Below are 42837 nucleotides of genomic sequence, written 5' to 3' on the forward strand. Positions count from 1 at the left end.
CCAGACGCGGCGTGGGCACGCCCGGCCCGGGGAGGCGGGTGGTTCGGGGTGCTGCCACTGCGCTTCCCTTCGACCCCGACCGGTTGTCCGCCCGCCGGATGGGGGGAAATCCGGCCGGCAGACAGTCCATAGTGGAGCGCCAAGACGGGTTGTTGTCGGCGTGGCCTCCAGTCGGGTAGTGAGCAGGACCCATGCACGCACGCCGGTACAGGTTTCGAGCACTAGCCTGGAACGACGCCGTCGACCACCGTCGACCCTCCAATCTGCGATGTCCGCTCATCGTGTGCGACAGCACGTCGCACCATCCCCCACATCGGCGGTCCGCTATCGGGAAGGAAAAACGGGGTCCCCCGACGTGGTTGGTAGCCATGCCGGACGTACAGGTCGACCGCACCGGACGAGGTGGCGACCAGGTAGGCGGGCAGGCCCGCCGTGTCGAGTCGCTCGTTGCGGTGGCGCAGCAACGCGCTGCCCAGGCCGGTGCACTGCCGGTCCGGGTGGACGCCGAGCCAGGCCAGGTAGTGGTGCGGTGTGCGGGGATGGTGGGCGGCGAAGGTGTCGTCGAGGAGCCGGAACCGGTCCGCGTACGGGCCGCAGGCGGTGGTGCGGAGCTGGTCGTAGGCGGCCAGGTCCGGTGGGGTGTAGGCGTAGTCGAACCAGACCGAGGCCGCGTCGACCGGGTCGGTGACTTCGATGTAGCCGTGTGCGAGGGTGAAGCCGACCAGCGCGCGGCACAGCCGCTGGTAGACGGTGCGGCGTTCGTCCCGGTCGGGTATCAGCCACGGGGCGTCGGGGGTGTCCAGGAACGCCTCGACCAGGATCTTGGTGATCTGGTCGGTGTCCGCGCTGGTGGCGATACGGACGTGCGGGCCGGCGGGTGTGTCGGTCACGGCAGGGGTTTCCTCACAGGTGTCGTCGGTCGAAGCGGGGGTCTTCATCAGCGGTTCACCGAAGCGGCGGTGGTGGGTGCGTCGGCGCCGCTGCCGACCCGGGCGTACACGTCGGGGCGGGTACGGTGCAGCCAAGCCGCCAACGCCAGCCCGGCCAGAGCGGCGGCCAGGTAGCCGCCGGGAATCACCCACCGGGCCGGCGAGCCGGGATCGACGTCGAGCAGGATGGGGAACTGGTCCAGGCTGGCAACCAGGACGACGGCCAGCAGCACCCCGGAGATCGTCGGGGCGACCCGCCGGTGCAAGGCGGTCTCGCCGGTGAACGGGGTCCGGTGGAAGTAGACGATCACCGCGACGCTGGTGGCGGTCATCAGGATCAGCACACCGAACCCGCCCGCCACGGTCCCCCAGAACAGCAGGTGGGTCAGCGGGTCGTCGAACCCGGCCGCGAGGTAGCCGACCAACACCACGACCGCGATGAGGCTATGCACCAGGGACGCACGGGCGGGTGCACCGGTGTGCCGTCCCGCAGTGCCCAACACGGCGGGCAGGACACCTTCGCGGCCCAACGCGTACAGGTAGCGGCAGGCAACCCCGGTCTCGGTCAGGCGTGCGGCGGCGGCCGGGGCCTAGATCAGGCAGCTGCCATCGATTGGTGCGTGCGGCACGTTCAGGTCAATCCCCACCCCGCGAGCCGACCCACGCCTCACACCCCTGTGCGGTGCCTTGTGGATGGCGACCAACTGCTTGAGGGCGTCCGATGTGAAGTCGAGCTGAAACAGAAATGAAAGTGGTGTTCGACATTCTGGTGCCGAAGCATTCTGTGAAGAGAGGGAAGGCCAGGGCACATGACGAAAATCAAGCGCGTACTCATGCACGCGTTGGTGGTGACCGCCATCGCGGTGGTGGCGCCGCTGGCGGCGAGCGGGCCCGCGGCTGCGGCACCGGTGACCAGCGAAAGCGTAGCCGCGGAGACCTGTGGCTGGCTCGGCGGTGAGACGTATAACCACTGCGGTAACACTCACGTTGTTCTCCGGGCGACGGATTTCTGGGGCACGGACTACTACCCGTGTGTGGGGCCAGGCAGAACCCACCTGGGCTACCTTTCGACGTGGGTCATCCGGTACGCCGTATACATCGGATACACCTGCTAAAACCTCTCCGGAATGTCCGGCAAATACCGGCGTTGGTCGCGCGGAGCAACGGGCGGCCACGCCGGTATTTGGGCTGGGGAGGCCAGCGCCACCCGGGCGACCGGGCCGGCGATCGGTGGGCTGCAACCGGAGGTGGCGGTCTACGCGACGCGCGGCGTTCCGGGAGGCGGTCGCGGTCCAGGACGGGCCGGCCGTCGAGGTGGTCGCCCGGCCGGCCGAGCAGGGGCGGTGACCGTGGAGGACGGAGTAAGCGGCGTCGGCGACGCGATCGCGAAGACACTCCGCGACGCCGGCCTCACGGTCCCGGTGCGCGACGTGGGCATCGAGCGCGGCCGGCCCGCACACGGCAGCCGCGGCAAGGCGCTGAGTTCATCTGATCTTGATGCGGGTCGCGTTGTCGGCGTTGTGCGTATCAGCTGGTGCGGTGGCCACCAACCTTCGCCGGCGTCGGGTGCCAGCGGCCGGAGGGCCGCCGGTCACCCGTTGAACGTTAGTGGCCACCGCGCCAGGCGGTCCCAGCGAGCCGGAGGGTTGTTTATAAACGCGCGTTCGTTTACGTTGGTCGTATGCCTACGGATGACCACCCTCTCGCGGGCCGGGTAGCGCTTGTCGCCGGCTCCACGCGCGGCTGCGGCCGCGCGATCGCTATCGAACTCGGCGCGCTCGGCGCCACCGTCTATGGCAGTGGGCGCTCCACGCGGGCCGGGCGCTCACCGATGAACCGCCCGGAGACCATCGAGGACACGGCCGAACTCGTCACGGCCGCCGGTGGGGAAGGTATCGCTGTGCGATGTGACCACACCGACGCGGACGACGTCCGCGCGCTCGTGGGACGCATCCGCAGCGACCACGCGCGACTCGACATCCTGGTCAACGACGTCTGGGGCGGGGATCCGTTCGTCCAGTGGGACGAGCCGTTGTGGGAGCATCCGATCGACGCGACACTCGGTGTCCTGCGCAACGGCGTCGAAACGCACCTGATCACGAACCACTTCGCGATCCCGCTCATGCTCGAGGGCGCCGCCGATGGCCTCGTGGTCGAGGTGGGCGACGGCAAGTACGACGTGCCGTACCGCGGGAACATGCCGTACGACCTCGTCAAGACGGCTGTTGCTCGGATGGGCCAAACGCTCGCCCATGATCTCGGGCCACACGGCGTCACGGCCTTGACCGTCACACCCGGATACCTACGCTCGGAATCGATGCTCGACTACTTCGGCGTCACGGAGCAGACCTGGCGCGAGGCGGCCGAGCGAGTCCCGTTCTTCGACCACTCCGAGACGCCGCACCTGCTCGGACGCGGGATCGCCGCCCTTGCGGCCGACGCTGAACGGCACCGGTTCGCCGGTCAGTGCCTCGGCTCGTGGGATCTCATGCGCGCCTACGACCTGGTGGACGCCGACGGCAGCCGACCGGATTGGGGCGCCGTCGACCTGGAGGCCCGTCTGCAGACCCTGGCCAGCGGGATGCCGGCTCCCGCCTGATGCCACGCCCACGAACGATCAGCGACGAAGCCGTCCTGGACGCCGTGCTCGCCCTCGCCCAGCGCATCGGCCCGGCAAACGTGACATTCGCCGCGGCCGCCGCGGAGGTCGGCCTATCCGCCGCGACACTCGTCCAGCGCTTCGGGACCAAGCGTGAACTCCTGCTCGCCGCCGACAAACGAGGCATCGACCTCTGGATCGGCGCCTTGGACCGCTCGACGGCCACCTCGCCGCTCGCCCGCATCATCGAAGGGCTGGTGCTCGCCGTCGACCCGGTCGCCACCCCCGAGCAGCTGGCCAACTCGGTCGCGATGCTCCAGCTTGACCTCGCCGATCCCGACTTCCACGCCGAGACTCTGCGTGGAGCGCGTACCGTCCGCGCCCGAATCATGCGCAACCTGGACGCCGCCCTCGCGGCCGGTGAGCTACGCACCGGCACCGAAATCGCGACGCTCGCGACGCTCGTCGAAACCACCTACCACGGCGCGATGATCGGCTGGGCGATCCATCGCGAGAGCACCCTCGCCAACTGGATGCGCGACCAGCTCGATGCCGTACTCGCACCGCACCGAACCGCGAACCGGAAGACCGCAGAAGCACCGCAGCTAGCCTCAGGCTCGACGTCGGCGCGGCCCCGGGCCGGACAGCGTTCTGGTGGGCGTTGAGGGACGCGGCGGCTCAGCGCGCGTTCGCTACGGGATGGCTCTGGCCACGATGGCGTGGACCTGACCGACGATCGCGGAGCGCTGCTGCTCGAAACCTGGGTCGGTGATGTCGGCGGGGTCGGCTGGCGAGCCGAGCGTCGGTGTGTGGACGTGCCCGCCGGCCGGTGCGCCGGCGGTGCCGGCCAGTAGCAGCGTGTTGCGGTACGCCACCTCGTTCGACAGGTAGCCGCCGCCGCTGCCTTCCACCGCGACCGACCCGGCGGTCGGCCCGTCCGGCCGCGGCTGCGGGTCGGTGGCGCCAGCCGGGATCTCCCACACCGACGGGTTGATGTTGATCGGGAACGGGTTCGCGCCGACCGCCTGCATGGCCCGCAGTGGCAGCGACGTACGCAGGAACTCCGGGCCAGGGCCGACGCCGGGGAAGACGGTGGGCGCGGTGAACGTGCCACCACCTTGCACGTTGTTGTTGTCGCCGATGCTGTCGACCGAACGGCGGCGTCCGTTGAACACCTCCAAGTCGAACTCGCTGCGGCCCTGGCTGACGGTTGTGATCGCATCAGCCCGCTGCGGGCCCGTCGCGATGTGCGGCCTGATGGCCTCCTCGGCGATGCCGCGGTCGAAGTCCGCGTACCGGACCGGGAACACGACGGTCTGCACCTGTATCCGCACGCCGTTCACCGTCAGGACCTGGCCGTCAAGGGTCAGCGCGGCGGCCCCGGACGGGTTGCCCCGGCGGATCTCGTCGTCCAGCAGAAAGGGGTCGAAGCCGGTGACGAACAGCCGCCGCCCAGCGCCGCTGTCGAACGCGCTGCTGGTGATGCCGCGCGAGGCACGCTCGAGCGACCGCTCCAGCACCGCCCGGCGCGAGGCCGACAACCCATGGGTGGGCACCCACCGGCGCAGGGCACGGGTCATGCCCAACCTGGCCCAGTACAGCGGCCGGTCGTCGTCCGCGGCGAGCTGACCACCGCCCGCGGGGCCGGCCTGGGCCCGGTCGACCGCCGCCTCCCACAGCCGCCCGGCGTGCGTGGTGACCACCTGCGAAGCCTGGGTGTAGCTGGTCGTCGCGCACAGCGCGGCGGCGAACGCCGTCACCCGCGCGTCGAACCCGCTCCGGGCCAGGATCTGCCCAGGCACCGCCTGGCTCTCCAGACGCTCTTCCTCCACCGTGAGCGGCGCGGTGCCAGTGGTGCACGCGGCCGCCGCCGGCACCGCCGGCAGGGCAAGTGCGCCGATCCCCGCCACCAACGCCGCGCAGGCAGCACCGCCTAGTCGGGTCGCCCTCATCGCAAGTCCTCCCCAAAACCCGAAGCGAAGATTCTCCCGAACGCAGACAGAGTAAAGGCACGCCGGGCTTGGACGGCCGCGGCGAGCGGGATGGTCGGCGCGGACCGAAGAAAAGGGTTCGCGGGCACCGCGGCGACACGGTACCGTCGTGCGTGGTGGTTTCCCGGCCGCCTCTGGGTCCGCGGGCAGAGCTGCAAGCTCACCGGTTCGTCAAGCAAGCCGACGGCATGTCTTTCCTGCCCGATGTCGCGGACCCGCGGGCGACGAGGGAAGGACTGCCTTGTCCGATCAGTCGCGTGCGTTTCCCGACCGGCCGAGTCTTCGGTTTCTCAAGCTCGAGGCCAAACGCCGCCTCTCCGCCGGGGAATACACCACGCTCCACCAGGCCCAGCTGGCGATCGCTCGTGAGCACGGGCTGCCGAGCTGGACCGCACTCAAGGAACACATCGAGGCCGCGGGTCCGGCCAGCCACGCCCTCACGCAGATGCGATGGGTGATGTCCCGCTTCGCCACAGCCGACGCCCCGGAATGGACGGCCCCCAGCGAGGAGGAACTACGCCAACACTTCGACGACCGCTACCTGGCCCTCGTGCCGCCGGACTGGCTGACCGGCCTGTTCAGGACGGTGGCCAGGCAACTGCGCGAGGGCATCACCGACGTGCGGGCCGAGCCGCTGCGCCTACGCGCACGGATCGCCGACCTGCGGGTCGAGGCCGCTACCGAGGCCGAGCCGCCGCACCGGCTTCGCCAGCTGCGGTTGTATCCGCTGGAGCGGAAGGTCGAAGACCAGCGCGTGGCGGCACCGCCCACACACGTCTTCGGCGCCGTGCCGCCAGAGGCGCAGGCGGTGGCTGGAGATTCGTACGCCGAGCTGGGTCTGGTCGGACTCATCGTCGCCGGCGGGACCGGTGACGGTTTCGGGTGGGCGACCGCACGGGGTTGGGCCAGCCTCGACCGCGATGAGGTGCTGCTGCCCGAGCACCGGTTCCCGGCGTACTCGATCACCAAGCTGGTCACCGCGACCGCCGTCCTGCGGCTGGTCGCGGACGGGCGGGTACGGCTGGACGAGCCCGCGAACGCGTACCTGCACACCATCCGGCTCGCCGACGACGCCGTCACCGTACGGGAGCTGCTGTCCCACACCGGCGGCGTCGACAGCCCCACGGCGATGTTCGCCGACCGTGTCCCCGACCTGGTGTCGATCACCGGACCGGTCGCGGCGTGCGGCGGCCCACGCGGCACGTTCACCTACGGCCACGGCGGGTACGCGCTGCTCGGACAGCTGATCGCCGACGTCACCGCAGCGCGCTACGAGGACGCGGCCACCCGCATGGTGCTCCAGCCCCTCGGTATGCGCGCTTCGGGGTTTCCGCACAGCCCTCCGGCCAGCACCGTGGCCATCGGTCACCGCCTCACGGACGAGGGGGTGTTCGAGCCCGTACCGGCATCCGTCTTCACCATGCCGGCCGCGGGTGGTCTGTGGAGTACGGCGGCTGATCTGGTCCGCTTCGGCCTCGGCTGGCCCTCGCTGCTGCCCGACCCGCTCGCCCGCGAGGCACTGCGGCCGCAGGCCGAGCGGGACGACAGCCCCGGTGGCCAGGCGGGACTCGGCTGGGGGCTCGTGCTGCCCAAGGACGTCGCCGGACACCCCGGCGCCGGGTCCGGCTGCTCCGCGTCCCTGACCGTCAGACCAAGCCTCGCCGGCCGGGGCGGCCAGACCTGGGTCGTGTTCACCAACCGGCAGGTCCTGGTCGAAGCCATCAACGAGCGCCTCGCCCTCCCGATCACCTGACAAACCTCGTGCGGAGGGCGACGGTCACGACAGGCCGGGCGATCCCGGCAGGCCAGCGCAAGGTGGTCGTGGTTTCACAACCTCGGCCGTTCGGTCGAAGTTTGCCGCCACTGCCGGCTCGATTCTTCGCCGGTCGGGCAGAGACCACATTGGACAATCAGCCGACGGTTCGACCGATGCGCCCGTTGGACGATCCGGGCTCCATGGGCGTGATGCCGGATAGCACGTGGCGGGTGGCCAGCCATATCGCGGTGCCGCGCACACCGAGCAGGACGCCGCGGTCGCGGCGCCGCTCACAGCCGGCGTGCTCCCATCACCGCGACCGCCGGCCCGCGGGTAGCTCGCGCCGAACCCGGCTCACCGAGAACGAGACATCGCGGTCGGACGATTTGTGCAACGCTGCATCCCGTTCGCGCGTCTTTGGCGGCGAAGCGGTCATTCTTGGGGGAGCGGTGACGGTCGTGCGGGTGCCAGGTCCGGTCAAGAGCGCGGCGCCGGCCCTGGGGGTGTTCGTCGGGCTGCATCTGGTCGGCCTGTTGGTGTTGGCGCTGATCTCGCACAAGGTCCACGGCTGGGACCTGCTCCACCTGCTCGGCAACAGGTACGACTCCCGGTGGTACGACCAGATCGCCGTCCACGGATACGGGCGGCAGGCGCCCAAGTCATACGCGATGTTTCCGCTCTTCCCGGCCATGATGGCGGTGCTGGGACCGGTGACTCCGGGTCCAACGTGGACGGCGGGAGTGCTCATCTCGTGGTGCGCGGGGCTGGCCGCGGCCTGGGGCCTCTACATGCTCGGCACCCACCTACGCGACCGGCGTACCGGCATCCTGCTGGCCGCGTTGTGGGCGGTCCTGCCGCACGCGGTGATCGAGGTGTCCGCATACACGGAGAGCCTCTTCACGGCGTTCGCGGCGTGGGCGCTGTGGGCGTTGCTGACCCGGCGATGGGTGAGCGCCGGCATACTCACCCTCTTCGCCGGCCTGACCCGCCCCTCGGCGTCCGCGCTGGTGGCCGCGGTGGGGCTGGCGGCGGGAGTAGCCGTGCTGCGGCGGCAGGACGGCTGGCGGCCATGGCTGTGTGCGCTACTCGCGCCGGTCGGGTTCGTCGGCTACCTCGCCTGGGTGGGCGTGCGGATGGACCGTTGGGACGGGTACTTCTGGGTGCAGGCACACCGCTGGGGCTCGAGGTTCGACGGCGGCCGGTACACCGCCACCGCACTGGTCAACTACCTCACCCGCCGCACCGACATCGCCATGTACACCTGCGCGTTCGTCCTGCTGACCGCGCTCGTGCTGCTCGCCCTGCTGGCCACGGAGCGCTGGCCGTGGCCGCTGATCGTGTACGCGGCGCTGCTGCTGGCCACCGTCATCGGCACCGCCGGCTACTTCCACTCCAAGGCGCGACTGCTGCTACCCGCGTTCACCCTGCTGCTGCCGCTGGCCGCGGGCATGGCCAACATCCGAACACGAAACGCGGCGCTGATCATCGGTGGCCTCGCCCTCACCTCGGCCTGGTACGGCTCGTATCTCCTACTCATCTGGCGCTACTCGCCCTGACCCGCCGGCCGGCAGCACCCGGCAGGCCGGGTTGCCGAGCATCGATGACCAAGCCGGCCCGCCACCGCCGGGCGGACGGATGTGTGCCCGCGGGAAGCTCTGGAGCTGCCCCGTCTGTGCGTGCGACCGCACAGCTTCCACACACCTGCCGTGCACTTCGGCGCGAGCCTCGCAACTGAGGTGGGGCTTGGGCCGCGGAGCCGGCCGCGGCTACGCCTCCACGGCGACGGTGGCGCCGCCCGTCTCCGCGTTCCGCCGGGTCTTGGACCAGCCGTGCTTGCCGCGCAGGATACGGACGAAGGCACGCCAGGCCGTGACATAGAAGAGCAGTACGTATGCGGCATAGCTCAGTCCCCAGCCGATTCCCTGCCGCAGGCGGGCCGTCCGCTCGACCTTCAGGACGTAGATCGGGCCCCAGAGCGCGAACTGACCGATCCCGAGGGCCATCAGCACCGTCCAGGTCAGCCACGCGTCCGCGGTAGCCGCGCCGAAAACCAGATCCGGGTGTACGACGGCCACGACGCCGAACGCGATGACCGGCAGGGCGTAGACGAACGTGCCGACGAGCTGGAGCCAGGGCTGAAGGAGGAAGTACGCCACCTCGATCGCGCCGAGGTTGGTCAGTGCCGGGTTGCGCCAGACGGCCGGCAGGTACTTGATGCAGAGCATGTTCCCCTGTGACCAGCGGGTGCGCTGCGTGATGAGTCGGTCCAGCCGGGGCAGCCCTTCCTGGTCGACCCACGTGTCGTGCGCGAACGCCGTGCGGTACCCGCGCAGGAGGAGGTGCACGCCGAGCTCGAAGTCCTCCAGCAGGGAGCCGTGCCATGGCCGCCGGTCGTCACCGGCCACGGCGTCGAGCGCGGACATCCGGGTGAACTGGCCGTTTCCCCCCATCCCCACGGTCCGGCTGTGGCGTCGGGCCAGTTGGAGCGCGAGGATCGGTCCTTGAAACTCGAGATCCTGCATCCGCACCAGCAGGCGGGCGAACGCGCTCCTCAGCCGGCCGGCCTTCGGACGCTGCGCGGCGAGCGGGTGGCGGTCGGTGCGATTCATCATCCGCACGCCGACCTGCACCGCCGCCACCCGGGCGTCTCCGAACCGCCGTGGTCCGGTGACGGCTTCGAGGCAGTCCCCGCGCAGCCGCCCGTCCGCGTCGACGACACACACGATCGCGGACGTCCGGTCGATCTCCGGCGGCAGCCAGTCGTCCAGGTCCCGATACAGGGCGTTGAGCGCGTCGGACTTGCCCGTGCGGGCGTCGGGTAGGACCCGCCGCCGGAGATGCACGTGGGAGTCCGTGTCGGCGATCGCCTGGACCTTGTCCGCCGTGCGATCGGTGGAGGCGTCGTCGGCTACCCAGACGTGCGCGTGCCGAAACTGCGACCGCAGATTGGCAATCGTGCCGCCGATGACCGCTTCCTCGTCCCGGCAGGGAATGAAGAAGTGCCACTCGTACCTGCCGGGGTCGCCCGAAGCGCCACGCCTCTGCGTCAGGTACGGCACCAGCAGCGCGCCCAGATAGCCGACGAACATCCCACCCATCACGAAGGCGGTCACCGACGTGAAGAGAAAGAGGTGGTTCACGAGCGGCGGTTCACTCCACCGCGCTCCACGACGAGCGCCGTACCGCCCGCGACCGCACGAGTCTTCTGAAGGCGCCAGCCCGACCGCATCAGCAGGACGCCAAGCGTCAACAGGACGAGGCCGACGAGCAGCATCCAGTTGACGCCGTACCCGATGCCGGTAGCGGCGAGTACAGGCGCACCGCCGGATATCGGCTTTCCATACATGTCTTTCCCCCGATGGTTGACGGACCTTCTGCCCCCGTACACGCGGGCTTCCCCGAGCCCGTGACGCCGTTCCGCCAACTCCTCCGCCTCAATCCAATGAGGAGAGACAACCCGTGGAGCGCGTCACGGCGAACGCTCCTCATCGAGAAGCAGGCATTGCCTCGGCGGAACCGGCGCGCGCAGCGCGCTGGCGCCGTTAAGTCGCTTGCCATGGGGGAAACATGGGCACTATTGCCATTGTGCTGGGCACGAGACCAGAAATGATCAAGCTTGCGCCTATCGCCGGCAGACTTGGGGATCGCGCTCGGATACTGCACACCGGCCAGCACTTCGACGACGCGCTCTCGTCCAGCATCCTTTCCGAAGTCAGTCTCACCGAGGTCGCCGCCCTCGGCATGGTGGGGGGCCGCAGCCGCGGCGTGCAGATCGGCGCCGCGCTCTGCGCGCTCGACGAGAACTTCGCCGCGAACCGGCCGGCGATGGTGATGGTCCAGGGCGACACGAATGCCGCGCTGGCCGGCGCGCTGGCGGCGAACGCGCGCGGAATCCCGCTCGTACACGTCGAAGCGGGGCTGCGCAGCAACGACCGCGCCATGCCGGAGGAGCACAACCGCATCCTCATCGACCACATCTCCGACCTCCTCTGCGCGCCCACGGCGGGCAACATCGCCAACCTTCGCGCCGAGGGAATCGCCAGCCAGCGGATCCGGCTCACCGGAAACACCATCGTGGAGGCGGTCTGGCAACACCTGCCGTCCGCCGGTCGCCGCGACGAGATTCTCGGTGCGCACTCGGTCAAGCCCGACGCGTACGTGCTCGCCACCCTCCACCGGCCGGAGAACACGGACGATCCGGCGGCGCTGCGCACCATCGTCACCGAACTCTCCGACATCGCGTCAAACAGCCTGCCGGTCCTGCTCTCCATCCACCCCCGCACGCGGGCGGCGCTCGTCGCCAACGGACTGCTGGAGTCGCTGGAGCCGGTGAGCCAGCTGCCGCCGTTGCCGTACGGCGAGTTTCTGGCGCTGGCCCGGCACGCCGCGGTGATCGTGTCCGACTCCGGCGGCGTGCAGGAGGAGGTCACCGTCCTGAAGCGCCCCCTTGTCGTCGTGCGGCGGTCGACCGAGCGCCCGGAGTCGCTCCGGCACTTCGCCGCCCTGGTGACGCCCGGTCCCGCTCTGGGCGACGCGGTACGGCGGACGATCGCCTCCGCCCCGGATCTGGCCAACGCGCGCTGCCCGTACGGCGAACACGCCACCGCACGGATCGTCGAGGCGGTGAACGAGTTGCTGGCCCGTACGGCGGCTGCCTGACCGGAGATACACCAAACCCGAACGGACCACGGATCGCCGGCGAACCCGCCGGCGATCTGCCGTTGGTTCTCCGTCTCGCGGTCCGCCGGCCGTCCGCGGAGCGGTTGTCACTGCGGGCACGAGCGTCACAAAGCCGATGGGTATTGCCGGGACGGCGGCGCAGAAACGTGGAAGTTCATTCACTCTCCGGGACAGAGCGGCAGCCCGGCTGCGAGCATGTGGTCTCGTTCACCCCGCGATCAAGGAGGATCAGATGTCGCACCCCGACCTCGGCGGCATACGGCTCCAGCGGGCCGCGACCAGGGAAAACGCGGCGAAGGTAATCGCGCGCGGCGGAGCTCCGTACTACGGGTACAGCGAGCTCGCCGCCCCGGATGCCACATCGTGCACACCACAGCACCTGCGCCTGCTGCGCGTGGTGGACGACGACGATCCGACCAACCCGAGCGTCCATTGGAACAATGGCCATCTGCTGTACCAGATCGCCTATTTCTTCGGGCCGGCGAATTTCTACTACCGCTGGGCCGGGGAGTCCATGTGCCTCGCTCTGGAGACCGGCGATTCGCTGTTCAGCCTCCCTTTCCTCCAGCACTCGTTCGCCGCGCGCAAGGGCGGCGAGCCCACGTACGTGGTGACCCTGACCTACTCCGGGGGCCTCCACGGAAGAGCCCGCCACGAACTGTCCACGCTGGGCTACGACCGGGCTCGCGGTTTCGCGATGATGCCCGGGAGCGACTCGTACGCGGCGCTGCTCCGGTCGTTCCTGGACGCGTGGGCCATACCGGCGGTCGAGATGGGCCGGCGGACGAGCGTTCCCGCGGCCCGCTTCACCTCCATCATCACCGGTGAATCCGATCCGTCTCCCGCCGAGCTCGCGTCGATCGCGGCGGCCTTGAGCCTGAACGTCCGGGACCTGCTGCCGCTGATGGCGTACACCCGCAACGGGGTTCGGGTGCTCCGGGCGCGGGACGCCACCGGTTGGTCATATCCGGACGGCGACCGCCCGGCGTACTTCATCCGACCGCTGGCGGGCGATCCGCTGCATCCGCACACGACCGCCATCGAGGTTCGGCCGCTCTCCCTGTTCGACGGCGACGGCGGATGGCTGACGACACACCAGCATCAGTACGCCTACGTGGTCGGCGAATCGTCGGTGCGGTTCTGCTGGCGGGCCGGCGACGGCGTGTACGTCACCAAGCTGCGGCAGGGAGACTCGGTCTACGTCCAGCCCGGTGTGCCGGTCATGTTCAGCCCGACGACGCCACCCGACCCCAGGCTCCTGCTCCTGCGCACGGCCAACGCGATCAGCACCGACCTGCGCTTCGCCATCGGTGCGATGCCGCCTGACGGGCTCCTGCGGTACTGCCGCGGCACCCGGCTCCGGTACCCCGAGCGGCCGACCGAGCCGTTCCCCGCGTAGCGGCCGGTAGCCACACGTCCTCTTCCTCACCCGGCCCGGCGGCCGGCCGCCGTGAGCGATCGCGGCTGTTCGGCGTGCGCGTCCGGGAACGCGTCACGATACGTCCGCGCCACGGGCTCGCGCTTGGCTCCGGTCAGTTCGCCGTTCAGTTCCAGCACCGTGTCGGCGCGCTGCTGGCAGTCGGCGCAGTATCGCAGGTGCTTGAGGACCTCGGCCGAGCCGCGGTCGGAGAGTCCACCTCGGACCCACGCGCCGAGCCGCTGTGTCGTCTTGTCGCACGCCGGCACGTCGGTGTGCTGTACGTGCATCTGGAGGTACGCCTGCCGCAGACCTTCACGCGCGCGGTAGGCGAGGGCGGCCACGGCGTTCGCCGAGAGACCCAGCGCGGGTGCCACCTTGGCCGGCGTCTGCCCTTCGACCTCGACCTGCCACAGCACGCTCTGCCACCGCGCGGGCAGGGACGCCAGCGCCCGGGCGAGCGCGTTTCGCTGCCAGGCCGCGATCACCGGGTCCGGCGGCGCCACCGGCCGGCTCGCCTCGATGTGCTCCAGGTCGTCGTAGACGTCGACGTACCGCTCGCGGCGGACGCGGTCGATCGCGACGTTCCGCACGACGCGGATGAGGTACGGCAGAAAGTCGCCCCGCGGCCCTCCTCCCTCCTGGATCTTCGCCAGGAGGCGACCGAACGCCTCGGAGACGATGTCCTCGCGTTCGGCCAGATTGTCCGCCCATCTCGCGGCCGCACGGTGAGCGTGGCTGAAGTACTTCCGGTAAAGGACGGCGAATCCGTCGACTTCCCCCTGTCGCACCGCGAGCACGAGCTCCTGGTCGTCGGGGCGGTCCGAACCGTCTTCACCGTAGCTCAACCCACCGTCATTCATTACCTGGTCCTTCACGACGTAGACTGATGGCTATTAGGCATGCCAGAGATCGCGCCGTCGCCCCTACGGGACGACAGCCGTTCGAAGAACGTGTACTACTTTTGGGGTATACGAATGACGCCCGTAACGCCGTTAAAATAGGCGTGGCGCGTATGTTCTTACATATTCCTACTTCGCGGAGTGAGAGCAGGCCGGATCGCACGCCGCACGCATTGGCCAGCCGGTTTCCGGCCATTTGGTGAGGCGCGTCAGCGAGCCGCCCTGTGCCGGGCAAGCAAAGAATCGTCGACGCTCAGGTGAGCGCCGACCGACAAACGGCACGGCGTATTACGCATGTCGCGGCAACGCGACCTACTTGGCTATGCGGACACCCAAATGTGAGCACTCCGTCACGGCAGTCTCAGTTCAGTGTGCCCAAAGCCGCCTCCCATTGCTCTATCGACGTCGCTGCGCCAACGCACTACCCCTGTCGTTTCCGTACACGTCTGTCCCCGGCGATTCATGACGCCGGGGTTGGTGGACTTTTTTCACTTGCACTTTCGGGGAATTCCAGGGAGGGCGCCGCGGCGGACAAAAGCCCACTTCAGCGGCGATCAGGAGCGTGGCGCTTATCGATCGCGGGAGTTCGGGGTGGACGCACGGCCGATGGACCTCTGCCCGTTCCGGACCACTCGGGAACAACACGGCCGACATGTTGGTCCCGAAGATCATGTCCTTCCTGTCGATCATCAGCTCGTTCCGTCCGCGGCACGGCCGGTGCTTCGTTTCCTTCCGTAGCCGGCGAGGTGCTCGGTGGCCGGCCCGGGGTGCCGCGCGAGACGCTCGGGCGTTCCACCGACCGACTCCACGGGGAGCGAAACGCAACTGTGATGCCACAATCCCGGATTTCTTTCGATCACCGGACGGGTCGTCACCCGGTGTGCTAAGGCGCGCTCCACGCGTCGTCATGATGGGAGCGTCCCGTCGAGTAACCGGACGAAGGCACGCGGCTTCATCGGGTCCAACTCGTCAGGAGGTTGACACATGGGCGCGATCGCAATCGTGCTTGGTACCCGGTCCGAGATGATCAAGCAGGCCCCACTCGCGAAAGCACTCGGCGACCGCGCGAGAATCCTCCACACCGGACAGGACTTCGACGGCGAGCTGTCGTCCGGCCTTCTCGCCGAGCTGGGCCTCCGGCGCGTGGCGGGGCTGGCGATGGTGGGTGGCCGACCCCGCGCCGAGCAGATCGGACTGGCGCTCACCGCCCTCGACGAGTACTTCACCCGCCGGCGTCCAAGCGCGGTCGTCGTACACGGTGGCACGAACGCCGCAGTCGCCGGAGCTTTGGCCGCGAACGCGCGCCGGATACCGCTCGTGCATGTCGAGGCGGGGCTGCGCAGCTACGACCGCGACGTGCCGGAGGAACACAACCGGGTGCTCGTCGACCACCTGGCCGACCTGCTCTGCGCGCCGACGCCGGGAAACGTCGTCAATCTCCGCGCCGAGTCGATCGGCGCCGACCGGGTTCGGCTGACGGGGAGCACGGTGGTGGACGCCGTGCGGCGGCATCTCCCCTCACCCGCCCAGCGCGCGACCGTCCTCCGGGCGCACGGAGCCAAGCCCGAGGACTACGTACTGGCGACCATCCACCGGCCGCGAAACACCGAGGATCGGGAAAGTCTCCGCGCGATCGTGCGGGAGCTGGCCGACATCGCCGCCGGGACCCTCCCGGTGCTGCTCTCCGTGCACCCCCGCACCCGGGAGGCGCTCGCCGCCACCGGCCTGCACGACGCGCTCCATCCGGTCATCCAGCTACCCCCGCTCCCGTACGGCGAGTTTCTCTCGCTGGCCAGCCACGCCGCGGTGCTGGTCTCCGACTCCGGCACCATCCAAGAGGAAGTCACGGTGCTGAAGCGGCCGCTGGTCGTCGTCGGGGCAGCGACCGAGCGCCCGGAGTCACTCGTCCACTTCGCCCGGCTCGCCGCCCCCGGACCGGGCATCGGCGACGGCGTACGAGAGATGGTTCACGCCCGGCCCGATCTGACGGACCTGCCTTGCCCGTACGGCGAGCACGCCACCAGCCGCATCGTCGAGGCGATCCAGGACCTGTTGGCCCGGCACCTCAGCCGGTGATTCACCACCGCGCCGGCACGCCGGCGGGGGGTCAGAACCGTCATCGCTCCCCCTCCAGCGCCTCGCCGCACCGGTCACAGCACCGCCCGCCCGGGCCCGCGCGCCGGAGCGGTTCGGCAGCGCTGCCCCAGAGGTACTCGCGGAGCGCGACCTCGGGTATGCGGTACGACTTGCCGAAGCGCACCGCGGGCAGGTCGCCCGAACGGATGAGACGGTGGACGGTCATTGCCGACACGCGCATGGCGGTCGCCAGCTCCGTCACGGTCAGGAATCGCGTGTCCGCGACGGTACCTCGAGAGTCTGTTGATTCCACGGTGCTTTCAAGCGATCGGTCGGTGACGGTGGTGGTCGGTCAGGCGCGCGTCTCGGCGAGCGAGAGGCGCCGGTTGCCGAGGTCCTGGCCGAGCCGGCGGCTCCGGTCCAGTTGCTGGAGAGTGCGAAACGCGTGTGCGGCCGACACGAGCGTGACGTGGTGGTGCCAGCCCGCCCACGTCCGTCCTTTGTAGCGCCCGAGGCCGAGGTCGTCCGCGAGGAACCGCCGGTCGTGTTCGACCCGCCACTGGAGCTTCGTCAGCCGCGCGAGCTGGCTCAGCGGCGTGGTGTACGGGAGATCGCTGAGCCAGTAGCAGGTGGGCTCCGGCCTTCCCGACGGCCACTCGACGACCAACCAGCGCGCCCCGGCCGTAAACCCGCCATCGTGCTCGCCGGTCCTCGGATCGCGGACGCGTACGAAGATGAAGCGGGTCTGCGCGATCCGCAGCTCGCCGTCCTGGCCCCTCACCGGCTGCCGCCAGCCGAGCACCTGTGGCGCGATCTGCTCGCCCCGCGTCACGATGTCCCGCACGGCGAGGCGCTCCCCCGCCCACGCCTCGGGGCACGCGGTTACCGCGGGCTCGATCTCCACGACGTAGGGAAACCCGCGGCTCTCCAACGTTTTCGCGAGCTCCAGCCCGCCGCCGAGCGGACGGTCGGGGACGACGACGGGCGGCCGCAGTCCCCAAGCGGCCATCTCGTCGAGCATGTCGACGGCGAGCTGCCACTTTCGCCGGTGCCCGACCCCCTCCGGGATCCCGGTCCTGGCCCGCAGCTCCACGACGCCGGAGCGTGGGTCGGCCAGGGCGGGGTCCCAGCTCTCCGGCAGGAACAGCCGCCAGTTGGCCGGGCAGGAGGCGTCCTCCGACGTGAGGTGGACGCCGACGCCGATCTGGCAGTTGGCCATGCGGTTCGAGACGCCGGTGTCCTGCCGGGCTACGCCGGCCAGCGTCCCTCCGTGCTTGTGCAATGTCGTCTGTCCGAGCACCCAGGCGTCCGGACTGACGCTTTCCAGGAACCGCTCGGAGAGCCGCCGCCGCACCGGCGTGGGATCCCAAGGGCTCACACTGACGAAGTGGTTGAGTGACTGCTCGTGCAGCTCGCTCGGCGCCCGGGCCGCCCGCAGCCGCCGCTTCCGCTTGTCGCCGAGCACGAGACAACGAAGGTAGTACTCGCTCCGCTCCCGCCACGTGGCTCGTCTCAGTGAAGAGAACACGTCGCTCGCGAACTCCGCCAGCGACGACCGCAGTTCGTCGCCGCACACACCATCCATGCCAGCCCCCGCTGAAAAATGACCTCGGCCCGGTCGTACCGCTAGAGCCACGGCGTCGGATCGACCGGCCGCCCGCCGATCCTGACCTCGAAGTGCAGGTGAGGCCCGGTCGACGCCCCGGTGGATCCGATCAATCCGATCACCTGGCCGGCCTTGACCTTCTGCCCGGTGGACACCAGGATCTTCGACTGGTGCGCGTAGCAGGTGGACAGGCGCTTTCCGTCGTACTGACCGTGGTTGATGCACGTGTAGTTGCCGTAGCCGCCGTTCCAGCCGCTCTGGGTGACGACGCCGTCGGCCGCCGCCCGGATGGGTTTGCCCATCGGCGCCGCGATGTCCACGCCCGCGTGCAGCTGCCATCGGTGATAGAAGGGGTCGAACCGGTTGCCGAAGGGACTGGTTCTCCTTCCTTCGACGGGCATCCCGAGCCGTCCGTCACCGAGACGCGCGACGTCGTCCGCCGCCTCTTGGGCACTGAGGATCGTCTCGCGCACGTCCGAGTCGACCCGCTGCTTCAGGGCCGCGACGCTCGCCTTCGCCTCTTTGAGCTTTTCCGTGTCGGCGTCGAGTTGCTTTTTCGCTGCGTCGAGGTCGCGTTCCTTCGCCGCCACCGCCTGCGCGAGGCTCTCCGCTGCCCGTTCCTGCGTGGCCAGCTGAGCCACGGCGTCCGCGCTGATCGCGGTCGGATCGGTGGGGCGGGCGGAGAGGGACGTAGTGGCTCCGATGTAGAGCTGCCGGGCTTCCCGTGCCACGAGTTCCCGGCGCACCTGCGTTTCGACAGCCATGGCGGCGAGTCGTTTCCGATCCTCGTCCAGCTTGGCGGTCAGCTCGTCCACCCGCTTCTTGTCCTTCGCCACCGTGGCTTCCAGATCGCGGGCGAGCCGCAGCGCGTCCTGGAAGGCGGCGAGCGTGCGGCTTTCCGCGTCGGTCGGTTCGTCGACGGGTGGGTCCGGGTAGGGGTTCTCGTCGTCGTTCGGCGGTCGGGGGGCTTGTGGTTTCGCCGGGTTGGGTTTTGGTTTCGCCTCCTTGGCCGGCGCCTCCGGCGCGCCGGAGGGCGTTGCCGTCGGGACCGGGCTGGCGGACGGCGAAGGGCCGGCCGTGCCGTCCGGAGTACCGGGACTGGCGGAAGCTGTGGGGTCAGGCGAGCCCGACGGCGACGGCGGCGCCGGCGTGCCGGTGTCTCCGGGCGCGGGCGGCGGCTCGGTACCACTCGGCGCGGTCGGGCCGGCCGACGGTGCCGCGGACGGTGCCGGCTCGGCCGCCGGAGGCGGGGACGGTGGCGGCTCGGCGGCGGGCGGCGTGGACGGTTCGGAGGGTGCGGCCGCGGGCGACGCGGGCTGGGCGGCACTCTGGCTGGTGGTCGGTTCCGCGGACTCCGCCGGCGCGGAGGGAGCGGCTTCCGGCGCCGGCGGCGTCGAGGGGGCCGCGTACGCCCCGCTCGGCGGAACGGCACCGATACCGATCACGAACGCGGTGAAGGTGCAGACAAGCGTGCGCCGGCACGTGACGGCTCCGGCTGCGAGTCGAAACATGGCTCCCCCTATCCGAAGTCCTCCCCGACTGATCACGCACCGTCGCCTCGGGCTATGACGTCCCCTGGGGACGCGGATCCGAGCACGCTCAAACCGCGGGCAGCCGCGACCATCCAGGCATACTGCGTCACGATTCATCCCTTTTGTGGAGTACGGGGCGTGAGATTGTGGCGGAGTACGGCAGACGTGTGCTGGCCGCGGTTCGGGCGGCGCCCGACGCGCGTCGTGGAGACCGGCGAAACCGATCGGGTCGTTGGCAGGGCGAGCTGCCGGGTCCTGCGCCGCGAGGAGGTCCAGATACTCCTGCGGTACGCCGACGACCAGGTCCGCGCGGCCCTGCCGTACGGGCGCAAAGCCGTGCTCGCCGCGTTCCGGGACGGGATGGTCCTCAAGGTCATGTACGCGTGGGGGCTGCGCCGGCGCGAGGCGGTCCTCCTCGACGTCGCCGACTGGCTCCCAAACCTGCACGCGCCCGAGCTCGGGGCGTTCGGCGCGCTTCGGGTGCGGCGGGGTCCCGCGGGGCCCGCCCAGACCACGACCCGCGTCGTGCTGAGCCTGTTTCCGTGGGCGGTCACCGAGGTGGAGCGGTACCTGAGCGTGGTGCGTCCGCTGATCGGCGGGCCGAGCGGCGCGACGATGTGGCCGGCCGCCCGCGACGGGCGGCTCTCCACAAAGGACCTGAGCCAGCTGATGGCGGGCTACTGTGCCGCCGCCGGCCTCGGCACCGGCTTCGACCCGCACACGCTCCGGCTCTCCTACATACGGCACCTGCTCGAAGACGGCGTCCCCCAGCAGCTGGTGCGCGATCAGGTCGGGGAGGCCGACCTGGTCGGCTTCTCCGCGTTCGAGGACTGATCGGCGACCGAGTCCACCTGCACGTCGTCGAAGGGCAGCAGGATCGGCTCGAGGAACGGAAAGACCACCCGCCAGAGCAGGACGGCGACGATCCCACCCAGGACCGCCACCGCGACCAGCCGCCCCAGCCGCCGGAACGGAAGGTGGCGCCACAGCCACGCGTACATCGCCTAGCTCCTCAACTCGGCTGGACTGCCCGCCACGCGTTCCTGAGCCCGGACGAGCTCGGCGCGCACCACGAGCCGGTGACCGTTGCTCCACTTTGGATGGCACGTGGTCAGGGTGAGCAGCTTGGCCGTCGGTGCGCCGCCGCGACTTCCGGGCGCCGGAGCGATGACCTCCACCGCGTCCGGCTTGACCACACTCAGGCCGGTGACCCGGTAGACGTACCAGCTCGTCCTCGTCTCGACGACGATCACGTCGCTCGACCGGACCTCGTCGAGCCGCCAGAAGATGGCTGGGGTACGGTGTCCGGCCACGGAGAAGTTGCCCACCTCCCCCGGCAGGGCGGTACCCGGGTAGTGCCCCGGCGCGTACCGGATGTCCCGCGACCGCACGCCTTCCACCACCACCCACCGCTTGCCGAGCTTGGGAATGTGCAGCCGCGCGACCGCCTCCCCCGGAGGGCCGCCCTGATCGCCGGAGCCGGACCGGTTGCCCGGCGCCTTCGACCCGCCTCCGGACGGCGCGGGAGTGGCCGGGCCGACGGTTGGGGCATCGCCGGACGCGCCCCAGCGCTCGTCGAGCTGCTGGTCCAGCTGTCCCTGCCGCGCGTCGATCGCCCCGGTCTGGCCCCACACGGCGTACCCGGCGAAGAGCATCGTCACCAGGCCGAGCGTGGTCATGAGCTCGCCCAACGTCCGGGTCGCGATCCGCAGGGCGGCGCCGGCTCGGCCGCTCATCGCGTCCCCGGGGAAGGGCTGGCGCCGCTGGCCGCGAGCCGCTCCCGCAACGCCGGCTCCGCATCGACCCGCTGCCGGCCGAGCCGGGACAGGTCCAATGTGATGGGTGGCTTGCCATTGCGGATTTCCAGGCGGCGCAGCCGGCCTTCGTGGTCGAGCCAGTAATGGATCTGTTGGGCACCTTGTGCCCGCGCTTCGCCGTCCCCGACCCGGGGCCCGCTGAAGACGTCGACCGCCGTGCCGCTGAGCGTGTCCGCGCGGAGCCAGGACGCATCGTTGTTGATCAGCAGCTGCGGGTTTTCCGGCCGGTCGCTGGCGAGCCGCAGGCTGGTCGCCAACGCCAGGTGCAGTGGGTTGCGGTCGGGCTGCAACGGGTCGACCTGCCAGTCGCCCTTCTGGCCCACCGTGGCGAAACTCCGCAGTCCCCACACCACCCGCTGGCGTTCGATGGCTCGGCCGTCCGGGGCCAGGGTGACGAGCTCGCCGTCACCGAGGTGGTCGCGCCAGTCCACGATGGCCTCGATCTGGCTGACCCCCAGGCCCGGCACGGGCACGACCGCGGTCAGGTGTGCGCCTCCCGCGTCGTGGTTCAGGAAGAGCACGGCCGCCAGCCGCTCGGCCTCGTCCGAGCTCACGATCCGCGCGGTGGGTTCGGCCGGCGGCTCGGCGCATCCGCCGGCGAGAAACAGCAGCGCGGTCAGTACCGCCGCGACGCCCCGGGCGGTCACCTGCTCTCCAGCACGGCGGGCACCTCTTCGGAGTTCGCGGGGACCGGCACCGAAGCGACGTCGACCGCGCCGGGCGGATCGCCGGCGGGCGCGACGGGTAGGGCGGCCGGGTCCGGCATCCCGGGCTGCTCGGCGGGCGCCGGCACGTCCCGGAACGACATGCCCGGCGGTGCGGCGGCTCCACTCTGGACGGCGGCGGACCCCATGGCGGCCGCGGACGTGGTGACGACCTCCTCGCGGTTGCGCACCTGCCGGTTGCCGTCGATCCGGTTGTCGCGCGCGGGAAAGTCCAGCGCGTCCGCCACGACGATGCCGGCGCCCGGATGCCCGCTGATGAGATTGCGGGTGACTTCGTTGCCGCTCCCGCCGCTGATGCCGACGCCGATCCCGAAGCCTCCTTCCGCCTGGGCCGGCGTACTCGCCTCGGCGTTGTCGACGATCGCGTTGCCAGCGACCAGGATCTGCGCCTGCGGCGCGTACGACTCGAGCATGTCCGTCGCGATCGTGAGCCCGACACGGTTGTGGGTGATGCGGTTGCCGACAACGGAAATGCCCACCGAGGCGTTGGTGAACTCCATGCCGACCGCGTTCCGCTCGGTCACGTTCGCCTCGACCCGCACGTCGCAGGGCTTGCACTGTCCGACGTAGACGCCGGAGTCGGCGTGCCCGGACGCGTAGTTCTCCTTGATGACGCCGACGCGTGCGTCGAAGGCGTAGATCCCGTAGAGCGCGTTGTTGTACGCGGTCACGTGGGTGGCCCTGAACCCGATCAGCGGCGGAAACTTCGACGTGTCCAGCTTGCTGTAGTCGCGGCCGCCGGCTCCGGCCCCGTGCAGGGCATCGTCGGTGACGCCGGTGAAGAGCACGCCGTTGAAGAGATGGTTGCGGACGGTCAGGTTCTCCACGGCGGTACGGGAAGCGGTGACGGTGATGCCGTTGCCCCGCCGGAACTGCCCGTCGATCACGACCCCGTTGCGGTCGGCGCCGCGCACGGTGATTCCCGGCCGGTACACCTTGACGGACTCGGTGTAGACGCCCTTGTCGATGAGGACGAGGTCGCCGACACGCGCGGCGTCGACAGCCTCCTGGATCGTCGGCGCATCCGCCGGCACCCGGATCGTGACCGGGCCGGATCCGCTCGGGCGCCGTACGCCGCCGTCGTCGACGTGCAGGCACCCGCCGAGGAAGCCGACGGTGAGCAGTGTCCACAGTGCAACCTGGTACCCGGGGTTTACGTGCCGCACGTCGCCGTCCTCAGCTATCTTCGCCGCATGAATCACCACATAGTGCACTCGCCTGGACACATTGGGCATGACGCGACCGCGTCCCGCCGTGGCGTCGTACGAGGGCTGATGGGTGGCGCCGCGGGACTGGCCATCGGGGCCACCGCGAGTTGCCGGCGCGGCAAGGGACCCCACGACACCGGGTCCGCTCCGACCATTCCGTTCCACGGTGGACGGCAGGCCGGCGTCGACACTCCGCCGCAGACTCACGCCCTGGTCGTCGGCTACGCCCTGGCCCCCGGGGTGGTCCGCGACCAGCTCGTCCGGGCGCTCGGCGACTGGACCACCGCCGCGTCCGCGATGACCTCCGGCCGCAGCTCCGAACCGGCGCTGGCCGGCACGTCGCCGGCACGACTCACCATCACGGTCGGCTTCAGTGGCGGCCTGTTCAAGGCGCTCGGGCTCGCTCCGGCACCGGGCATGGTGGATCTGCCCGCGTTTCCCGGCGACCGGCTCGATCCCAACCGCACCGGGGCGGACGTGGGCGTACAGCTCTGTGCCGACGACCCCATGCAGCTCGCCGGCGCGGCCGCCGTGCTGAACCGCCTCGCCGACGGCGTGCTCCTGCCCCGCTGGCAGCGGCTGGGACTGCGGCCGACCCGTCAGGTGGGTACGCCCCGCAACCTGTTCGGCTTCAAGGACGGTACGGCCAATCCCACCGATCTGGACCGGCACGTCTGGCGTCCCGACGGGAGCACGTTCCTGGTCGTCCGGCAGATCCGCATGGACGTCCCGAAATTCACCGCGTTGCCGCTGCCGGACCAGGAGGCGGTGATCGGCCGCTCCCGGGAGAGCGGGGCGCCGCTGGGGGCGCGCGTCGAGACGGACGAGGTGGACCTGTTCGCCCGAACGGACGACGGCGCCTACGTCATTCCCGCGACCGCCCACGTCCGGGCCGCCCATCCCCGCTTCGACGGCGGCGCCGAGATGCTCCGCCGCGGGTACACGTACGTCGACGGCGCCGGTGAGGTCGGCCTGCTCTTTCTCGCCTTCATGCGCGATCCGGAGCTGTTCGTCCGCGTCCAACGTCGACTGTCCGCAGTGGACGGACTCCGGCACTTCACCGAGACGCGCGGTTCGGCCCTGTTCTGGATCCCGCCGGGCGTGGCCGAGGGCGACTGGATCGGCTCCGCCCTGCTGGGCTGACCGGCCCGCACCGGGCAAGGTGATGTCCCCGCCGCTGGAAGCGACGGGGACACACCTTCGTGAGCTACCTTCCGGCTATCCCTCCTCGACCGACGTGCGGCGCCGGCGGGCGATCAGCATCATCACACCGCCACCGACCAGCAGCAGGATGCCGCCGGCGCCGACGGTCAGCGCGCTCGCTCCGGTGACCGGCAGCTTGCCGCTCGGCGGCGACACGGGCTCCGGCTTCGGCTTGACGACAACGACCTGGACCGGCTTGTGGACCGGCACCCGCTCCTTGTCCTCGTCCGACTTGACCGGCTTGCCGTCCGGGTCCTTGCCGGTGGCAACCGCGGTGTTCATGACCTCACCGGCGTTGGCGTCCGCCGCGGTGATCGTGTACGGACCACCGGTGCAGGTCATGCTCTCGCCCGGTGCCAGCTCCGTCTTCGGGCAGCTGACGTTGGCGATCTTGTTGTCGGTCACCTTGATGTCGGTCACCTTGACGTCGCCGTCGTTCTTGACCACGTAGGTGTACGTGACCTTGTCGCCGGCGTCGGTGCGGCCGTTGTGGTTGGTGTCGTCCACCTTGTCGGCCTTCTTGTCCACGGTCAGGTGCGCCCGCGGCGGAGTGGCGAAGCCGGCGTCGATGGTGTCGTCTCCGTCCTCGGCCGGTGAGGTGATCTTCACGCAACCGTTGGCGTCGGCGTCCGAGTCCTTGGCGTCGTCCTCGCCCGCGTCCTTGCCGGTCGGCTTCAGGTCAGCGGCGGTCACACCGTCCGGCAGGCCGGTGGCCGTCGAAGCGTCGAAGCAGACCTCGTACTCGGTTTCGGGCTTCACCGTGAACTCGTACTTGCCCTCGGGGTCGGTCTTCGTGGTCTGGACCACGTTGCCGTCCTTGTCCTTCAGGGTCACCGTCACGTCCTTCAGCGGCGGCTCACCGTCGTCCTGGACGCCGTTCTTGTTGTTGTCCAGCCAGACCTTGTCCCCGATGGTCACGGTCTTGTCGACCGGGACCTCCTCGGTGTCGGGCTCGGACTCGACGGGCTCACCCTCGGGACCCTTGCCCTTCGCGACCGCGGTGTTGACCACCTTGCCCGCCGTGGCGTCCGCCTCGGTGATCGTGTACGGACCACCGGTGCAGGTCACCTTCTCGCCCGGCGCCAGCTCCGCCTTCGGGCAGCTGACGTTGGCGATCTTGTCGTCGGTCACCTGGATATCGGTCACCTTGACGTCGCCGGTGTTGGACAGCTCGTAGGAGTAGGTGACCTTGTCGCCGGCATCGGTCAGACCGTTGCCGTTGACGTCCTCCACCTCGTCCTTCTTCTTGTCCAGTACCAGCAGCGGCTTCGCGGGATCGAGCGGGACCTCGACCTCAGACGGCTCGGATGGCACCTCTTCGCCGTTGGGGTCGACGCCGGTCGCGGTCGCGGTGTTGTGCACCTTGCCGGCCTTCACGTCCTCGGCCGTGACGGTGTACGGACCGCCCGTGCAGATCACCTTCTCCCCCGGCGCCAGCGCGGTCTTGTCGCACGTGACGGTCGGGATCTTGTTGTCGGTGACCTTGACCTCGGTCAGCGGGACGTTGCCCATGTTGGTCACCTCGTACGAGTAGGTGATCTTGTCGCCGGCGTCCTTCCTGCCGTTGCCGTTGACATCCTCGACCTTGTCGGCCTTCTTCACCAGGTCGATCGCCGGGTTGAGGAGCACGTAACCGCCGTCGACCGTGTTGTTCGCGCCCTGGCTGGGCGTGGTCACCGTGACACAGCCGTTCTCGTCGATGTCCGAGTCCTTGGCGTCGTCACCGTCCGCGTTCAAGCGAGTCGGGTTCAGCGCAGCGGCGGTAACGCCCTCCGGCAGCCCGGTCGCCTTCGACGCGTCGAAGCAGACCTCGTACCCGGTGTTCGGCAGCAGGTTGTCGAACTTGTACTCGCCCTTGCTGTCGGTGGTGCTGGTGTCCACCACCGTGCCGTCCGGGTTCTTGATCGTGACCGTGACACCCTGGAGCGGCGGCTCGTTCGGGTCCTGGATACCGTCCCCGTCCTCGTCGATCCATGCCTTGTCGCCGATGCTCACCGGCTTCTCGACAGGCACCGTCTCGGTGTCCTCATTGGACTCGACCGGCTCCCCGTCCGGCGTGGTACCGGTCGCGACCGCGGTGTTCTTCACCTCGCCCGCGGCGGCGTCCTCCGGCGTGATGGTGTACGGACCAGCCTCGCAGGTAACCGACTCGCCCGGTGCCAGCGCCGTGGCGGGGCAGGTCACCGGACCGATCTTGTCGTCGGCCACCTCGATCTCGGACAGCTCCACGTCGCCGGTGTTGGTCACCAGGTACGTGTAGGAGACCCGGTCTCCGGCGTCGGTCCGGCCGTTGCCGTTGACGTCCTCCGGCTCACCCTTCTGCTTGTCCAGCTTGAGCTCCGCGTGCGGAGCCGGCTTGGTGTCGAAACCGGCGTCGATGGTCGGGTCCTCGCCGGACTCCGGCGTGGTGACCTCGACGCAGCCGTTCGCCATGATGTCGGAGTCCTTGGTGTTGTCCCCGACGTTGCTGCGGGTCGGCTGGAGCATGTCGGCCGTCACGCCCTCAGGCAGGTTCGCCGCGTTGGACGCGTCGAAGCAGACCTCGAACGTGGTGTCGGCCGGCAGGTTCTCGAAAACGTAGTTGCCGTTCTCGTCGGTCGAGGTCTCCCCGACCGTCTTGCCGTCCGCGTCCTTGAGCGTGACCGTCACGCCCTGCAGCGCCGGCTCGTTCGGGTCCTGGACCCCGTCACCGTCCTGGTCGAGCCAGGTCTGGTCACCGATCGTCACCAGCGTCGGCGTGACGTAGCCCGCGTCGACCGTCAGATCGTCCTGACCCGGCGCCGGCGTGGTCAGCGCAACGCAGCCACCCTGATCGATATCCGAGTCCCGGGTGTCATCGCCGTCGGAGTTCACTCCGGTCGGCTTCAGGTCGGCGAGCTTGACCCCGGCCGGTGGGTTGGTCACCGTCGAGGGATCGAAGCAGACCTGCACCGGCGTCTCCGGCTTGACCCCTTCGAACCGGTAGATGCCCCGGTCGTCGGTGGTGACGGTCTTCGTCGTACCGTCCTCGTACTTCAGCGTGACCGTCACGCCCTGCAGCGGCGGCTCGCCCGGGTCCTGAATGCCGTTCTTGTTCGTGTCCACCCAGACGTAGTCACCGATGTTGACGGTCGGCGACGGCTCGGGAGCCATGTAGCCGGCGTCGAACGTCGGGTCGTTCCCCGTGGCCGGGGTCGTCACCACGACGCACTGCGACGTCGGATCGATGTCCGAGTCGGCCGCGTCGTCGTTGTCGGCGTTCTGGGCGGTCGGCACCAGGTGACCGGGCTGCAGCCCGGCCGGCAGGTTGGACGCGGACGACTTGTCGAAGCAGAGCTTGAACTCCGTGTTCGCCGGCAGGTCGTTGAACGCGTAGTGGCCGTTGCTGTCGGTGGTCGCGGGCGGCTTCGCCAGCGTGCCGTCCGGGTTCTGCAGCGTGACCTTCACACCCTGGATCCCCGGCTCGCCCTGGTCTTGGACGCCGTCGCGGTCCGCGTCGTACCAGACCTTGTCGCCGATGGAGACCACCGTCGGCTCGGGCTTCTCCTTGTAGCCGGCGTCGAAGGTGAGGTTCTCACCCGTCGCCGGGGTCGTGATGTCGACGCACTGCTCGGCGTTGATGTCCGAGTCGGTGCCGTCGCCGTCGACGTTGATCGCCGTCGGCTCCAGATCCGCGGGCGTCACACCCTCCGGCAGGCCGGTGGCCGCCTTCGGGTCGAAGCAGATCCGGTACTTGGTGTCGGGCAGCAGGTCCTCGAAGAGGTACTTGCCGTCCGGCGTGGTGTTCTTCGGCTCCCCGACCGGGTTGCCGGCCTCGTCCCGCAACGTGACCGTCACGTTGCCGAGCCCGGGCTCGCCCTGGTCCTGCTGGCCGTCACCGTCGGTGTCGAACCAGACGAAGTCACCGACCGACACCAGCTCCTGGAGCGGCACGATGTCGTCGTCCGGAGGCGAGTCGATCGGCGGCTCGTCGCCGGGCGGGGTGCCGTGCGCGACCGCGGTGTTCTTCACCTGGCCAGCCTCGGCGTCCGCCTCGGTGAACGTGTACGGCGCGCTCTTGCACGTGGTGGACGCGCCCGGCGCCAGCGTGGTCGCCGCGCAGGTGATACCCGTGGCCTTGTCGTCTGTCACGTTCACGTTGGTGAGCGTCACGTTGCCGGTGTTCTTGACCTCGTAGTTGTAGACAACCGTGTCACCGGCGTCGGTGATGTCGTTGTCGTTGACGTCGACCGGCGTGTCGTGGGTCTTGACCAGCGTGATCGCCGGCTTCTTCTCGAGCGGGACCCGCTCCTCGTCCGGTGGTGTGTCGATTGGCGGGCCGTCGGGCGGCGTACCGTGCGCGATGGCGGTGTTGACCACCTCGCCGGCGTCGGCGTCGGCCTGCGTGAAGGTGTAGGGCGGGCTCGTGCAGTTCGTCGACTCGGCCGGAGCCAGCGTCGTCTTCTCGCACGTGATGCCGGTGACCTTGTCGTCCGTGACGTTCACGTCGGTGAGCGGCACGTTGCCGGTGTTGGTCACCTTGTAGTGGTAGACAACGGTGTCACCGACGTCGGTGATCCCGTTCTGGTTGACGTCGACCGGCTCGTCACGCGTCTTGTCCAGGGCGATGCCCGGCCGAGGCGGCGTCATGAAACCGATGTCGTACGTGTGGTTGGCGGTCCCCGCCGCGGGCGCCGTCACGACGACGGTCCCGTTGTCGTCCGCGTCGGAGTCGATGTTGTCGGCTCCGCCGTCCTTCTTGGTGACCTCCAGGTCCGTCGCGGTGACGCCGGCGGGGAGGTTCGTCGCCCCCGACGGGTCACACGTGACGGTGTACTGCAAGCCCGGCTGCACCATGAAGTAGTACTCGCCCATGGCGTTCGTCGTGGTGCTGGTGGTGCTGCCGTTGGGCGCCCGCAGCGTGCAGACGACCCCCGGTAGCGCCGGCTCGGACGGGTCCTGGATGCCGTCCCGGTCGGCGTCGTACCAGACCTGGTTACCGATCTGCGCCGGCCCAGGCGTGACGAGCGCCTCGAGGTCGCCAAGGCCGTTCGCCTTGCCGAACGCGGCCGGGTTGGTCGGGTCGTCCCGGTAGATGACGTACCCGCGGGTCTGGTCGGTGTTCGACCGGCCGTCATCGTTGTGCAGGTACAGCACACCACCCGAGATGGAATCGATCACCGGGTCCAGGGCGGTGGTCGCCACGTCGGTGAACCGCGGAGCGAGCCAGAGCGCACCCTGGGCCATCTCCTCGTGCCCACCGGCGCCGTCGAACGTGTAGACCTCGCCCGGGTAGTACTCCCTCGTCCCGGGCAGCTCCGGGCCGCCGTAGGGGCCACCCTGGTAGTTGTCCGCGCAGCCGCCCTCGCCTTCCCAGACGTAAGCGCCGTCCTCCAGGCACACCCGGTTGATGTCACCGTTGGAGAACGTGCTGTAGACGACTCCTGGGGTGTCCGGGTTGGAGAGCGACTGGAGGCCCACCTGGTCGGCAAACCGGTCCCGGAAGCCGAGGATCATGTCGCCATCGCGGTCGAATGCGATGTCGGACAGGATCGGCTGCGGGTACATGACGGTACCGCCGGCCGCCGCGGGGCCGATGATCTTGGAGGTGTCCCAGGTGCTGAGCCAGGGGTTCCAAGTGCCGGGGCCCAGAGCGGGTCCCGACGAGCCACGCGGGAAGTCCAGCCGGTGGTCGACGACCGGCGTGCCGAACGAGCCGTTCTGGTAGGCGTAGACGACCGCCCGCATGTCGGCGCGAAGCTGCGAGCTCTCCGCGGAGCAGACGCCGCCTACGTAGACCACGCCGTCGCGCACTCCAAGGCCAAACGGTCGCCAGTCCGTCGCGACGGTACAGCCCGGGTCGGGGATCGGCACGGACGTCACCGCACCAGCGGCGCCAACGGGAATGCTGACCAGTTGCTTGCTGGCCACGTTGACCGCGTAGAGCGTCGAGTCGTCCTCGGACATCTCCAGGTCGCCCAGCGACTCCTTACCCGGCGGGTTGAAGAAGCCCGGGTCCTGGGCGTAGTTGGCTCCATGCGCGGTGGCTCCCGCGTTGGGCAGGTTTGCGAACAGCGACCACGTGTATCCGCCGCCAGCACCGGGCGTGCCGACGTAGATGGCGCCGGGACCGTTCGGGCCGTACGCCGTGTGCCGCTTGGCGAGCGCACCCGCGAACACGCGCTGGGTCGACCGCTGCACGGCGATGCCGTACGTCGTACCCACGTCGCCGTAGGTCGCGAGGGTGGCCGGACGCGGCGACGGGAAGGCGTCGACCGAACCACGCCGGGACCACGGGTAGGTGACCACCGCGGCGTCCCCGGGATTGCCCCCGGTCCGCCAGCCGCCCAGGTGACGTGGCGTGATCAGCGTGGGGTCGGGCGGGGAGTAGTCGGCCGGGTTGGCCACGCCCATGACCACACTGGCGGTCTTGCCGCCGGTCACGTCGACGAACGACACCAGCGACGAGAGCGCCGGTGCCGGGCCGCCAGCGATCGTCGGCTGGAGATACGACATCGAGTCCGGGATCGTCGCTTCCGCCCGGTACTTGCCACCGGCCAGTGGCGCGTCGGCCGGTGGGAAGCTGGCCACCCCCTGGGCGTTGGTGGTAGCGGTCCGGGAGTTTCCGGCGTCGTCCCGGAGCGTCACGGTGATGCCCTCGACACCTAGTTCCAGCCCGGTGTCATAGGTGCCGTCGAAGTCGGCGTCGCGGACCACGGTGACGTTGACTGTCCCGTCTCCCGGTGCTGCCTTCGCCGGCGCCTGTCCTATCAAGGCCCCGGTTCCGAATATCGCTAGAACTGCTGCGCCCACCTTTTTCACGATCGACCTTCGATCGCGAGGTGGGCCGTCCCATTTGGACACCGCTTCCCCCTTCTGCGTGACGGTTGTCCCCAGAACGGTCACTTCCGCCAGTCGTCAGGCCCGCCAGCCGACCTATCCCGGCAAATGCACCAGGAACGGAAGCTCCCGCACTGCTCTCGCCCACGGAGAAGGGATATGACACCGGAAGAACGCAAATAAGAAAGGGGCGCCGCTCGCGGGAAGCTGCTCAAGGATTCCCGCGAGCGGCGCCGGTTCCACGGCCAGGACCGCGATCGCCACGCCGTCGATTACCGCCGTTGTCCACACCCACAGCGGCATAAGTGTGGAGGCGGCAGGAGGCAATTACTCGACGGCTCTCGCGGCGGCGTCACCGACCACGGAACGTTCACTCACGCTTCCCGCACGCCCACTCAGGGCGAAGATGACGGCAAACCACGAAAAGCTGGCGCCGCCCTCACCGGCGGCTCACCGTCGCGCCCTCTCCACTGTGGAGCGTGGCGCGGTCCGGCCCGCCGTCGTGGCCGCCGGCGGTCCGGTGGATCTGGGCCGGGCGCCGGTATCCGCGGTCCACGCCGGACAGGACCAGGGCGATCGCCAGCCAGGTGGCCAGGCAGGACAGGAACAGGTAGCCGACGTAGGCCAGGCCCCACCCCGCAGCCTGCAACGGGTGCGACCCCGGTTCGACCTTCAGGACGTACAGCGGGCCCCAGACGGCAAACTGGAGCAGGCCGAGCAGCACGATCGCGGACCAGAAGAACCAGATCGCGGCTGGCACCTCGCCTATCGCCTCCCGCGGGCGCAGCGCGACCGCGGCGAGCAGAGCCAGCACCGGAAGCCCGTACACGAGCGACGCGACCGCACCGAGCCACGGCCGGACGAGGATCAGGGCGGTCGACGCCGTCTCCGGCGGGCGCAGTGCCGGATTTCGCCACAGTGACGGCAGGTACCGCGCCCGGCGAAGGCTGTTACGCGCGTGCCGGATCTGCCTGGCCAGGAGCGGACCGAGCGTCGGCGGGCCGGCGCGCTCACCCCACGTGTCGTGTGCGTAGACGGTGCGATGCCCGCGGATGAGCAGATGGACCGCGAGGTCGTAGTCGTGGCCGGGGATCCGCCACGGCCGCCGCGCGCCGCCGCCCAGAGCGTCCAATCCGGACACGCGAACGAACTGGCCGTTGCCGTTGAAACCGACGGCCCCGCCACGCGGCACGGCCAGTCGCGCGGCGAGCGTCGGTCCCTGGGACTGGACGTCCTGCAGGCGGACGAGGAGACGCGCCCACGCCTGGTGGAGCCGGCCGGTCGTGGCTCGGCGCGCCGCCAGCGGGTTGCGGTCGCCGCGGTTGACGATACGCTCGCCGATCTGCACCACCGTGACCCGCGGATCGCCGAGGTACCGGCGCCCGGAGACCATCGCCAGGCAGTCCTCCCGCAGCCGCACTCCCGGATGGACCACCGCGACGACCACCAGGTGACGGTCCACATCGGATGGCAGCCACCGGTCCAGGGCCTGGTACAGGGAGTTGAACGGCTCGTTCCCGCCGCGGGGTCCATGAAGCGACGGTGTGTGCAGGATCAGGTGCACCCGGGGGTCCAGGAGTGCGAGCTGGTGGACGACCGTGGCGGTGGGTGTGACGCCGGCGTCGTCGAGGACCCAGACGTGCGCTTCGGGGAAGTCACGGCGGAGCGCGGTGATGGTGAAGCGCACCTTGCCTTCGTCCTGATCGCAGGGGACGAAGAAATGCCAGTGGTAGCGCTCCGGCTCTCCTTTCTCGCCCCGCCGCTGGCGAAGGTAGGGGACTATCACCGCCAGTAGATAGACCGAAAAGGCCAGACCCACGAGGTAGGAGGCCGTCGCCGAATGCTGGAACACCGTGTTCAGCACGGCGCGCTTCCCATACACGCTCCACGCATCTCTATCCCCTGACCGTCGAGACGTACATCGTTCACACCCTCCACGCGGCCACGGCGGCGAAGATGACGGCGGTCGTGAATCAACCCTCGTCGCCCAGTCACCACAACGAAACGGGGCGAGCCGGTTGGCCCGGCCCGCCCCGCCAGCACGCGAGAACACCTGATGTCGTCAGGAGGGTCGTTGTTTGGTCGTGTGCCCACCTCCTTCCCTCACTTGCGGCACGTTGGCTTCCCTCACCTCCGGGACGTTAGCCGAATCGACGAGGTCGCACCGGAAAACAACACCGTCTCGACGGAAATGTCCACCGACCGGATACACCAAGAAGCTACATTGACACCTAGCGATAGATAATCTGTCAAGATCCTCGGCGGCTCGCCGCGCGCGAGTCGGAACCCTTTAACACATGAGCGGCGCCGCGCGGCGGATTGGCACGGCGTGGCGTCTTCGGAATCCACACACGACCTGCTCTTAGTGAACCTGTTACACGATTGCCAGCCGGACGGCTGACGTCAACGTCGACAAGGCTGAATCCCGTCTGGATCTTCGTACTCCCTCGCACCGGCGATTCCTGTCCCCACACACAGGTCGTTGGGATGCCTGTGACAACCGAAACCGTTGACGCCACTGGCCGAAGGGAGTGCACCGATGCCCGAACCGGCCGAGGGTCTACCGCCGGCCATCGCGGCTTCTCGTGACCTCGACGAACGCGACGACGCCGAACTCGTACGCGCCGCGAACGAGGGCGACACGGAGGCGTTCGCGGTCCTCTACCGGCGATACGCGGGTAGGGCTCGGCGCGCGGCCGCCCGCTGGTCGATCGGCGGCGCGCAGCGGGACGACATCGTCTCCGAGTCGTTCGGACGTCTGCTCGCCACCCTGCGAAACGGCGGTGGTCCCCGCGGCGAGTTCCTGCCCTACCTCCTCCGTGTCATCCACAACGTCGCGGTCGACCAGGCCCGGCAGGAACGCTTCGCCGAGCCGCGCGACGATCTGGACCTGATGGACGAACCCTCACCGTCGATCCATCCGGCCGCTTCCTGGCAGGACGAGGTCCTCGCCGAAGCGTTCCGGTCACTCTCCTCCCGCTGGCGGCAGGTGCTCTGGCACATCGAGGTGGAAAGCCTGAGACCGGCCACCGTGGCGCGGATGCTGGGCCTCTCGCCGAACGCGGTCGCCGCCCTCGCCTACCGGGCCCGCCGCGGCCTTCGCGAGGCGTACCTGCGGCTGCGCGCCGCGGCGGCCACCGCACCCAACCGGGACCTCACCGGCGGGTCCGGGGCCGCACCGCGGCCCGGGCCCGGCGTCCCCACCCCTCACGACGCGGCCCCGCACGCCTTAGGCGACGACCCGCCGGAGCACGCGGCCACCACTAAACTCCGGCAAGGACGGTCACCACCGGCGAGGGGCGCATGGTCACGATTGCGGCGGGGCACGGCACCGTCGTCGACGCGTGCGTGCGCGACGGGCGTGGTGGGAGCCCGACCGCCGTCGTCGACGATCCCGGCGCGCTGTCCGACGCCGAGCGCAGCCGGGTGCCGGCCCGCTACGGCACCTCACACGCGGTCTTCGTGACCCGCCGGGGAGCGCCCGGCACCGCCACCGACCTCCGCTTCTTCACCGCCGAGGGCGAGCTGCCCGCATGCGGCCACGGCACGGTCGCCGCGATCGCGTTCCTCGCCGCGCGAAGCCACGAGGCCGTGCGGGAGTTCACGCTGCGGGCGGCGGGGCGCGCCTTCACCGCGCACGCGACCCGCGACGGCGACCGGTTCCACACCGCCTTCGACCCCGGCCCCATCGCGGTACGCGAGGCCACCCCCGACGAGACCGGCCTCGTCGCAGCCGCGCTCGGTGCCAGCGCCGAACTGCTCGCCCCTGGCGCCTGCGTCGCCTCGCCGGGCCGGCCCCGGATCCTGATCCCGTTCGGCACGGCGCGGGCCGTCGCCGCCCTCACGCCAGACATCGACGCCCTCCGCGCCGCCTGCGACCGGCTGGGCTTCCTGGGCTGCTACGTCCACACCCCGCCGAGCGACGCCGGCCGGGTCACGGCACGCATGTTCGCCCCCTCGATCGGCGTCCCGGAAGACATCGCCAACGCCAACAGCACCGCCTGCCTCGCCGCGCACCTCGCCCGTCGCGGCGTCACCCACCTCAGCGTCGACATGGGCGACAGCCTGGGCAGCCCGGCGACCATTACGACCACCGCCCGCCGAACGCCGGACGGCGCCGCGATCCTGGTCGGCGGCGCCGCGACGCTAGCCAGCACGCCCTGAGCCGTTCGACGCCGGTGACCAGCGGCTCGACCCACCGGGAGCCCGGCCGGTCGGGGCTCCGCGACGTGGCTCCGGCACCGACGTCAACCCGGCCGACATCCGGAATCGGTCACCGGGGCACAAGTGAGTCCGGCAGCATCATGCTTCGTCTACCTGGCATAGTGCGCGTCGATCGGCATTGGTGCCGAGGCCGACAGAAATGTCCACGGCATCGGCGGCGAATTGCGGTGACGAGTACCGCAAATCTTGTCTGTCGCTGTACCGAGCAGTAGCGTCGTTGCGTCTGATCGGTCATTGGTCGCCGTACGGCGACGCCGAGCAGACCCGCCGAGTCGCATGCGCGAGCCGGGGACCCAGAGCAGTTGGGGTGAATCCGCGGTCCCCCACCGTGGTAGGGCGAGCTTCCCGCCCGAATCCGTCAGCTAACCCGGTAGGCGGCCAGGAAGGAGACCTCGTGCAGTTCCCCCCGTGCCGTGACCCGTCTGCCGCTCACCCGCAGCCTCTTCGTCGCTTCGGGCGTCCGAGCCCTCCCCCGCTCGACAGATAGCGACTGCGATAAATACCTAAGTTCATTCCGCAACCCTTCGCGCCGCTGATCGGCGTCGCGATCAGTTGCGCATGCCCCTCGACGGCCGGTCGCAGATTCGGCCCCGTCGCCCCCGGCCCGATTCGATGACGGGCCGGATCCCCCTGGAGGACCAAGTGAAGCGCGGACGGCACCGTGCCGACAGGACACCCGTCACCACCCCTCGCAATTACCGCATCGTGGCGGCATCAGCAATATTTCTCACCGTGGCCGCGACGACGACCGGCGCACTGATGAAATCGTCGTCCGATGCGCCATCCGTCGCCGGCCGGCAGATTCCGGCCGCCGCCCAGGTCACGGCCGCCACCCAGACGCCGAAGGCGGAAACGGCGAAGCCCAGCCCACCGGCGGCCGCCCGCCAGCCGGCGACGCCAGCGGCGAAGCCGTCGAGCCCCACCCCCACCCGCGCGGCGGCGCCACCGGCGGCCAAGACGCTCGACTACACGTACCAGGGCCAGCCCAACAGCTACTGGTGCGGACCCGCGGCCACCCGCATCGCGCTGAGCGCCCGCCGCCTGCTACCCAGCCAGGACGCTCTCGCCGCCCAACTCAACACGACCATCAACGGCACAGACTCGGCCGAAGACACCACCCGGGTCCTCAACAACCTGACCAAGAGCGGCTTCTACCGCACCCGCGAAATCCCCGGCGAAGTGGCGACGCCAGCCGAGATGGACCGCCTCCAGGCCGACGCCGTACGGGCGATCAGCAACGGGTACGCCATCGTGGCCAACGTCGTCGGCGGGGCCACCATCGCCGACGGCCGCCAGCTCGACTGGCCCGGGGGCCACTACATCACCGTCGTCGGCTACGCGGACGAGGGCCGAATCCTCAAAATCGCCGACCCGGCCAACCCGACCGTCAGCTCGTACTCGATCGGCACGATCGAGATGGCCAACTGGATAGCCCAGCGCGGCTACTCCGGCTGAACCAGATCCCAATGACGATCCTTCGAGACGAGGGATCGGACGAGTGGAGCGGTTGTGCAGAGCATCCGCATCTGGCCGGGCCTCGGTCCCACGGCGATGAGGCGAGAAGACAAGGTCCAGAATCGGTTCGCAAGGCCTGACCGTTGGGTCTGCGCAGTATCGGTAGGCAGTCTCGTGTGGACAGCGGAGGCTGGCGGTCCGGCGGTACGGTGGGGCGCGTCGGCTCGACCGGTTGATGCGAGGACGGACGTGGCTTCGAAGTCTGAGATTGCAGAGGAGCAGGAGTTCTTCGATCGCGCTGACAAGGCGCGCGAAAAGTCCCGCGCCGCTATCGCCGACGCCGCGGCCGCAGCGGCTCACCCGGCTGCTGCGACGCATATGCGACAGTTCGCCAAGGGGCACAGCGAGGCGCTCGGCTCTGCCGACACCGCAGTCGCGTTCGGACGCATGGACGACGACGAGAGCCGGCTTTACGTGGGCCGGCACGTGATCCGCGATGACGAGGGCGAGGTGATCGTTGTCAGCTGGCAGGCACCCGCCGCCGAACGGTTCTATCAGGCCAGCCATCACGAGCCGCACGGACTGACCCGCAAGCGGACGTTTCAGTGCACAGGCAACCTCATCGACGACTTCACCGATATTGTCTTCGCGCAGATGGCTGGTGATCCGGCTGGCCCCGACGCCGGTCTCCTACGGGAACTCGCCCGGGGTCGTACGGGCACGATGCGCGACATCGTCGCGACGATCCAGGCGGCACAGTTCGAGCTGATCCGCGCACCGCTGGAACGCATGTTGGTGATCGAGGGTGGGCCGGGGACCGGCAAGACGGCTGTGGCCCTGCATCGCGTGGCGTGGTTGCTTTTCAACCATCGAGATCGCCTCAGAAGCACCGATGTGTTGATCGTCGGTCCGCACCCTACGTTCACCCGCTACATCAGTACGGTGCTGCCGAGCCTAGGCGAAGACGACGTCGCCCAACTGGACATCACCAAGCTGGCGCCGGCGCTGGGGCGCGGCCGACCGGAACCCCCGGAGGTCGGCCGGCTCAAGGGCCAAGCACGGATGGCCGGCCTGCTCGACCGTGCCCTGAGCGCGCGCATCGGTGTGCCCGAGCCGGCCGAGCGGCTACAGGTCGACGGTCGCTTCGTCACGGTCCCCGGCGCCGAGATCCGAGATGTCATCGATACATTGAAGGCTGACGGCGCCCCCTACGCACACCGCCGCGCCCGGTTACGTGAGGCGGTAGCGCAGATGGTGGAGAGGCGCGGCGTCAATCCGGCTGTCACCCGCCACACCGCATTGGAAAACCTGGTCGACCGCCTGTGGCCGCAGTTGACCGCACCCGCGTTGCTGCGCGATCTCTTCAGCTCGCGGGAACGGCTGCTGGTGGCGGCCGGCGACGAGTTCACCGCGTCGGAGATCCTGCAGCTGCGCCGGCGCGGCGCGGACCGGCTGACCGAGGAGATCTGGAGCCGTGATGATCTGCCACTGCTCGATGAGGCCGAATTCCTGATCAACGGGGGCCCGCAGGTCCGATACGCACACATCGTGGTCGACGAAGCGCAGGATCTATCGCCGATGCAGTTGCGTTCGATCGCGCGCCGGTCCGCGTCCGGCTCGCTCACTATCCTCGGCGATCTGGCCCAGTCGACGGGCAAATGGGCGCGCGACAGTTGGGACGACGTGACCTCACACCTGCCGGCGAGGCTGCCCCGGGAGGTCAAGACACTTCGATACGGCTACCGGGTGCCCAGCCAGGTGTACCGGTTCGCAGCCGGCCTCCTGCCGTTGGCGTCCCCGGCCACGATCCCGCCCGAGGTGGTCCGCGACGGACCGGCAGAGCCCGCGATCTTCCGTGTCGATCCGGCCGAACGCGCTGGGCGTGCCGTGGCCCAGGCCGTCTCCCATACGAACGATGGCCGATTCGTCGGCATCATCTGTCCCAACACGTTGCGAACCGACGTGGAGGCAGCACTGGCAGCCAACGGAGTCGGCTGGAGCAGCGCCGACCGCGGCGAACTGGGCAACACGATCAACCTGATCAGCCCGCAGGAATCGAAAGGGCTGGAGTTCGACGCGGTCGTAGTGATCGAACCAGAGGACATAGTGGCCGGTGACGAGCGCGGGCACCGCCTGCTGTACGTCGCGCTGACCCGCCCAGTCGGCTACCTCGACATCGTCTGTGCCGGCGAGCCGTTGCCGCTGCGTTCCGTCGATGTCAAACTCACCAAGGCCGAAGAGGCCGCCGCACCGGCACCCGCTCTCGATCCGACCCGGCTCGCTTGGCTGGCCAAGGACATCGGCGCCCGACTGCGCCGGCACAGCCCACCCGAACAGTGGGAAGAGGTGCTGCGCGAGGCGGCCCGGTTGCTGACTCCCCCAAGCTAACCGACCGGGTCCTCAGCGGCGGCCCAGAATCGCGTCGGTGGTGAGCCGGGAACCGACCTTCTGCGCCACGATCAGGTCGCGTATCTGCGCCATGGTCTGCTTGGTGGTGACCTTGACGTTGAGCTCGTGGGCCAAGAGCACCAGCTGCGGCTTTCCGAGCTTGAGGTCCTCGAGGTATCGGGTCGCCGACTGGCGATCGTCGAGGTTTCGCAGGTCGGCGGCGACCTGGTCGGCTGACACCGGCAAAGCGGCCGGCGGGGCCGCCTTCTTGGCGCCGCCCCCGCTTACACGCGCGCCTTTCAGCACGACCTCCAGTCGGGCCTCGCCAGCGACCAATGCGTCGTACTGCTCCTGCGACAGCTTCTTCAGAAACTCCCCGATCCGCTGGAGCATGTCGTACGTACGGTCGACTGACTCGGTCAAGGCGCGCTCCTCAGATCCTCGTCCTGGCGATGAACTCACTGGTCAACTGCTTCAGGTCGTACTCGACGTTCTGCGTCGCGTGGGCCGCCAGCACCGCCGGGATGCCCAACTCCCCAGTGTCGGCGAAGACGCTCTTGCTTTCGCGTACGGTCTGGTTAAACACCGGTACCTCGGTCTCGCCAGCGCGATCGATGTAGTTTCTAATCTTGGTCATCAGGCCCGACCCAGCGTACTGGATCATGGTGAACACCACACCAAGGACCTCCGGGTTGATGCACGCCTCAGGCACAGGCCCGGCGACGCCGTTGTACTGCTCGACCAGTTGCGCCAGGCGACGCCGCAGGTAGGTGATCCCCAGGGTCGAAAGATAGTCGGCCTTGGCCGGAACCAGGATGTGTTCGCTTGCCACGACCGCGGTCCTGGTAACCATGTTGAAGTTAGGCGGGCAGTCGATCAGGATCATGTCGTAGCCCGCGAACTCCTCTTCTGTGAGAGCGTCGGCAAGCAGCCTGTGGACCGTGAGGTAATCGGGGTTGAAGGTCTGGTATCGGGATCCGCCCAACCCTGCGGCGAGATCGAGCTCCACGTCGACAAGACCGAGGTCCGAAGCGATCAAGTCAAGCTGGCCGCCCCGTTGGCGCACCACCGCATTGACCTTTGGCGGTGTCGTCACGAGGTCCCCAAGCGATTTGGTCGACGACGACCAATTGAACGAGTCATACCAGTGCAGGACCGTCTTCGACGGCCTCAGTTGGGTATCCCATTCGTCAGCCGTATAGAACGAGAACGTCAGACTCGCCTGCGGATCCAAGTCGATCAAGAGCACCCGACGGCCTCGGTAGGCCAAATCGGCACCGAGATTCGCCGTCACCGTGGTCTTACCGACCCCGCCCTTGTAGTTCAGAACTGATACGACCGTCACCCATACGCTCCCAGCACTACGCGTGATTGGTGTCTGGCTGGCAGCCTGTCACACAGGGCGGCCCGACAACACCACCGATCGAGCCAGAGGTCGTGATCGGCTCGGAGCTCCGCGAGAGCTCGGGGCGCGAGGGGTCAGCGGTGATGGGGTCGGCTGTCCTGAGCCACTGGCCTGTGCCGCCGCTCCGTCGATGGCGCTGCTGGTCGCCTTCCGCGCGATACAGGGCATCGGCGGAGCGGGTCTGATCGTCACCGCCGTCAGCACGCTCGGTGTGTTGTTCGACAAGGCCGAATTGATCCGGCGACAGATCTGGCTCACCGCCACCACCGCGGTCGCGGCGCTGGCCGGCCCGCCGGCCGGCGGCTACCTGTCGGAACTGGCCGGCTGGCCCTCGATTTTCCTCGTCAACGTGCCCATCTGCGGGCTGGCGCTCGCGATCGGCTGCCAGGGCCTTCCCGGCCGTGCCGGCACTGCCCGGCTACGGGGCTTCGACGTCGCCGGCGCGATGCTCTTGCTCGTTGCCACCTCGTGCGCCGTCGTGCTCGGCTCGTTCGAGCCGCTGGCCAGCTCGCCCGTTGTGGCACCAGCGATCCTCGCCCTCGCGGCCGTCGCGGCCATCGCCTTCGTGCGGCGCGAGCGCCGCGCCGCGGACCCGCTCATCCCGCCGGCCATCTTCGCCACGCCCGGGCTGGCGCGGTCGATCACCGTCACCGCGATCGGGGGGATCGCCCTGTTCGGCACGTTCACCTTCGTACCGCTGGCGGTCATCGCGGGCACCGGATACGGCATCTCTACCGTGTCGACGCTGCTCGTGGCGCTCACGGCCGGTCAGCTCACCGTGACCGCCGCCTTCTCCATCGTGGTCCGCAGGTTTCTGCGGATGGCGCCCTAGGGCAGGCTCGGCCTCCTGCTGGGCGTGGCCGGCCTCGGCCTGCCAGCGCTGCTTCCGCTCGTCGCCACGGCACCGGATACCGTCGTGCTGGCCGTCGCGGTCACCGGGCTCGCGCTCTCCGGTGGCGCGCTCGGCCTGCTCATGCAGGCCTACACGCTCCTGGGCATCTCCACCGCCCCGCCCGAGCACTTCGGGTCGGCGATGGCCACCCTGGCGCTCGCCCGGCAACTTGGCGGATCGATCGGCGCCGCGATGTTCGGCTGGCTACTGATCACCATGTCCGGCTCGCCCCGCGCTGTCCCCGCGGTTCTAGACGAGTAGTTCCGATGTCGGTCAGTGGTCGTAGGCGATCAGTGACCGGGTGATCGGTGCGCCGGTCTTGTTGTTGTGCCAGATCGCGGCGGCCATGGCCAGTAGGCGTTGGGCGATGCGGACGGCGACTCCGGTGAAGGTCCGTCCGCCGTGTTGTTCGAGGTCGAGTTGACCTTTGAGGGTGTCGTTGACCGACTCGATCAGCTGCCGGACCTTCTTGAGCAGCGCCTCGCCGTAGCGGGCTTTGTCCCGCTTGCGAGAGGGCCGCAGCAACTGGATACCCTGCTCGGCCAGGTCCCGCTCGAGTGTCTTGGACGCGAAGCCCTTGTCGCTGATCATCAGGATGCCGGTGTGCTCGGCGACCACGCCGGCTTCGACCTCGAGCATCGCGGCGAGGACCTCCCGTTCGCCGATCTTCGGGTTGGCCAGGGCCCACATGATCGGCATCCCGGTCGGGGTGCACACCAGATACAGGCGCAGGCCCCAGAAGAACCGTGAGTGGGAGGCGCAGTAGCCGTATCCGGCCCACCCGGCCAGGTCCGAGCGTTTCACCGTCGGGCGGGACATGCCGCACGGGATCGGGGTGGAGTCGACGATCCAGTGGTTGTCGAACCAGAAGTCGCTGTCACGGGCCAGGTCCCGGATGGTCTTCTTGATCAGCGGCAGGGCGGCACGGAGCCGCTTGTTGTAGCCGGGGCGTTGTGGCAGGTAGGGGAACCAGGCGCGTAGATGGATCCGGGCGTAGCGGATCCAGTGCGCCTCCGACCGGGCGCCGAGCAGGACCTGGGCCACGGCCAGGCAGACCAGCTCGGAGTCGGTCAGCAGCGGCGGCCGGCCCAACCATCGCGGCGTCCGGATCGTGTCATCGATCTTCACGTAAAGTGCGGTCAAGAGGGTGTCGAGGTCTTGCGTCACAACATGATCATCGACACCCTCCCTCATGCCCTCGCATCGACCCCCGACATCGGAACTACTCGTCTAG

General features: G+C 69.4%; 34 protein-coding genes and 1 riboswitch. Of the genes, 16 read left to right on the forward strand and 18 right to left on the reverse strand.

Features of this window, described 5'->3' with window-relative positions; all coding sequences use genetic code 11:
- Window positions 1-221: 221 nt before the first annotated feature.
- The gene (locus tag RB614_RS41460; protein WP_308716373.1) at window positions 222-890 is read right to left on the reverse strand and encodes a GNAT family N-acetyltransferase; all 669 of its coding nucleotides are present in this window, start codon (window positions 888-890) and stop codon (window positions 222-224) included.
- A gap of 47 nt (window positions 891-937) precedes the next feature.
- On the reverse strand, window positions 938-1498 hold the full coding sequence (locus tag RB614_RS41465; RefSeq protein WP_346434214.1) for an amino acid permease: 561 nt from the start codon (window positions 1496-1498) through the stop codon (window positions 938-940).
- 240 nt (window positions 1499-1738) lie between these two features.
- Here RB614_RS41465 and RB614_RS41470 point away from each other — a divergent pair, with 240 nt between their 5' ends.
- The 3 genes from RB614_RS41470 (at window position 1739) to RB614_RS41480 (ending at window position 4193) form a co-directional block, all read left to right on the forward strand.
- A complete protein-coding gene (locus RB614_RS41470; RefSeq protein ID WP_308718212.1) occupies window positions 1739-2044 on the forward strand; it encodes a DUF6355 family natural product biosynthesis protein in 306 nt (101 codons plus the stop codon).
- Between the two features lie 566 nt (window positions 2045-2610).
- The gene (locus RB614_RS41475; protein ID WP_308718213.1) at window positions 2611-3528 is read left to right on the forward strand and encodes an SDR family oxidoreductase; all 918 of its coding nucleotides are present in this window, start codon (window positions 2611-2613) and stop codon (window positions 3526-3528) included.
- Window positions 3529-3572: 44 nt separating this feature from the next.
- Window positions 3573-4193: a TetR/AcrR family transcriptional regulator gene (locus RB614_RS41480; RefSeq protein ID WP_308718214.1), complete on the forward strand. Its 621-nt coding sequence runs from the start codon at window positions 3573-3575 to the stop codon at window positions 4191-4193.
- A 27-nt stretch (window positions 4194-4220) separates the two neighbouring features.
- On the opposite strand, the gene RB614_RS41485 is transcribed toward RB614_RS41480, so the two are convergent.
- Window positions 4221-5480 carry a hypothetical protein gene (locus tag RB614_RS41485; protein WP_308718215.1) on the reverse strand — a complete coding sequence of 420 codons (1260 nt, stop codon included), beginning with the start codon at window positions 5478-5480 and terminating at the stop codon, window positions 4221-4223.
- A gap of 280 nt (window positions 5481-5760) precedes the next feature.
- Here RB614_RS41485 and RB614_RS41490 point away from each other — a divergent pair, with 280 nt between their 5' ends.
- Both RB614_RS41490 and RB614_RS41495 read left to right on the forward strand, forming a co-directional pair.
- The gene (locus tag RB614_RS41490; RefSeq protein WP_308718216.1) at window positions 5761-7272 is read left to right on the forward strand and encodes a serine hydrolase domain-containing protein; all 1512 of its coding nucleotides are present in this window, start codon (window positions 5761-5763) and stop codon (window positions 7270-7272) included.
- Between the two features lie 467 nt (window positions 7273-7739).
- Window positions 7740-8831, forward strand: a complete 1092-nt coding sequence (locus tag RB614_RS41495) for a hypothetical protein (protein WP_308718217.1) — start codon at window positions 7740-7742, stop codon at window positions 8829-8831.
- Between the two features lie 210 nt (window positions 8832-9041).
- Here RB614_RS41495 and RB614_RS41500 read toward each other — a convergent pair whose 3' ends face one another.
- Both RB614_RS41500 and RB614_RS41505 read right to left on the reverse strand, forming a co-directional pair.
- Window positions 9042-10415: an XrtP-associated glycosyltransferase gene (locus RB614_RS41500; protein ID WP_308718218.1), complete on the reverse strand. Its 1374-nt coding sequence runs from the start codon at window positions 10413-10415 to the stop codon at window positions 9042-9044.
- A complete protein-coding gene (locus RB614_RS41505; RefSeq protein WP_308718219.1) occupies window positions 10412-10621 on the reverse strand; it encodes an LPXTG cell wall anchor domain-containing protein in 210 nt (69 codons plus the stop codon). The genes RB614_RS41500 and RB614_RS41505 overlap by 4 nt, the downstream gene beginning before the upstream one ends.
- 221 nt (window positions 10622-10842) lie before the next feature.
- Between RB614_RS41505 and wecB (RB614_RS41510) the strand changes: the two genes are divergently transcribed.
- Together wecB (RB614_RS41510) and RB614_RS41515 are read left to right on the forward strand one after the other, a co-directional pair.
- Window positions 10843-11934: a non-hydrolyzing UDP-N-acetylglucosamine 2-epimerase gene (wecB, locus tag RB614_RS41510; protein ID WP_308718220.1), complete on the forward strand. Its 1092-nt coding sequence runs from the start codon at window positions 10843-10845 to the stop codon at window positions 11932-11934.
- A 253-nt stretch (window positions 11935-12187) separates the two neighbouring features.
- On the forward strand, window positions 12188-13354 hold the full coding sequence (locus tag RB614_RS41515) for an XRE family transcriptional regulator (protein ID WP_308718221.1): 1167 nt from the start codon (window positions 12188-12190) through the stop codon (window positions 13352-13354).
- A 26-nt stretch (window positions 13355-13380) separates the two neighbouring features.
- Here RB614_RS41515 and RB614_RS41520 read toward each other — a convergent pair whose 3' ends face one another.
- Window positions 13381-14220 (reverse strand): sigma-70 family RNA polymerase sigma factor, encoded by an 840-nt coding sequence (locus RB614_RS41520; RefSeq protein WP_308718222.1) that lies wholly within the window; start codon window positions 14218-14220, stop codon window positions 13381-13383.
- 1038 nt (window positions 14221-15258) lie between these two features.
- Here RB614_RS41520 and wecB (RB614_RS41525) point away from each other — a divergent pair.
- On the forward strand, window positions 15259-16350 hold the full coding sequence (gene wecB, locus RB614_RS41525) for a non-hydrolyzing UDP-N-acetylglucosamine 2-epimerase (RefSeq protein WP_308718223.1): 1092 nt from the start codon (window positions 15259-15261) through the stop codon (window positions 16348-16350).
- 40 nt (window positions 16351-16390) lie between these two features.
- Here the strand turns inward: wecB (RB614_RS41525) and RB614_RS44555 are convergent, their stop codons facing one another.
- The 3 genes from RB614_RS44555 to RB614_RS41540 all read right to left on the reverse strand — a co-directional run bounded on the left by RB614_RS44555 (window position 16391) and on the right by RB614_RS41540 (window position 18792).
- Window positions 16391-16612 (reverse strand): helix-turn-helix domain-containing protein, encoded by a 222-nt coding sequence (locus tag RB614_RS44555; RefSeq protein ID WP_428983219.1) that lies wholly within the window; start codon window positions 16610-16612, stop codon window positions 16391-16393.
- 90 nt (window positions 16613-16702) lie between these two features.
- Entirely contained in the window at window positions 16703-17935 is a 1233-nt protein-coding gene (locus RB614_RS41535) for an IS701 family transposase (protein ID WP_308718224.1), read from the reverse strand.
- 41 nt (window positions 17936-17976) lie between these two features.
- Complete coding sequence (locus RB614_RS41540; protein WP_308718225.1) at window positions 17977-18792, reverse strand: peptidoglycan DD-metalloendopeptidase family protein; 816 nt, start codon at window positions 18790-18792, stop codon at window positions 17977-17979.
- Window positions 18793-19692: 900 nt separating this feature from the next.
- On the opposite strand from RB614_RS41540, the gene RB614_RS41545 reads away from it, so the two are divergent.
- Window positions 19693-20322 carry a tyrosine-type recombinase/integrase gene (locus RB614_RS41545; RefSeq protein ID WP_308718226.1) on the forward strand — a complete coding sequence of 210 codons (630 nt, stop codon included), beginning with the start codon at window positions 19693-19695 and terminating at the stop codon, window positions 20320-20322.
- Here RB614_RS41545 and RB614_RS41550 read toward each other — a convergent pair.
- Genes RB614_RS41550 through RB614_RS41565 form a run of 4 tightly spaced genes read right to left on the reverse strand, consistent with a single transcriptional unit; the run spans window position 20274 to window position 23196 of the window.
- A complete protein-coding gene (locus RB614_RS41550) occupies window positions 20274-20489 on the reverse strand; it encodes a hypothetical protein (protein ID WP_308718227.1) in 216 nt (71 codons plus the stop codon). The two genes, RB614_RS41545 and RB614_RS41550, sit on opposite strands and share 49 nt — an antisense overlap.
- A gap of 3 nt (window positions 20490-20492) precedes the next feature.
- Window positions 20493-21224 carry a class E sortase gene (locus RB614_RS41555; RefSeq protein ID WP_308718228.1) on the reverse strand — a complete coding sequence of 244 codons (732 nt, stop codon included), beginning with the start codon at window positions 21222-21224 and terminating at the stop codon, window positions 20493-20495.
- Window positions 21221-21952: a hypothetical protein gene (locus tag RB614_RS41560; protein WP_308718229.1), complete on the reverse strand. Its 732-nt coding sequence runs from the start codon at window positions 21950-21952 to the stop codon at window positions 21221-21223. The genes RB614_RS41555 and RB614_RS41560 overlap by 4 nt, the downstream gene beginning before the upstream one ends.
- On the reverse strand, window positions 21949-23196 hold the full coding sequence (locus RB614_RS41565; RefSeq protein ID WP_308718230.1) for a right-handed parallel beta-helix repeat-containing protein: 1248 nt from the start codon (window positions 23194-23196) through the stop codon (window positions 21949-21951). The genes RB614_RS41560 and RB614_RS41565 overlap by 4 nt, the downstream gene beginning before the upstream one ends.
- 108 nt (window positions 23197-23304) lie before the next feature.
- On the opposite strand from RB614_RS41565, the gene RB614_RS41570 reads away from it, so the two are divergent.
- Window positions 23305-24381 (forward strand): Dyp-type peroxidase, encoded by a 1077-nt coding sequence (locus RB614_RS41570; RefSeq protein WP_308718231.1) that lies wholly within the window; start codon window positions 23305-23307, stop codon window positions 24379-24381.
- Between the two features lie 75 nt (window positions 24382-24456).
- Here the strand turns inward: RB614_RS41570 and RB614_RS41575 are convergent, their stop codons facing one another.
- Together RB614_RS41575 and RB614_RS41580 are read right to left on the reverse strand one after the other, a co-directional pair.
- On the reverse strand, window positions 24457-31116 hold the full coding sequence (locus RB614_RS41575) for an SdrD B-like domain-containing protein (protein ID WP_308718232.1): 6660 nt from the start codon (window positions 31114-31116) through the stop codon (window positions 24457-24459).
- Window positions 31117-31678: 562 nt separating this feature from the next.
- Window positions 31679-33103 carry a glycosyltransferase family 2 protein gene (locus RB614_RS41580; RefSeq protein WP_308718233.1) on the reverse strand — a complete coding sequence of 475 codons (1425 nt, stop codon included), beginning with the start codon at window positions 33101-33103 and terminating at the stop codon, window positions 31679-31681.
- 675 nt (window positions 33104-33778) lie between these two features.
- Between RB614_RS41580 and RB614_RS41585 the strand changes: the two genes are divergently transcribed.
- The 4 genes from RB614_RS41585 (at window position 33779) to RB614_RS41600 (ending at window position 39306) form a co-directional block, all read left to right on the forward strand.
- Window positions 33779-34705 carry an RNA polymerase sigma factor gene (locus tag RB614_RS41585; protein ID WP_308718234.1) on the forward strand — a complete coding sequence of 309 codons (927 nt, stop codon included), beginning with the start codon at window positions 33779-33781 and terminating at the stop codon, window positions 34703-34705.
- Window positions 34588-35403 (forward strand): PhzF family phenazine biosynthesis protein, encoded by an 816-nt coding sequence (locus RB614_RS41590; RefSeq protein WP_308718235.1) that lies wholly within the window; start codon window positions 34588-34590, stop codon window positions 35401-35403. Before RB614_RS41585 ends, RB614_RS41590 begins: the two co-directional genes overlap by 118 nt.
- Window positions 35404-35718: 315 nt before the next feature.
- Window positions 35719-35854, forward strand: a riboswitch (cyclic di-AMP (ydaO/yuaA leader).
- A gap of 341 nt (window positions 35855-36195) precedes the next feature.
- Window positions 36196-36918, forward strand: coding sequence for a C39 family peptidase (locus tag RB614_RS41595; protein ID WP_308718236.1), 723 nt, complete (start codon window positions 36196-36198; stop codon window positions 36916-36918).
- Between the two features lie 249 nt (window positions 36919-37167).
- The gene (locus tag RB614_RS41600; RefSeq protein ID WP_308718237.1) at window positions 37168-39306 is read left to right on the forward strand and encodes a HelD family protein; all 2139 of its coding nucleotides are present in this window, start codon (window positions 37168-37170) and stop codon (window positions 39304-39306) included.
- A 12-nt stretch (window positions 39307-39318) separates the two neighbouring features.
- Here RB614_RS41600 and RB614_RS41605 read toward each other — a convergent pair whose 3' ends face one another.
- Entirely contained in the window at window positions 39319-39729 is a 411-nt protein-coding gene (locus tag RB614_RS41605; protein WP_308718238.1) for a hypothetical protein, read from the reverse strand.
- Window positions 39730-39739: 10 nt separating this feature from the next.
- Window positions 39740-40651, reverse strand: coding sequence for a ParA family protein (locus tag RB614_RS41610; RefSeq protein WP_308718239.1), 912 nt, complete (start codon window positions 40649-40651; stop codon window positions 39740-39742).
- 22 nt (window positions 40652-40673) lie between these two features.
- Here RB614_RS41610 and RB614_RS41615 point away from each other — a divergent pair, with 22 nt between their 5' ends.
- Both RB614_RS41615 and RB614_RS41620 read left to right on the forward strand, forming a co-directional pair.
- Entirely contained in the window at window positions 40674-41543 is an 870-nt protein-coding gene (locus RB614_RS41615) for an MFS transporter (protein ID WP_308718240.1), read from the forward strand.
- Window positions 41544-41567: 24 nt separating this feature from the next.
- Window positions 41568-41864, forward strand: a complete 297-nt coding sequence (locus tag RB614_RS41620) for a hypothetical protein (protein ID WP_308718241.1) — start codon at window positions 41568-41570, stop codon at window positions 41862-41864.
- A gap of 12 nt (window positions 41865-41876) precedes the next feature.
- Here RB614_RS41620 and RB614_RS41625 read toward each other — a convergent pair whose 3' ends face one another.
- Complete coding sequence (locus tag RB614_RS41625; RefSeq protein ID WP_308717983.1) at window positions 41877-42770, reverse strand: IS982 family transposase; 894 nt, start codon at window positions 42768-42770, stop codon at window positions 41877-41879.
- Window positions 42771-42837 lie beyond the last annotated feature (67 nt).

Source organism: Phytohabitans maris (assembly GCF_031085175.1).
Lineage (GTDB): Bacteria > Actinomycetota > Actinomycetes > Mycobacteriales > Micromonosporaceae > Phytohabitans > Phytohabitans maris.

Coding starts and splice junctions, on each gene's coding strand:
- RB614_RS41470 (WP_308718212.1), top strand. CDS start 1,739: ATGACGAAAATCAAGCGCGTACTCATGCACGCGTTGGTGGTGACCGCC.
- RB614_RS41475 (WP_308718213.1), top strand. CDS start 2,611: ATGCCTACGGATGACCACCCTCTCGCGGGCCGGGTAGCGCTTGTCGCC.
- RB614_RS41485 (WP_308718215.1), bottom strand. CDS start 5,480: ATGAGGGCGACCCGACTAGGCGGTGCTGCCTGCGCGGCGTTGGTGGCG.
- RB614_RS41505 (WP_308718219.1), bottom strand. CDS start 10,621: ATGTATGGAAAGCCGATATCCGGCGGTGCGCCTGTACTCGCCGCTACC.
- wecB (WP_308718220.1), top strand. CDS start 10,843: ATGGGCACTATTGCCATTGTGCTGGGCACGAGACCAGAAATGATCAAG.
- RB614_RS41515 (WP_308718221.1), top strand. CDS start 12,188: ATGTCGCACCCCGACCTCGGCGGCATACGGCTCCAGCGGGCCGCGACC.
- wecB (WP_308718223.1), top strand. CDS start 15,259: ATGGGCGCGATCGCAATCGTGCTTGGTACCCGGTCCGAGATGATCAAG.
- RB614_RS41535 (WP_308718224.1), bottom strand. CDS start 17,935: ATGGATGGTGTGTGCGGCGACGAACTGCGGTCGTCGCTGGCGGAGTTC.
- RB614_RS41550 (WP_308718227.1), bottom strand. CDS start 20,489: ATGTACGCGTGGCTGTGGCGCCACCTTCCGTTCCGGCGGCTGGGGCGG.
- RB614_RS41555 (WP_308718228.1), bottom strand. CDS start 21,224: ATGAGCGGCCGAGCCGGCGCCGCCCTGCGGATCGCGACCCGGACGTTG.
- RB614_RS41570 (WP_308718231.1), top strand. CDS start 23,305: ATGGGTGGCGCCGCGGGACTGGCCATCGGGGCCACCGCGAGTTGCCGG.
- RB614_RS41585 (WP_308718234.1), top strand. CDS start 33,779: ATGCCCGAACCGGCCGAGGGTCTACCGCCGGCCATCGCGGCTTCTCGT.